Raw genomic sequence first — 51,737 nt, 5'->3', positions numbered from 1 at the left:
AAAAATCGTGTTATTCTTGTTCAAGAGAGATTCCTCATTTCGTAATTGTTTGTGTGGTAACTAACATTTTACATGAGAATCTCTCTTTTTGTATAATTTTCATTGGAAGAAATTAGATAATCAACACGCGTGATTCAGGAATTTACTATGATTAGGTAAAGCAATCTGCTCAAATTCAGTTGTTAGCTTATACAAATTTTTTGTAAGTTCTTCTCCCTTCATTGGTAATCCGTGTCCAGTAACAGCGACTGAAGGTTTTAGTGCTTCTAATTTTTTTACGGAATCCCAAGCAGCCTGCCAATCCGTCGTAAAATATCGTGGCGGCCCACTAATTTCCTTTTTTTGTAACAACACTTTATAGAGCGATTCTTGTTTAACCGTAACAAATGCATCTCCGACAATTAACGCTCGATCTTCATCACGAAATAAAGATATATGCCCTGGCGTATGACCCGGAGTATGAATCCAACGAAAACCTTGCATAAAAGGAATACTACCATCGGCCGGGAGCACCTCAACATTGTTCCCTAAGTTAATAGCTTCATTCGGGAAAATTGATGACACTTTTGCTAATAAGCCACCATTTACAATTGGATCAGGTTCAGGATAATTTTTTTTACCCGTTAAATAAGGTAATTCTAAAGGATGGGCATAAACCGGCATACCCCAGTGTTCAATTAAATCAATTATCGCCCCAACATGATCAAAGTGACCATGAGTCAAAATTAATGCTTGAGGACGACTAGTTGATCCAAACCTCTTCTCTGCTATTGAAATAATGTTATGCGCACTTTTTGGCATACCAGCATCCACTAAAACAAATTCACTTTTATGAGGATTACTGTAAAGCACAATATTAACAATTTGAATCGTATGCTGGTATAAATCAGGTAATACTTCAATACCATCTCCGCTCCAAATTGAAGTTGCTGGAATATATTTAAAGTCGCTACCATAGTTCATATCTTCATGCACGGAAAACCCTTCTTCCTCATTAAATTGTAGACAATCATATTTTTCCTTTATACAGTAATAATAATGCAAGAAAAAAATGGATTATAATTCAAAATAACTAGCGACTTTGTTAGCTAACTTCCGCTTCATGTCCCCTTTCATTATTCCCTTTTAATTGCCCTTGCAAAAACCTCTTCCCCAATCGACACATGTCATCTTTACCATCGGTGATAAGTAATAAAATAGTCATATTGTATATTGTTACCTACAAATGTATAATTTTACTATCCTTCACTAAAAGTGAGTGATTATGATTTAAACTGCGCCAAATAAAAAATATGGAGAGGAACGTGAAAGCTTGGAGACCCTTATGTATATTCTAGGAATTATTGTAGCGATTGTATTTTTAATTATTGTAGGTTTAATTACAGCAAGCAAACGAATTACGAAACAAAATAAAAAAATGCGAGTAGAGATGGAAATGGCTAACACATTATCGAAGGAGAAACAGCATTTGCTTGCCTACGGTGCCAATCTCGCTCTTTACCGCTCTGAGTCTCCACGGATACTGCAGATGAACGTAGATCATGAAACTTTGAAAGAAGGCCTTTCTTCATATTGGGACATTAGTAATTCAGAGGAGGCTGTGCAAACTCTGGAATGGCTGCTATCGGAAGGGCACCGTACGAATTTTGATGAGCTTCTTCTGGCGTTGAAAGCTGGACAATCTTTTACAGAGGAGGAAGTGGGTAAATCGCAGGAATGCTATAAATCCGCTCAAGAAGCGATGATAAAGAAGCTTTCCTTTATGAAATCCGATTTTGACCAGGTGAACACTATTGCTGCTTGGGATTTTGAACGAGCTGTAAATATTGCAAGATGGAGCTACATACTTGGTTATTTAACCGAAGAACAGGCATGGAGCTATATTGATAGAGCAGCTGATGCGGCTAGTCCTTTCTTCCAATCCTGGAAGGACTATTTTATTTCATTTGCATTTGGCCGTGCCATTGCTTACGAGGGTGACATTTACGATATCATTTGGAACGGGAAAGAATTGCTGGAAGAAAAGGATTCAATTTGGAATGAATTTAGCATTAAGCTACCCGTAGCAGGAAGCCGATAATTTAGCATTGGACAAGTTTTATACAGTAAGAAAAAATGGAATATGATAAAAACTATTAGAAAAAACCTGCTAGATTTTAGCGACTTCCTTAGCTAAAATCTAGCAGGTTTATTATTTACGAACGGCTTCAAATGTTATCAAAGAATGCTCTTTTGAAGGCTTCTTGTTATAAATGTATTCAGCGGAGCAAGTAATATCAGAAAAACCTATGCTCGATAATATGTGCTGGAATTCTTCTATCCCGTACCATCTTATCGGAAATCTTTGTAATTCTGTATCTATTAATTTCCCATTTCTCCATTTTTCATATTTTAAAATGGTTAGCGTATATTGATCGACCCAGTTCATTTCAACGGATTTTCGTTCTAAAGCAATTCCTTCCTCTTTGGAAATCTCATAGTAGGATGAAGTAATCTCCCCTGTTCGCCAGTCTGTAGGTAAAAGCAAGTCTACAATTAGGCGACCTCCAGGTATTAAATGATTATACATACATGTTAATGTATCCATCGCATCTTTAGTATTCTCTATTAAACAAAACGAACCTGTCGGCATAACAATCGCTTCATATTTTGAGTCTAATGAAAAATTGCTCAAGTTACCTTCATATAAATTCGGCTTGAATCCTCTTTCTTTACAGTAGTTCCGGCATAAATCTAACATTTCAGGCGAGTAGTCGATTCCCTCAACATTATATCCGTTTTCAAGTAAAGGAATTAAAAAACGTCCAGAGCCAACTCCTGCTTCAAGTACTCTTCCCTGGACTCCTTTTAATCGTTCAAGATAATATTCAATATCCCCGCCAATAGAATATCCTACTGGTTTTGTTAAATCATAAAGTTCTGTACATAAAGGACCGTAATAACTATACATTTCAATTTTCCTCCGATTTCGCGCAGAAGAATCTATTAATTTCTCACTTAATTCTCCCACACCTTAAATTTGTTTGATGGAAAAATAGAGTTGACTATCATTATTAATCACTCACTTTCAGGTTCATCACCATAGCGTGTGGTTGATTTCCGTTCCGACTAGGCGCTTTGTTGCTGTCGCTTCGCTTTCGCACAGAGCAAAGCTTCCAGGGGGCGTCCGATGAGCCGCTTCACTCGCTCTGCTCGCTCCAGGGTCTCATCTGTGACGCTAATCCCCTAGGAGTCGCCCAGCCTCCACTCCAATCAACCAATATACAGTAAATATATTTAAAAAAATGTCATCCACTACTTTTGGTAACGAGTTCACTTTTAGTGAAATATAGTAAAATTATACATTTCTAAACAATATAACTCAACATATTTATTACTCCACTAAAGCGAGGAGTTGATTTCCATTCTGACTGGGCGCTGTCCTAGTGGCGTCCAATGAGTCACTAATCCCAAAAGAGTAACCTAGTCTTTACTTGAATAAACTTATACACATTACCAAACTTTTGGAAATCAACCTTCTTATAATCATGGATTGATTTTTTTAAGAGCCCCTTCCAAAAAAAGATTTGTTTTCAATCGTTTCTACAATATAATGTACGAATTAGCACAAATTATCAAAAAAACTTATATTTTAGCTATAACATTAAAAAGAGAAAGGGGCTATGGTATGGATTATTTTGAAAGGATTCAAAATTCGATTGAATATATTGAAGAGCATTTACAGAATGCACTATCAATTACAGAAGTATCATCAAAATCCTATTTTTCAGCTTTTCATTTCCAAAGACTTTTTCAAGCAATTACTGGATTTTCGGTTCAACAATATATTAGAAATAGAAGGCTTTCTGAAGCTGCACAATTATTAGTAACAACCACAAAAAACATATTAGAAATCGCGATGACGTATCAATACGGTTCCCATGAAGCATTTACACGAGCCTTTATTAATCACTTTGGGATAACTCCCGCGCAATACCGAAAAGTAAAAAAGCCCATTCCCCTTCAAACCAAAATAAATTTTTTGGATTATAAAATGAAAGGGAATTTGATGATGAACAAGCCTGAAATCGTTCACCTCCAGAAAAAGCTTATTACTGGATATGTATACAAAACTACTTTATTGGACGAAAAGTATTTTGTAGATATTCCTGAATTTTATTTTGATTTTGGTAAAAATCAGTATTATGTGCGGATCTCCAATAAAGTTACACCCAATATGGCTTATGGGATCACCACTAATTTTCAAGAGGATGGACATTTTTCCTTTATCGTAGGCGAAGAAGTACAGAAAAATAATATTTCTTTAGGTGACAACTTCGTCAATACTGAGATCCCCGAAGGAAAATATGCGGAGTTTAAAAGTGATGGGACTTCTGAATCCGTTCAAAATACAAGACGTTATATTTATGGAGTTTGGCTACCAAATTCGAATTACGAAAGAAATAGCGGCCCTGATTTTGAGATTACTGATGTAGTAAATTCTAAATTTCCTAACGATATGAAAATGAAAATTTACATTCCGATAAAATGAAACTTCATTCAGAGGGAGATTTTTATCCCTCATAGAATAATAAAGCCTTCACATCCTGTGAAAAAGCTTGTGTGAACAACATCCTGATGCAGTCGCTTCGCTTTCGCACAGTAAACAATTGTTGCCACCCCTACCAATGGGACGTTTGCTGGCAGTTATATACTTATAAAAAATGAGGAGAGAATACAATGAATCTAGAAAAAGTGTTTGCAGAGTTCCCATTATTAAGCTCAGAAAATCTAGTGCTGAAAAAAATTGAGGATGCACATTTACAGGAAGTATTTTCAATCTATGATAATGACAAAGTATTTGAATATTGTGGGATTATCCCTAAACACAATATCCAAACTGTGGGTAAAATGATTGGGCATTTTGATAGGGATTATCAGAAGAAAAGCCGAGTTAAATGGGGCATTTTCCTAAAGTCTCAAAGTGATACATTGGTTGGCATTATAGAAGCAATGGATTTTAATCAAAAAGTGAATATGGTGACGATTGGTTACTTTTTAGCAGAGGATTATTGGAGTAAAGGTATTGCAACTGAAGCCGTTAAAATTCTCGTAAAATTTTTATTTGAGGAAGTTAATGTCAATCGCATACAAGCGGATGTTATGCCATTAAATGAAACATCCAAAAAGGTTCTCCTTAAAAACGGATTTTTAAAAGAAGGACTTTTAAGACAAGCTACCTTATGGTCTGGTAAAGGAGTAGTGGATTTAGAAATATACGGATTGCTAAAAGAAGAGTACAAAGTGAAATAAATAATTTTCCTTAAAGATTGTGTGTTCTATTCTTTAATTTTTTGAAACGCTCTTTCGATATGATTGTATGCTTTTATGATTTCCCCATCTCTTTGCAATAATAAAGGGCCTTTGTTGATAAGGTCATAAAATGATACGTATAAAATTAGGTTTTTGTAAATAGACATATTACCCATTCACCTTGGTTTTTCAACATAGACTAATCATTTGGATTGCCCGAGCTGCAGTGCATACTCCTGGAAATAGGAGAAACGGCTATGCTAGTAATCATTGACTCTGAAAAAATCGAAGCCATTCGTAATAATACCCCTTCAGGCTAATAATAAGCAAACAAAGTTAACACTCTAGGCTCTTCCAATCTGGAAGTAGCCTTTTTGGAATGAAGTGACTTAGCTTCTATTGCACATTTAAAAAGACTACATTTCTATAGCCATATTTATAACTGTAATTTACCAAGTTTCTCCTGATAACAAATTGACCATTTCGTCAAAAGTGCATACACACCTAATTTTTGCTAACATCATTTATGAGATAATAAAATTAATACATAATATCAACACGCCGAAAGAGTGATTCTATTGAACAATGAGTATAAACTTATCAACTCGCAATACCGTAACATGCGAATAGCTTATTTCATAGTTATTGTTATCACCATTTCACTCGGCTTAGCTTCTAGAAAATGGAGTACCCTACTCCCGTCATTTGTAGCGCAAAACGCAGGGGACATACTATGGGCGATGATGGTCTATTTCGGATTTCGATTGTTGCTAGTGCGTCAGAGCACCCTCACAGCCATTTTGCTCAGTTTTTTGTTTAGCTTCGGTATTGAATTTAGCCAGTTGTACCAGGAAGACTGGATTAATCAGATTCGTGGGACATCACTCGGGGCTTTGATCTTGGGCAAAGGGTTTCTTGTAGAGGATTTGGTTCGATATACAGTAGGGATCATGATTGCTACTGTATTAGATAAGCTGGCACTTAAGTTCACTCTTCGAAGTTAAATCAACAATTTAATTTTAGAATAAAAAATGCTCATCAACATAACGTGTGGTTGATTTCCGTTCCGACTGTGCGCTTTGTTGCTGACGCTTCGCTTTCGCGCAGAGCAAAGCTTCCTTGGGGCGTCCGATGAGCCGCTAATCCCCAAGGAGTCACCCAGCTGGAACGAAGATAAACCTATATACATTTGGATACGTTTTAGCAAATAAATCCACAACTTTTAGTGATGAGCCATAAAAAAGCTACTCGGACTATTTATTTTAAACAATTTTAAACAATTGCCCCGCCAGTTAAAAATTATAGTTGATTACCATGAAATACTTTTAATATAAAATCAAGTTCTGGTACTTGTAATTTATGATACGATTCTAAAAAAGAAGTGTTATCATAAGTTGCTTCTTCCAATTTAATTTCAATTGTTTCATTCGTAAATGCTATAATTGCATAAGGTGCTGTTGATTTATCGTTACAACCAAGGGAACCTGGATTCAAGTATATCGTTTTATTCCCTATAAAATAATGAGTGGAATGATGGTGTCCAAAACAAATCAATTTTTCATTGTTACCTTCAAATAATTTTTCTAGGTTTTCATTACTTGGGGTAACAATTGAACTAAATGGATCCTTACTAATATGTTCATTTTTGTAATTGTTTTTAATTTGGTAATGAGTAAATAAAATTGAATGTCCTTCTATATTTTCTTTAATTGTACGGTTTAATTTTTCTAACTTAGGAATAAATGATTCATCCAGTCTATCTAAAATCCATTGATGGTGTTCTTTTGTGTGAGCATGACTTTTGGGATATTCTTGACCTTTTGCTAAGGCTAAGATTGCTTCATCGTGATTACCAGTTATTATTAAAATATCATTTCTAGAGAAAAGCATTTGTAAAACTTCATTAGAGTCAGGACCAATTCCAATCATGTCTCCCAAACAATATATACGTTCAATGTCTTTTCTGCTATCTATATCAGAAAGAACGGCATTTAATGCTGATGCATTGCCGTGTATATCTGTAACTATTGCTATTCGCATAATTAGTTTCCCCATTTCAAAAATTTACTATATATTCTCCTTTACCCATCAAGATTCCTTCTCCACACGTTAGCCATCCATTTAGCGCAAAAAATGAAAGATCATTAAATTCTTTCGTGGGAGTTCAATAGTTAATTGCTATTCAAACAATGAAACTTTTGGTTCTATTCCATAACAATGAACAAGCATTGAGTTTAATTGCCCTCTGTGGTGATAAACGTGAGCTAGAATCTCTAATAACCATTCATATCGTGAGTATGTTACACCCCAATAAGAAGTAATTTTCTCATGAAGTTCAACTTCTGTATAATTCATAAATTTATCTTCTAATAATTGATAATTTTTTATCAATGCATCTTTCATCTCATTTGGACTCTTATATGAAACACTTAAATAAAATTTATTCATCTTATCTTGAGATGCACCATCTGAAATAAGTGAATCAGCTTTACAAATAACGGCAATATGTTCTAACAGTTCTCCTATGGAATATTTGCCAGGTGTAGGTCTCTTTTGCAAGTCATGTTCTGCTAACTTTTCTATCATCTCAATAATTGTCGTTAAAGCGAATTTAATTTGATGTAATGCGCTTTTACAATATATATTCATCTTATCCTCCTTAATTTTAAAACTCTATTCAACTAATCTATGTTATTAACTTAATAAACGAATAATCAGATGCTCCTTTATAGCGTAACATATTTTAAAATATTTGTTCGGAGAAGTGTGTATTGTCAATAGGTCTTTGTATTCCCTTGTTTTTTGAATGCGCTTTGTATATCATTGAAACTTTTGATGTTTTCCCGGAAGCTTTACGAATGAAAATTGGATTATTTTGATTAAATAACACGGCTGATAAAAGAAGGTGAACATATTACATTTAACTCCTTAGCCAACAGCAAACCGCCCTTTCTAAAAGTCAAAAACACCTTTATACTTCTAGGTAGGGTAAATTAATTCGATGTACGAGGAGGTATTTCAAGAAGAAATGTTGCAGATATCCATTTTGAAATGTTCTATAAAGAGCACCAAGAAAATACTTCTAATATTCCAATCAACATTTGACACCATTGTCCATAAAAAAAGAAATATGGAAAACGCAGATTTAAACTTTGATAGCTTATCCTTATACTTAGAACACAAATTTCCCGACAGATTAAATCCGGACAATTACACTGATATTTCAGATTTATTGGAAAGTCTAATTTCTCATGGCTATTCAATGCTTCAAACACTTGATGAGCAGATAGATAAAGGATTATTAGCTTTTTATGCATATGAAGAGGACACGTATGATGAAAAATATTTTTCAAAAACTGGTGTCGTAAGAAGTATTCTATGCATGTTAAATAAAAAATTTGAAAAGCATATATTCCCACTAAGTAAAAAGAATGAGGATAAGTATGCTCCGTACCGACATTTAATAAATAATGACTGATTAATTAGCTTACTTGTAAAAGGGCCTTGAATTAACAAGCCCTTTTCATTTGTAGGAGTCCCCAGTCGGAACGCAGAGCAACTAATATACAGGGCATATATTTAAAAAAAATGTGATCCACAACTTTTGGTGATGAGCCAAATAATTATAAAATTAAAAGCAGAAAAGGCTCTTTGTCCTTTTCTGCTTACTGTGTATCTATATCCCAATCTCTATTATACTGATCAAGACTTTCTATCATATTCTTAATCACCTTTAAGGCACAATGCTACTTCCCAAAAGTATCCTTGCCGGGTAAGGTATCATCAAGTTTTTGCCACCACATCATTTCTCACTGACGTTCACTATGCTAACTTATAGCTTATCAAATTCCACTCCGTATTTATTGAAGATTGCATTGTATTTATTTTCGAAAATAGACCATCGCTGTTCCGTTCCGTACTTTTCCTGCAATGCCTTCAAATAATTTTTAGCCGCTACTACATCATTGGATTGTAATAATAAATGAAAGCTCTCCTCGCCCAGATGTAAAAATGGACCTGAAGTGTAATAATCAACAATGGATCTTGCACTAGTCATAGTATCAAAGAAATGAATAACCTCTTCTAATCCACTTAGCAGCGTTTTTCTTAATTCATCCATATTCGTATCATGAGTGATTGCAAATCGATCTGGAACAGACTTCACAATTCCCCCAATTCTTGCTCTGAAGTGACACTCTGCTTCTTTTGGTGCTGTCAGAATCTCTCTCGATTGTAACTGTGCCAACTCAGCCGCATAAATACCGCAGTTCACATAAAACATTACATTGTCCGCTGAATTGCCAGAGGATTTTTGGAAATTGAACATGTAGATGAGGCTATCTGTTACCTTATAGAAATTCAAACTCTTCTTTGAGAAGCCACACTTGGAAAGGAACGGCTTTACGTCCTGCTTAATCAAATCACTATAGAGCTGTTGCAACATGATTCCTCCTAGAAGAATACTAAAGATTTTTTGTTTCAAATACGTATTTGCTAAGACTTTCGAAGATATTTTCTAAACTACAAAAGTCTTTTTGCAAATATCTTTTTTACAAATTCAGTTTTAAAATCAGTATATTCATTAATATTTGGTGAGTTATTTTGTCGTAAATAATCTTCTTTAATATTGGCATACGCCTTTTTTTCAACCTCATGCTCATTTAAATAATCTCTGAAAAAGATAAGGTTTGTCCACAATTCCTCTTTAAAACTTACTGCATGAATAAAATGTGTTTTCACCTCAAATTTTTCATTTGTAAATTTTGCAAATACTACTTCATTTGTTCTCTCTACACGTAGTCGATAAAAACCAATTTTTCGAAGATTCTTTTCCATTTCCTTATCGATTTTATGAAGATCATCGACACCTAATAGAATATCAATAATTGGCTTTGCACTTATCTTCTCAATTGCAGTACTTCCAATATGCTCTATACGATTACCATCAATTTCTAAAACAGATTGTATTTCTTGCTTCACTTTTAAAAATTCATTATTCCATTCTGAATCAAATGGTACAATTCTTACTTCATTATTTTTTAATCCAAGTTTTATAATGATTTCCCCCTTTGTGTCACCGATCTTACCTAGCATTAAAAACTTGTTAAATTAACTTTAAATGGAAAATCGCTAGAGAAATATATTACTTCCCTAGCGATTTTATTTTTAGTATGCCTGCCTACACAGCGTCACTAACTGCTATCATTCTTTTCTATTCATTCATCCAGTTGATTAATTCTCTATCAAAAGTATCTGGTTCTTCAAACATTGGATTATGGCCACTTTGTTCAAAAATGACTTTCTTCACATTTTCATATGAATGATCAATTGAATTCCAGAGTGAAACAGGAGCTACTAAATAATCATACCGACCTAATCCTAAAAAAATCGGTTTATCGAAATGAGCCATTGATTGGATTAGATTTCGTTCAGCAAATGCTATCCCCCAAAGGTAATCAATAACTTCCATATTAGTATATACGCCATCCCACATAGAAGCAGCATCGAATGTATAATCATAAAAACTATGCGCTCCCATGCGAATACACATATGCACAAACCGTCTTTCAGGATCATTGTTAATATCATTTTCTAAGAAAGCAATATCATGCTCAAATTGCTTTTTTCGCTCAGCACTGGCAGTCTCAGTAAAAAAGGAAAAACTTTGATTCTGTCTGTCTTGACTGTTTGTTGGTGCAGAATTTAATAAAATGACCTTTTGAACAAACTGAGGATATTTTTTAGCATAGGCCATAGCCATAAATGCATGTCCAGAATGTCCTAAGATGATAATATCTTCAAGCTTGAGCATTTGTCTTGCAGTTTCGATATCGTCTACAATTTTATTTAAAGTATAATCTTCTTTCTTTAAAGAGCATGGAGGCTTCACAAAACCTCTATGATCTAAGAAGATAAATTGAAAATGTTTATATAAATTTTCCGAGAACAAGCGCGGATAATATACACTACTACCCACTACCAATATCGGCTTACCTTGTCCCTTCACACAATATTTTAAATCAAATCCTTCACTAAAGATGCTTTGATAATTATTCATCATAATAGTCCTCTTTTCTTTTTTTATATAGAAGAGCTATCGTAAGTGCTCTTCTCATTATCACTCCCTTTCTTTTTCACATTCCCGTGTTTTCTCCATAGAACGCTCAAGCATTCTTTACTCACCTCAATTTAATTTTTTCTATGTAATATTTAAAGTTTAAGTAGAATTTTTAAAACAAGTACTTATTTTCCAAGTATACAATAATAAAGTATAACCTTATAGACGTTTCTAGTAATCTTATAGCAGAAAGTATAAAATGATTAAATATTAGGAAAATAAAGAAATTTAAAAGGCGGAATGAAATGGATAAGCGGTTACAACACATCATCAAATTAAGAGAAAACGGTCAATTGGAAGAAGCAAATGAATTAATGGTAGCACTTGTTAAAGAAGAGCCTGAAAATGGATACTATCACTATCAAAGTGCATGGACTTATGATTCATTAGGAAAAGAAAAAGAAGCTGTTCCCCACTATGAAAAAGCCATTCAATTAGGGCTTAAACCAAAAATTTTAGTAGAAGCTTATTTAGGATTAGGTAGCACCTATCGTACATTAGGGAAATATGATCAGGCACAACGTATTTTTGAACAAGCAATAAGCGAGTTTCCAGAAGCTGAACATTTAAAGGTTTTTTATGCTATGACGCTCTATAATCTTGCTGAACATTCAAAGGCTATGGAAACTTTATTAAATACAGTCATTCACACTACTACACATGAAGGAATAAAAAATTACAGCAAAGCCATTAAGTTTTACAGTGATAAGCTAGATCAAACGTGGGAATAGCACCAAAAACGCATAAAAGATCAGGCTCCAATTTGCGAACCTGATCTTTTGTCTTTTGAAAATACTTTGAGTTTATCGATAAATTTAGGATTCCTCTCGATAAAACAAGTAAAGAAAGCCTTCGTTAACTCAACTGTATAGAGATTCTCTTTTTCCTAAGTAATTCACTTAAATCATTATCATTCTGTCTATGTATTTTAGTTATTTATGCTATGAACATTTCGTTATGACAGAATCTATGATAAAATAAGAACATGCATTCCCTCTCTCTTGATTTTCTTCACGGGAATATTTTGTTAGAAAAATAAATTTGGTGCGAGAATGTATCTTAGAATATAATATTTAATGTCGGATAATCTGTGGTTATAATAAAAGTAAAACGGCTGCTAGTAAAAGCAACCGTCTTTTTATCGTTTTATAGTTCCTTGGAAGCTTGCTGAATGAGTGCAGCTACCATTTTATCCATTTGTGCAAAACGATCGTCTTTTGTTTGACCATTCACATATCGATAATAGATTTGTTGACATATTACCGCTAATTTAAAGTAAGCAAATTTTATATAATAATCGATAGTTGAAACATCTCGCCCACTTTTCTCTGCATATCGGTTAATGAATTCCTGACGTGTATAAAATCCTGGTAAAGTCGTTACTGGTGGCTTTCCAAATGCATATTGAAGCATTTTTGGATCGTCCGCATGCATCCAATAGCTCATGGCCACGCCCAAATCTGCTAATGGATCCCCTACAGTCGTCATCTCCAAATCAAAAAGTCCGATCATTTCAGCATAATCACTAGAAAACATGGCGTTATTAAGCTTGTAATCATAATGTATAATAGTAGCTTCATGATTAGCAGGTAGATGATCCTTTAACCACGTTGTCAACGTTGCTACTTCAGGAAGCTCTGCTGTTTTCGCATTGTCATAGCGCTCAATCCAGCCATGTACTTGGCGTTCCATAAATCCATCTGGCTTCACCATGTCCTTTAACTTCGTTTCCTTATAGGGTATTGCATGGAGAGCAACTAGTGAATCAACCATTTTTTCCGAAATAAGTCGTGCTAATTCTTCCGTATTTTCAGTACCAGGTGGAAAATGAGTGTCAAGTACAATTCCTTTTTTGCGTTCCATTAGGAAGAAATCACTGCCGATAATGTCTCGATCATCAACATACACATAAGGTTTCGGCACAGCAGATAAAAATGGATGTAATGCAGATAAAATGGTAAACTCACGTTTCATATCATGCGCTTTTTTGGCGACTGGTCCATGTGGAGGTCGACGAAGAACCACTTCAAATTCACCTATTTTTAGGCAATAAGTCAAATTTGAATGTCCAGCACTAAACTGTGAAATTTCTAGCTTCCCCTCTGGTAACTCAGGAAATTGGTTCTTTAAAAATGACTGTAATTTCACTTCATCAATACGCTCACTTGCCCTTACTTGTATCGTATCCATCGAACCCCTCCTCTAAATGATTGAACTCATACCGCCATCAACAACGATGACATCCCCTGTCACATAATCTGAGGCAGCCGCTGCTAAAAATAACGCAACACCTTTTAGGTCATTTTCAGATCCTAAACGTTTCAATGGCGTGACCCCCATTAAATAATCTTGTCCACGCTCAATTAAGACTTTTGACATTTTTGTTGGGAAAAATCCTGGTGCAATCGCATTCACATTGACACCATATGGCCCCCATTTTACGGCTAAATCTTTTGTTAAAGTGATGACTGCACCTTTACTTGCGTTATATCCAATTGTATCCATGAAATCAGGCAATGTACCACCAAGCCCTGCAATCGAAGCGATATTGATAATTTTCCCACTCTTTTGTTCGAGCATTATTTTGCCAACAGCTTGGCTCATTAAGAATGTACCATTTACGTTAACATCGAAGACTTTTTGCCAAGCCTCATATGGCATTTCAACAGCAGGAGTACCCCAAGACGCCCCGCTGTTGTTGACTAAAATATCAATTTTCCCAAATGTTTCAATCGTTTTTGACACTACATTTGCTATATCCTCAGGCTTTGTAACATCACAAGCAATGGCCAATGTCTGTACACCTATTTTCGCTAGTTCTGAAGCTACCTCTTCACATGCTTCCACTTTTCGTGAGCACAGTACAACATTAGCGCCAGCCTCTGCAAAGCCTTGTGCAATTTGTGCTCCAAGACCACGTCCGCCTCCTGTTACAATGGCCGTTTTCCCCTTTAAGCTAAATAAGTCTAATACCGTCATTTCACCAGCTCCTCTTGTTTTTTGGTATGCTTTTTAAGCTCCAACTTGGCAACCGTGTTACGATGAACCTCATCCGGTCCATCTGCTAGGCGCAATGTTCGAGAATTTGCCCACTGTGCAGCAAGCGTAGTATCAGGTCCTACACCGGCAGCGCCAAATGCTTGAATCGCTCGGTCAATAACTCTTAATGCCATATTCGGCGCTACCACTTTAATCATCGCAATTTCTGCCTTTGCCTCTTTATTACCTACAGTATCCATCATATACGCTGCCTTTAGCGTTAACAGTCTTGCTTGTTCAATATCAATCCGCGACTCCGCAATACGCTCACGCATCACACCTTGGTCTGCTAACAGTCGATGGAAAGCGTGTCTCTCCTGTACACGCACACACATTTCCTCTAATGCCCGTTCAGCGGCACCAATAAGACGCATACAATGATGGATACGACCTGGTCCTAATCGACCTTGGGCAATCGCAAAGCCCTTGCCCTCTCCCCACAATATATTTTCAACAGGTACTTTAACGTTCGTAAACGTCACCTCACCGTGTCCTTCTGGGGCGTGATCATAGCCAAATACAGAAAGCTTACGTTCTATTTTTACTCCAGGAGTATCCATCGGCACTAAAATCATCGACTGCTGCTCATGGATTGGTGCTGAAGAACCTTTATGTTTCCCCATAAAAATAGCGATTTTACAGCGAGGATCTCCAGCTCCTGTTGTCCACCACTTATGGCCATTTAAAATATAATGATCGCCATCACGTTCAATACTAGCTTCGATATTTGTTGCATCACTAGACGCGACTGCGGGCTCAGTCATCGCAAAGCAGGAACGTATTTCCCCTCGTAATAACGGTTCTAGCCACTGCTTTTTCTGCTGTTCTGAACCATAACGCACAAGCACCTCCATATTCCCTGTATCTGGTGCATTACTATTAAACACTTCAGGGGCAAGTAAAGAACGTCCCATTATTTCACATAAAGGTGCATACTCTAAATTCGTCAAACCCGCACCATATTCACTATCTGGCAAAAATAAATTCCATAAGCCCGTTTCTTTTGCCTTGAGCTTTAATTCCTCCATAATTGGCGGAATCGCTCCCCAACGATCCTCCATTGCCTCCACCTGTGCAGCATACACGGCCTCATTTGGATAAATGTATTGCTCCATAAAATTTGTCAGCTTCTCTTGCAGTTCCACTACTTTTTCGTTATAAGAAAAATTCATTTAAAAGCCCCCTTTGTTTGAACATCAACAAAAATGAATGAATGCTCATTTTCAGTTCTTACAGTAAATGCTACCGCTATATTACTTGTAAATCAACGTCTATTAAATGAAAATTTGAATTATAGAGAAAATTCATACTTTAGATAGTGTTTCGAGCAGATAAAAAATCACATTACGATAAAAAACAAGTCGAAACACTATTTTGTCATAATGTGTGGTAGATTTCCGTTCCGACTTATATAAATGGCATACTTTTTAACAAACGTCATCCACAACTGTTGCATGAAGGTAGATGTCGATATTTTTTCGAAAGTTGGTGGATAAATTATAAAAGTTGGGTGATAAATCGAAAAAGTTGGTCGATAAACAATCAAAAGTTCTCGACAAATCTCAAAACTTCAGCATAAAAAGCAAGAAGTGAAGTCACTACAATCATCATTAAATAGCCGAACATTGAACGGTTAGCGAAATCTTGGTACATTGAAAATAAACAAAAGGAAAACAGTATAAACAGACTAGTTTGTCACCATTCTTGTATATGACAACCGAAGACCATGATAGGTAGAGTTTATTGGAAACGAACAACTTTCTACAATCATTATTGTTATAGTTCGATTTTTAACATAATCCATTAACAACCGTGCTCGTTTAAACTTCCCATATTCTAAAGCGTTTTACCGATCTTCATAATATCAGTAATTAATTGACGAATGGCAAAAGGGAGATGGCGATTTTTTAAGTACACCACATACACATTGCGTCGTAAATTAGGACAATCTATTTCTTTCTGTACAATCGTTTTCGCAGTAGGGCCTTTTAAATAATTTTCAGGTAGAATGGTAATTCCTAAGTTTTCACGAACGAGAGACACTGCCGTTTCGAAACGTTCGATTTCGAACTGGATATTAATGTTTTTTTCAGCCTTTTCAAATGCATCTAAAATGTCACGTCTCGTTTGAAAGCCCTCAGTACCAATAATAAAAGACTCATTACTTAAATCAGCAATCGTCAGTTTATCCTTCTTTGCTAATGGGTGATCTAATGGTAAAACGGCTACAAGTCGCTCTTCATATAAGTTCTTCACTTCAAGATCTTCATCATCCATTATTTGATTTGTAATAATTAAGTGTGTTTTATAGCTTTTGAGCGATTTTTTGACACGCTTACTTCCTAGAATATCTACTAGATGAATCATCATTTGTGGATATTCCTTTTTATATTCTGTAATGACTTTTGGTAGCCAATGCTTAATCGATTCCATAACGCCAATCGTTATTTCGCTTGTGCCATGTACAATCACCTCATCCATTTCAATTTTAAGAACTTCCATGTTTTTCAATATAACTTTAGCTCGTTCATATAAAAGCTCACCTGCTTCTGTTAATTGAAGATTTCTCGTATTCCTTTCAAGTAAAGGTGATCCAATTTCTTGCTCTAATTTCTTAATCGCATTACTTAAGGAAGGCTGAGATATATGTAGTTTTTCTGCTGCCTTTGAGAAGTTCATTTGGTCCGTAACTGCTATAAAATATTGTAATTGTTTAAAATCCAAAGCATCCTACCCCCTATTTATAGTTAAAAACTATAGATTAATATCAATTATATATTAGTAATTATAATTATGTGAATATATAATAAATTCATGACAATATTAACACTACAATAATATTGGAAACGGAGATGATAAAGCTATGTATACAATGACAGATCAAAAGCAATGGAAAGGCCGTATAGATTCAACTACAAATTCGAGTAGCTTTCGTTTACATCAAAAAGTGAAAAGAATTCCTATTAATGATGTAAGCGCTTCAGATAATCAGCATGCCGGAATTGTTGGCTTTATTTGTGAAGAGGGTGTCCGTCGTAATCAAGGACGTATAGGAGCAGCAAGTGCACCTAATGCTCTGCGTGAAGCATTATCTAGCTTACCTTGGACATTTAATGATGAACAGCAAATTATAGATGTTGGTAACGTTATTTGTCTCAACCATGCTTTAGAAGAAGCGCAGCGTGAACTCGGTGAAATTGTCAAAACAATGCTAAATAAAAAATTACAATGTGTCGTGCTAGGTGGAGGACATGAAACGCTATACGGACATTATTTAGGCGTTCGTGCTGCACTACCTAAGGACGCGAAAATTGGGATAGTCAATATCGATGCTCATTTTGATTTACGACCTTATGATGAGCAACCATCTTCTGGTACAATGTTCCGTCAGATTTTAGAGCAGGACCCACATGCAGATTATTTTGTTCTAGGCATACAACGATACGGCAATACAAAAGAGCTATTTGAAAAGGCCGATGAATTGCACGTGAACTATGTGTTAGAAGAAAATATGACGGCAGATCATAAAGCGCAAATCATGCATGATCTTCAACAATTTATGGATAATCATGATTACGTTCTCTTAACGCTATGTATGGATGTGGTAAACGCTGCATTCGCACCGGGTGTTAGTGCTCCATCACCGTTTGGACTAGATCCAACGACTGTACGTTCGATACTTCAAAAAGTAACTTCGCATCCAAATACACATTCTTTTGATATTTGTGAGGTAAATCCTTCACTTGATGAGAACGGACGGACAGTTAAATTAGGTGCTTATTTTGTTTATGAAGCACTTAATAACTTACTTAGGAGGCAAGGTTCATGATCGAATTCAATCAAATCACAACAATATTTTTGGCAGTAGCTCTATTCGCATTGGGTAGCTGGCTCATAAATAAAATAAGTTTTTTAAAACGTTTTTGTATTCCAGCACCTGTAGTTGGCGGCTTACTATTCGCCGCCTTGGCAACTATTTTAAAGACAACTGGCATATTAGAAATTTCGCTTGATACGTCATTACAAAGCTTATTTATGATTACTTTCTTCACAACAATTGGCTTAGGCGCAAGCTTTAAACTTGTGAAGCTTGGTGGGAAATTATTAATTATTTATTGGTTGGCTTGTGGTTTCCTTGCCTTAATGCAAAATGTTATTGGTGTATCACTTGCGTCTCTAATGGGGATTCACCCATTAATCGGAATGATGGCTGGTGCTGTTTCTATGGAAGGTGGTCATGGTGCTGCCGCGGCATTTGGACAAACATTAGAAGACTTAGGTATTTCTTCAGCCATGACAATTGGTGCAGCTGCGGCTACATGTGGCTTAGTTGCTGGTGGCTTAATCGGTGGTCCTATTGTAAAATACTTAGTTGGTAAATATAATCTAACGCCTGATGAACAAGAAGCTGAAGAAGTTGATTTTGAAAATAAACATGAACAAATTACATCCGATTCATTCTTTACACAAGTATTATTAATAACGTTCTGTATGGCGGTAGGTACATATGTTGGAACATTATTCTCAGAAGCTACTGGCTTTGTATTACCTAGCTATGTCGGTGCAATGTTTGTAGCTGTGCTAGTGCGCAATATTATGGATAAAGTAAAACCTGAAGCGATTAACATGAAAAGCATTTCTTTAATTGGCGATGTTACTTTAGGTATCTTCCTTTCAATGGCACTCATGAGTATTAAATTATGGGAAATTGCTGATTTAGCACTTCCACTATTCATCATTGTTTTCGCACAAGTATTCTTTATTGTTCTATTTAGTATCTTTGTATTGTTTAAATTACTTGGAAAAAATTACGATGCTGCGGTTATGGTCGCTGGTTTTGCCGGACACGGTTTAGGGGCAACACCAAATGCAATGGCCAATATGTCAGCCGTTGTCCACCGTTTCGGTCCATCTAAAAAAGCATTTCTCGTTGTGCCAATTGTAGGAGCGTTTTTGATCGACGTATTCGGTATTCCTATTATTATTACGACTATCAATTTATTTAAATAATGAAAGTGCCGTGCAATCGACAGTTGCACGGCACTTTTTAATAGCTTATAGATTATTGTAATATTTCACTAACAGTTACAAATTCATAGCCTTGTTTTTGCAAATAAAGAATAACATTTTCCAGACCATTTGCTGTTGATTGATGAATATCATGCATTAAAATAATGCTTCCATCTTTCACAGACGATTTCACATACGATAAAATTTTATCTGCATTGCGATGCTTCCAATCAAGGGTATCTATCGACCATAAAATGGAAGGCATAGTAATAACTGAACGAACTTTATCACTCGTTGCCCCATATGGTGGACGGAAAACTGTTGGATATTGACCGATTGCTTTATATATAGCATCGCTAGTTTTATTAACCTCTTGTTTAACATTTGCTGTCGATAAGTTTGTTAACTTCGAATGATTCCAAGTATGATTGCCTATTTCATGGCCAGCCTCATAAATTTGCTCTACCAATGCTGGATTTCTCGAGACATTTGTCCCAACCATAAAAAATGTAGCCTTTGCATCATATTTCTTTAAAATCGCTAAAACTTGTGGGGTTACTTTTGCATCTGGCCCATCATCAAACGTTAAAGCCACACGCTTCTTCTGCCCTTTCGCTGCTGGTACACCTTTATTATATACTTTATTATCAAGTATTTGGATATTTGCTAGCTCAGAAGCTTTCACATAACCCTTTTGGTCGCCTGCTTCTACATAAGCCCAACCTGCAATCGTTGTAAAGTGCTGAACGCTCGTTTTATTGGCAAGCGTACCAACGACCTCGCCACTTGGGCTAGCTGTTACACGAAGTACAGCACCATTTACCGCATTTACTCGTTTCTTTGTTGCAACAGCTTTCTTTAAAGAATTCGTAGCAACATAGCCTGTTTCTTGACCATATTGGACAAAAGACCAACCTCCAGGTGCTGATCCATAAACAAAAATAAGAGTGTTTTCATTAAGCTGTCCTGTTTTTTGTGCACTTGGACTAGGATATGTAAATAAAGTTGTGCCACCTTTTTTCGTCACTACATATTTTTCGGACGTTAGGCTTTTTAATGCGGCCGTTTCTACGTATCCCTCTAGCTGTTGAACCTTTATTTTAGTCCATTCCTGATTTACAGGTGTAGCGGTTACATAACTCCCTTTTGCTACTTGACCAATTCCGGCACTTTCTACGGACGGTTCTACATAAACTGTCGTGTCTTTTACTACTGATTGAATAACGGTTGTTCCCTCAGCATTTGCTGAGGCAAAATCTACAAAAACAAAGCTGATTAAAAATGTCAAAAATATAGCATAGGGTAAAAGCTTTTTCATTGTTCAACACCGCCCTTATCATTACTGAAGTCTTTTTTCATATGTTTTCTCTGAAAAAATCTAAGATTCGACTTTAATTATAAATTAATAGACTATACCAGAAAATAGTAGGATTCGACTAGTTTTTAAGAATAAAAATTTCTTTATTAGCGTTTTTTGGTAGCTAAGATCAACGGCATATTGTTGAAATGTTTACTGAAGCTTTTCTAAAAAATTTTTCTTTTTTCTTTGTTATTTCAATAAATACATGTAACACCTCCCCTCTTACATCAAAATGATCGATTGTATCCCCAAGCGTGAATACATTGTTAGCTATTTTATCGACATCCAAATGATTCCCAACACTTGTGCCGATCAAAGGCTCCCAAAACGCCTTCTCTTTTTTGGGTGTATGAAGTCACCCTATTCATAAGACGATTGAGACGGTTAAAAAAGTTATTTATTTTTTCGTATTTTTTTCATTCATAATGCGTCATACGCAGTATATGCATCTTCAATATGGAGTGGTGGTGTCCAAGCTTGCCCATTCGCATTTGTCGTAACGAAAATATATTGTTCACCATTTTTTTCGATTATCGAGGCTAAGCATAGGCCTGCTTCAGGTGTGTAACCCGTTTTTCCTCCTAATATTGCACCTTCCCCATTTGGTAATTTTGACAAAAGTGAGCTTGATATTGTTAGGTCATTCGGTACATGAGTTATATAGCTTTTAGAAGTCAAAATTTGATAAAATGTAGGATTTTCAATAGCGTAACGAAATAGCTTACTAATATCGCGGACACTGGAGACATGATCGTCATCATGTAATCCACTGGCATTCACAAAATGCGTATCGTCCATCCCGAGTTCATGCGCTTTATTATTCATTAACGTCACAAATGCCTCTTCACTACCTGCAATGGCATTTGCAAGTGTCCCTGTAGCATCTGCCCCAGAGGCAAGCAATGTACCATATAATAAATCCTCAATCGTCACAAAATCTCCTGCCTGAAAGCCAGCCATGGATGCATTTTGAGCAGTAAATTTAGAAATCATTTGCGGTTCAACAATTGTTTGCTTCTGTAGATCAGGACTCATCTCAATGGCCACAATCGCTGTCATAATCTTCGTTAATGATGCAGGATAAATAATGGCATCTGCATTTTTTTCGTACAATACATCTCCATTTTTATTCAGTAACAAAGCATTTTTGCTATGTAACGAAGATAGGTCTATTTGCGAATGTTGCGTTGTGTTATTTGTATAATAAAAAAAGAATGCAGCTGCACATATACAACAAAATACGACAAACTTTTTCATAAAAAAACGCCTCCCACACATTATAATAGGAGACATTTCTGAATATTCCTGTAGGAGATTGATGAAGAAATTCTTAAGAATTGATTTTTTCATTCATAAAAATCATCGAAATTTGAACAAATTCTTGTAATTTTTTTATTCGCTAATTTAAAAAATACATCCTGAGATACTTCTAGCTTCAGTGCATCTTCCTTTTTTAGATCAGCATAAATGCCACGTAAGATGCGACCTGTTAGACCGTGGGAAATAACAATAACTTTCGGTATATGTTGAATGTCTTCTAGCCAAGCACTTAGTCTGCTTACTACCAAGTCAAAAGCTTCTCCATTAGGAGCATTAAAATACCAGTTATACACGTCTGTGTTATGCAAAAGGTTTGGCCAAGAACTTTCAATTTCTTTCGTTGTTAACCCTGCCCATTGCCCCACAGCAACCTCGGTTAAGCGACCTTCTTTTTCAATATTCTTCAAATCAAATCCAATTGTTTCACAAATGATTTCAGTACTTTGCATTGCCCTTCCTAATGGGCTCGACACAATTTTCCATTCGTTAGGATTTCCAATCAAACTTTTCAGCATTAGAGCATTTTGTTGTACTTGATGTATACCAGCTTCTGTTAATGGAGAATCGAGCTCTCCTTGGTATCGTCCTTGTGTGTTAAATTCAGTTTCACCATGACGAAGTAAGTAAATCGTTTGGTTCTTCAATATTGTTTCCCCCTATAATTTCTCCCTAGTTATGACTAATATTAATACAATAGAATAATATAGACAATTCCCAAAAATAAACATAATGGACTGTAAAACCAAGTATCGTATCTAGCAAACTGTGAGTGTTTTATTTTTTTAAAAAATCCAACATACTTAAAATCGCCGACTGCCCGAATAATGAAAACGAAAGCACAGACAACACTTCCGATTTTAGATAAACCATTTGCTTGATAACCTTGCAAATACCCTCCTTGAACAACAAGAACGACACTCGCCATGAAAATAAGAATAGCAACTAACAATGTCCCCCATTTTCTAGGAGTAAAAGCAGGTTTATGCTCTCCCTCTCTTACTGGGATAGCAGCTGCAGAACCCCAACGACCTCCAAAAGCCCAATAAATATGCAACAAACTGATAAACCACAGAAGTCCTACAGCTACTAATATTACAAATAATTTCATTTACTCGCCCCCAATGTAGTAATTCAAACAAAACATACACAAGCGTATGTTTATAGTAAAAATGTTGTCCCTTCAGGCTTTATAACCTTATTAGGGACATTAATTATCGAATAATCAATTATGCCTCGGCACGATGGTTTTTGTGCGAAAGCGCAGTGCTAACGTAACGACAGCAACACGATGTTTTTTGTGCGAAAGCGAAGCGACAGCAACACGATGTTTTTTCCACAGGACGTGGCATTTTTAGACTAAGTTCCTCTATTTCAACGGATGTTTGGACTCCCGCTGAAAGAAGTTAAAAGCTCAACCATTTTTTCAATTTCAAAATTAGGATTTGCTTCAAATCTTGTCATCCATCCTACATACGTTAAATAGGCAAGTCTCGCTCGATCCATTGATTCCGGCTCGTCTATGCCCATTTTTTGATACAATTTTGCAACACAAGAAATTCTCTGTTCTTCAATATCTACTAAACGCGTTGCCACAACAGGATCATATTTAGCCCAAGTATAAATGCCAATTTCCATTTTTTTATCTCGATTAAAACTAATTTGTAATAGCTGTTCTAATGAGGCATCTTCTTGTTCCATACTTTGTACAATCAGCTTTGTTGCATGCATTTCCCAATAGTCGAGCATAGAATCTAACAGCTCTTGATGGTCACGAAAATAGTGATAGAAGCTCCCTTTGCTTATTTTTAGCAATCGAGCAAGTGCTTCAATGCGAACTTTATGTATTCCTTCATCAGCTAATTGTTGTAATCCTGCTTTTATCCAATCTTCTCTCGTTAATTGCATGTCATCTCTCCAGTAAAATACGGCACCGTATGTTTTATGTTAGATTACAATTAATTTCATTTTTTGTCAATTATTCAGCTCATCACCAAAACGTGTGGTTGATTTCCGTTCCGGCTGGGCGCTTTCCTGGGGGCGTCCGATGAGCCGCTTCACTCGCTTTGCTCGCTCCAGGGTCTCACCTGTGACGCTGATCCCCAAGGAGTCGCCCAGCCTCCACTCCAATCAACAATATACAGGGCATATATTTTAAAAAATGTCATCCACAACTTTTGGTGCTGGGCTTCAATTATTCATTCGGATTATTTTTATGAACTTTGATATTGTTGTTAATCGTTACATTAATCGTTATCACCCTTGGTAAAATACAAGCACATACTAAAATTATTGACACAAATTTTTTCATTATTATTCTTCCTCTTTTCCTATTTCTTTGTGGGAAAAGCCAAGGTTTTTAGGTTACCTTGGCCATGGTTCCCAACAACTAAAATGTATTATCAAATAGATTTTCTGCTATGCCTAGTAAAATATCTTCTTCTGCAAATTCCATTAATTCATCTTTCGTAATATTCTCCTGTTGAATGAGACGGTTGGATTGAATCGTCACAAGCTTTTCAAATAAATTTCGAATATAACGACCGTTTGAGAAATTTGGAATGGATTCAACTGGAATTTGATGCAACTGGGCCTTCATATGGTGTGCAAATGCTTCACCATATTGATAATCATTATTTTTACATAGCATGGCGAAAATATCATAAAGCTCATCCGTGCTAAAATTATCGAATTTTACAAAATGATTGAAGCGTGACTTAAACCCTGGATTGGCTAATAAAAATTCCTCCATGAGCTCTTTATAACCAGCGACAATGATAACTAAATCATCACGTAAATCTTCCATCGCCTTTAATAGACTATCAATCGCTTCTTTTCCAAATGCGTCTTGTTTATCATTGATTAATGCATAGGCTTCATCAATAAAGAGTACGCCACCTTTTGCTTTATTCACAACTTCCTGAACCTTTAAAGCCGTCTGACCCACATATCCTGCTACTAAGCCCGCACGATCTGTTTCCACAAAATGCCCGCTTGAAAGTACACCAAGATGCTTATATAGTTGGCCTATTATACGGGCAACGGTCGTTTTTCCTGTACCCGGATTCCCAGAGAACACAAGATGATATGTTATCGGAAAGCTTGTTAAGCCATGGTCGACACGTAAGCTTTGAATTTTAATAAAGTTAATGAGATTATGTAATTCCTTCTTGGCATTAGGAAGCCCTACAAGTCCATCTAGCTGCTTCTGTAATTTTTCAATCTCTCGCTCAATTTCTGGTGTTATTCGTAAACGTTCACCATTGATAAATTCACCACTATAAATAATTTTCCCTTCTTCATTAAAATAGTCTCCCCGACCATGCTTTTCACCATTTACAAGTTCCCCGATATAAGAAGCCTGTCCATTAGCGTAATAAAGAGTTCCATGTCCTGTCATAGCATCCTCTTTAAATTGACCCTCCGCTTCGATAACGCCTTGTCTGGAATAGACTTTTCCTTTTCCGTGCTTCAAATCCTCAAAGAAATAGCCTTCATACTGAAGTGTTGTTAAACCATTTGCAAGTTCCTTAGCACTTGGCGACTTTGGAGCATCATAAAGCTTTCCTGCACCTTGCATATGATTCCATATAAAATCACCTTCATATTGTAAAAAACCACTTGGATAATATTGTTTTCCCTTTCCTTTCTTCATGCCATGGACAAAATCACCCTCATATAGCGGCTGATTTAAATGTGAATACTGTGCACGAAGCTCTTTAAACGGGGCAATAACATCATCCTCATAATACAAAATTCCGTAACCTTCCATTAAATCATTGCGAAAATGCCCCTCATAATAGACCTTACCACCTTTGTATAAAATACCATTTCCTTGTTTTTTATTTTGAATAAATTCGCCCTGATAAATCATTTGTCCTTTTAAATACATGATGCCGTTACCTTGCTTCATATGATTGGCGAATTCACCCTCAAATAACAATTCACCTTCCTGATCAAATAACGTCCCCTTTCCATCATAAATGTCATGTCCAAAGTCGTTCTTCTTTACACCGCCACGATACATTAATATACCATTTGGATAAAATATCTCTTTTTCTTCATAATTATGTGTCATTTAATTGCCATCCTTTATCATTTCAGTATATGCTCAATTATAGCGTGGAAAATAATACATATGTGCGAATTTTTAGAATTTAAGGAGTTTAACATGAAAAAAAGATATAAAGTATTAATCGCTATCCTATTACCTCTTATCATTTTATTTATTTCAACAATGCTGCTAACTCGTGATTCAACTTTTGACGAAGAGGTTATTGAACGACTTGATATCAAGCAAATTAAAGAAATTGAAGTAATTCGAGCTTCTGATGAAAAAACAATCACTATTACAGATGCGACAAAAATCAATCAAATTATGAAAAATTTAGATGACCAACCACTTCGTAAGGTCTATTTTGCCAATTCGGATTATGATGAGGCTTATTGGTTAACATTGCATATTAATGATAATCGTGAAGTTGGCTTACGTTTGGATGACGAAAAGCATTTATTTGTTTATTTATATGAGGAAAGCTATATGAAAGATTATGACCTTTTAGGGGATTTTAATATGACCTTTATTGAGGAACTTTTTTAAGAAATATAAATACCATGCCAATGGTAAAAATCCGCTTATAGTCTACGCGGATTTTTACCACTTACATACGTAACCTTCTAGCATATTAAACGTTTATATAGCGATAATTTTGCTGCATCGATTGAATCGTGTCAATGATCTCTTCTCGAAGCTCAATTGGCTCTAACACCTCTATGTTTGCCCCTTGGCTCAGTAGCCACATTTTAATACCACGTCCAAAAACCTCTGCTTCAAATAAACATTGCCCATCTTTATTGGATATTATTATTGCAGTTGGTAAACGATCTAATACAGCCTGCGGAGATGCTCCTTTAAATATAAATTTTATACGCATCAACTCGCCAGCATGCATAAACTGGATACGTTTACGAAACTCACCTTCTTGAAAACGCTCGGCATATGGTATTTGAAACTTTTTATCTAGCTCAAGAAAATGTTGTATACAGTCGACTCTATAGACAATTGGCAAATCCTTTTCATGCTTATTATCATAAGCAATTAAATAAAAGTAGTACTCTGAGAAAATGACGGCGAGCGGTTTTAAGATCTTTTCTTTAGGAATTATTTCACCTTCACGCAAATAATCAATTTTAATGCTTTTCTTCTTTTGAATCGCCTCTGAAAGACACCAAATTAAATGTAGTAAAGATTTTTTATGATTTAAATCTACGTACAAATGTTTTTCATTTAAAATAATGTTGTGAATAAATTCCTGCTTATCAGTTGCAACAATCGAAATAAGTTTATCTATAATATCACTCATTTCTGATTTTAACAGTGCTCTAGATTCAATCAAAATTTTGACAATCGCCAACACTTGCTCTTTTGATAAAATATTTTTTCCTGTTTTCGTCAGCCGGTACACCTTTTCTACTCGCACATATTCTAAATGGCAATCCAATTTAGTTTTTTCAATATAAGCTCGAATTTCATTTAAATCCCGTTGTATGGTTTTTTCACCAACATTATGTGTAAATGCTTCTTGTTTTTTGTTAATTCCTTGACCATCCATCAATCTGTCAAACATCGAAATGACTCGATAGCCTTTATTTTGTTGTGAATCTACCATATATCCCACTCTTTCTACATAGTTACTCCCCCATTATACAAAACGACTTGGACACTATTAGTCCTTATAACTACGGAATTTCTATTTTATTGGTATAATTGGCACTATACTAATTTAGCAACAAAATATCTTTAAACAGACTAAACATACTATATTTTTGTTATAATTAACTTTAATTTTACAATGAATAACGGCTTTACACATAAAAAGAACTCCAATCTTTTCGATTGAAGTCCTCACCAGTTTATTTTTTTACTCTTACCTATGCACCACCCATGACAAACGCCTCACAAAACCTTTCTCCAACAATTATATTACTCCTAATTACTCCACTACTTCCTACATAGCTTACGCAACCATTTCTTGAGAGTGAACGAGCATTTCTACCTACTCACTTCATCTCTCCTTCAGTCCTGCTACAATATCTGTTGTTGAAAGGTTGAAAGTAGCATACTAAACTGCTATTTTTTATAGTTTTGAACGGCTTGGACAGCTTCTTCAATGGAAGATGTAATGATGCCATTACGTTTAATCAAGCCTATGACAAATAAATTGCGATAAACAAATTGATTTTCCATTCCGTCGCGTACAAGTGCCTCTATTTTCATCATATTGTCTCGACCTTGTTGACGAACATCTGTAAATACACCAACGATTGGTCGATTCAACATGGCAAATGCACCGATCTCTGCTGCCACACCCGAATCAATTTCAACGCCATCTAAAACAGCTACTAAAACATCACTATTTTGTAGCATCTCTAAATCCGCTTGTGCAATCGCCAAACTATCTGCATATGCCGTTTTATCATTAATCGCGTCATTCTCCTGCGGTACATATAATTCAATACCTGGTACTGCCTCTCTAATTGCTGCAGCGAGTTGCTCGTTGACTAAACGATCTCCTAAAGAAAATAATCCATTTGCTAAGTATGCCTTCATTAATAAAACTCCTATTCCAATATTTTTTCAAACACTATTTTATGTCTACCTTTATGATCAACAAATGTTGAAACAATGTCAAAACCGTGTTTCAAGTTTGTTATAAGCATTGCCTTTCGCTCATTTCTACCATATGTACGAACTTTATTAAAGCCAAGAGCTTGAAGATGTTCATGCTGCTTCCTCATTAACCGGCTGGCAATTCCTTGACCACGTTGCTTTTCATGTACACCACCTAACCAGCTATAAAAAACACCATCGGGATGTGTGTAGCCTAGTTTAAAACCTATTATATCCTCATTCTCTACTGCTAATAAACAAATTAGCCCTTCTTTACTTTCAAGTTTTTCTAGTGGTAGATTTGCTCCATCAAATACATGTGCATGGATTTCCTGTAATTGCTTCAACCAATCATATGGTACACCTTCAATTGTGACGATATGCATTTGTATCACCCCTATCTGTATAGTCGTTAATTATAGCAGAAAAGGTTTAACTACAAAGTTGAACATTCATATTCACTCGTGTTGTAGTATTTTGCAAAAAAAGGTGAATTCATAGAGATGCTGTGGGGTTATTCTTAGTTTATTTTTCCTACCTTCTCTCCTTGTGATCATTCTAAATAATCAAAATTAACTATTTTATGGATATTTTCATATTATATATTTTCGTTGCAAGTCGCATTAAGTATACTTGACATAATCACTTTTGATTAATAAAAGGAGGTAATTTTATGACACAATTAAACAGTTGGCTAACAAATACGCTTCGCCCTTATTTCGGATTACATCCCATTGAAGAGCATTGGGGGACGATTGAAATCCGAGATGATTATTACATTTGCGTGGACGGTGATATCATAAAAAAACGTATCTTCGTTAATGAGCAAGCTTATCAAGAAGCGGATGTAGAGATCCCGACAAGAAATTGTGAAGTAATTCTCCCTCAAACTGCCCGCGGTAAAGAGAAAAAATTGAATTATACCAATATTTCCAGCGTTAAAGCGAACGGGGTTATTTTTTCTGCTGGCGTGCGTACCGAGGACCCGCCATCTAGCCACATTAACGCTCGCAATATGAAAACCTATTTCTCACTGCCCCTGACCAACATGAAGAATTTAACGAGCAAAGAGGAAATCGTTGAGTGGCTACATCAGTATCCGTCAAATTTGCCTCCAGACTATGATTTACAGCTAGAAAAGCTCACAAGGAAAAAAAGCTTACGCTATAAAGCTGTTCCAGGAGATATTTTCCGAGTTGAAATTGATTTATTCACAGACGGCTTTGTACTTGTTATTGGAGATCTACGCCAAATGCAAAAAGATGGTCTATTTTCGAAAGATAGTCTATGGAATGATGTCATGACGATGCCGCTTTTTATTCGACCTTATCTGTTTAAAACAACTAATCGTTGCCCAAGTATTGAGGATATTACATCAGTCCAATTATCTGAACAAACCTTGATTGTCATGGACGACCTATTTATGCGGGGTGGCTATGAAAAAGTTGGACACAAAACGTTAACTGAAACAGATATTCTCCTGCCACTTGGTTACGGTATAAACATCGATAATGGAAAAGAAGAGCGCTACCGCCTTTCCTGGGGCACAGGAACAATTAGCAAGTCAGAACAAGAAACTTCTTTTAAGACGGGAAGCCGTTTTTCTAATTATGGCGTACAAGCAGGCATTGATGTCAAGTGCTTTGATACTTTTTCTCGGTCTCGTTCACTGGATAATCCGTTATACACCAAGGAGCACAAACAGGCACTGGCGGAATTTGGCTTTCCAAAGGATATTACATACGATGAATTCAACCGTCAAACAGGTGGGCTCACTAGGCTGGAGTATTTAGATTATTTATCGAAAAAATATGCCCGCACCCGTAAATAAAGGATATTGATACTATACAGATGATTTTTCGGTTTGAGATAACAGGACAGTTATCTCAAACTAGGTATCTTTTGATTTGCTGCTTAAATACCTTTTTATCATAAATTTTACGTGGATAACGTTCTTCTTTCAGTACCTCGTAAAGAACACATTGACCTTCCTTGTAGAATACTGTGACATCTTCGCATTCATCATAAAGGTGCCGTGATAATTGTTTTACTGATTCAATAGCTTCTTTTCCACTGATTCTCCATCCGAATCTAATCATATCGCTCTGGTCCATTGCGTCTCGATAAGTGTCAAAAACAATACATGTACCTGGCTCATGTTTATTGGAAAACACTAGGACATGACCAGTATGTACAGGCTGGTTAAAATAACGCTCGTGAATATCCTCGATTGGTGCACGAATACCAATAGCATCCATAATCGCTTTAAAGTTCGGGTGAGGTATGTATTCATCTTTCCATTCGTCGGGATAATGCACTAGTTCTGAAATCGATGTCATAATCCAAAATTCATAATACAAATTCAATCTCTCCTTTTACAATTAATAAAACAAATGAAATGGGGATTTATAATGAATGATAACAGTATAGCTTTTCCATGTCCGGCATGTAATAAAATACTTGATAAAATAAAATTAAACAAAAATAATTTCGAAATCGTAGGATTTGAGACGGGCTTTGAATGGTCCGATTTTCAAGCCAGCAATTTACCTTCGCTTGATAAAAAAATATGGACACGATCAAACAATCCACCTCTCAAAGGAGGTAGAAGAATCGTTATGGTCCGTTATCCCTTTCAGATGAAAGTAGGTGAAAGCTTTTGAATGTTATTTATGCCTGCCCTCTCATACTTTAACGGATGAGAAGAGCGTCCTAGTAAAATCACTTCCTCAGCATTAATAGCTACTAAAAATCACTATTTTGTAGCATCTCTAAATCCGTACATGTGCATGTATTTCCTGCAATTGCTTCAACCAATCATATGGTACACCTTCAATTGTGACGATATGCATTTGTATCATCCCTATCTGTATAGTCGTTAATTATAGCAGAAAAGGTATATTTACATTACCGATTCATTCCATCTCTTTAATAGGTAGTATTCTAACAGCACCTATCAACAGTTGGCTGACAAATACTGTAATAGGGTATGGTTTTTAGATAATAAAATTAGATAGTGATCATAATAGGTACCTTTTGATTTGCTGCTCAAACACTTTATTATAGTATAGTTTGCGCGGATAGCGTTCCTCCTGTAACACCTTATAGAGTACGGATTGACCTTCTTCGTAGCGAACAGCATCTTCGCATTCATCATAAAATCGCCGTGCTAACTGTCTTACTGATAGGTTAGCTTTTTCTGCACTAACTCTCCACCCGAATTGAATCATATCGTGTTGGTCTGTTGGATCTCGATAAGTATCAAAGACAATACATGTATCTGGTTGTAGTTTATTAGCAAATACCAAAACATGCCCAGTATGTACAGGTTGATTAAAATAATGTTCGTATATTTCATTAATTGGTACACAAATATCAAGGGCATTCATAATTTCATGAAAATTCGCTTGAGGTGTGTAATTATCACTGTCTTCATCTGGAAAATCAACAAGCTCTGTAATTGATGCCATAATCCAAAATTCATACTTCAAATTCAGTCACTCCCTTTTACAATTAATAATACAATGAAATGCTGATATATATAATGAACGATATTAGTCTAGCGTCTTTATTTTTAATCCCTTGTAAAGAATCATTGTTGATGGTATTATATGAATAAATTACATGAATATTCATATGAAATATTCACAAAGGAGGTATTCACTTATGGCAAGAGGAAAAAAAGTTTTTTCAGAAGAAGATAAAATTCTAATTAAAAGTAAATTGAAAGATGAGTGTATGGCATTTTGGATTACACAGGGTTATAAAGAAACAAGCATTGGCGCATTGTGTAAGAAAGCAGAAATATCAACAGGTACTTATTATAATTTTTATTCAAGTAAGGAAGAACTTTTTTTTGAAGTTTTGTATGACATTCAAGATACTATTTATGGAAATTTCATTGAGCGAATTGAACAATGCCCTGAAAAGTCCGGTTTTGAAACAGCAATAATCCAGCTTTACTACGAATACGAAACCAAACCATTTCTTTATGACGTAAAAACGATCGATTTCACATCATTTTATAGTAAACTATCGGAGGAAATGAAAGAAAAACTAACATTTGATAGTAGTGAACTTTTTCGTACTGCAATCAAACGAGCAAATCTTAAATTAAAGGTTTCTGAAAAGTTAGCATTTTCTACTTTCACTGTACTTCTTTCAAGTATTGCAAGTAAAGAAGGGATTTCAAAGAACTGCGATCATTTAGCTGCATTTCAATTTATGACTAAACAGTTGGTAGCAAGTATTTTTGAGTAGAGGATCTTTTCAAATATAAAATAGGCGGGATAGCAATGAGTTTATTTTGGAGTATTATAGACTTTCTTAAAGAAACTGCACCTTTCTTTATTGCGATTAATTTCATTTCAGCAATCTTCCTACTAATCTTAGGGTTAGTTTTAATATCCAAAAAGAATAGAGAACAGAAGACGAAAAAAATTGCCGGAATGGTTTGTTTATCAATTTCAATGTTGGCTTTTTTAGGTGCTCTGTCCAATACATTGTTTTCTTTTTTCGTATTTTAAAATTAGGAGGCTAAAAAGATGTTAGACAAACTACAAAATATCATGGACGCGGCTTGTAAATGGGGAAATAAAAATCTGGGAACCTCTATTCAATTCCCTAAACCAACAAAAAAATCGATGGTATCCAGTGCTTTTTCAAGCGGGATTATTGGTAGTGTAATTCTGGTGTTTGGACTCTTTTTCAACAACAAATGGATTTTGTTAGTTGGTGGACTTGGAATAATAAGCAGTGTTTTCATATATCGACAAAGTGAAAAAACGATTAGATAAGTATCATTAACCTTTTCAGATGACATTTTTAGGTGAAAGCTTTTGAGTGTTGTTTATGCCCCCTCTCATACTTTAACGAATGGGAAGAGCAACCTAGTGGATTCGATTCTTCAGCATTTATTCGATGTTGCTTTGAGCAGATTCTTTCTAGAAATGAGGTGTGCGCATGGATTGAAATCAGCATTCTAAATGTAAGCTTACACAGTTCTGTTCCCTTTTTCTAAAAGTAAAGAGCTTTTCTTCCTTTGATCATTACAAGATTTCAAGGGAAGAAAAGCTCTATTCATAAAAAATACTGAGTAGCAACCAATGTCATTTTAAAGAATGGATAATTTCCTTTTCAACTCTATTGAATAGAAATTCTAAGTTAGATTTCCATTCAACCCAGCATTCTGATTCACGCCATAATTCAACGATTTCCCTAATACCATCAGCATCTGGAACTTCAGCTCTAATATCCGCTAAATATCTTAATATAAACTTCAATGATTCTTCATCCGCATTTATTGAGTGTATTTTTTCAAATTCGTCTTCAGCGTCATATAATTTCCCTGTCTCAAGATACATTACATAGAGCTCTGCAAGCGCCATTGCACTTATATCGAAAAAGAAATCAATTTCATCGAAGCTCTCACCAAAAAATCCCTCTCGTTTCATCGCATCAATAACCTCAGACAGCTCTATATGATTTGATTCCAAAGTATAGATATAGTCCTGTAAGAAGTCGACTACATCCAAGCCTTCATCACTTTCTAATGGTTTATATCCCCATGCGCCCATATTAAGACTCCTTTCATATTTAAAATATCAGGTGTTTTGATTAACCATGTTTATCCACCCAAATTAATTAGAAGCTCTGATTTCCTATTATCGCTCAATAATAAACCTATTTTTTCTTAATCAACACACCAGTAAAATATCACAATTCTCCAAATGTCTTAATCTTTGCTTCCTTAAAAACTATGAGAGAAGCTAGGATCATATACATTTCGGAGTTGTTTACTAAATTGTAAATAACCCCAAACTAGTTTCGAGCTGTAAAGATAAAAGCACGTCCATCTGTATTTAAAATCTGTAGCCCATTATTCGTTTCAAACAATGGTGTATCCCAATGAACATGGCCACAGCAGACCAAAAGCTCAGCAGAGTTCTGTAGTTCTTTCCAAATATGTGAATTCCCTGGTAGGCCTTGTGAGCTAATCTTCGGACTTTCATGAAGTAGCAGGATGTCAGGAACTTGCCTTAAAGTGTGTCGAAGTTTTGCTAAATAATTGTCTTCTTCCATTCGATTTGGTTTATCTATTCTACCAATGATTCCTCCGAGTCCTGCTACTGCAAGATTAGCGTACATCATCGCCCCTCCATCCGAGAAGTAATGAATACCTGTGGTAGAACCCAATTCAGCTTGTTCCTTATTTGTTAATAGGTCGTGATTTCCAGCTACACCAGTAACAAATCCAAAATAATTCCTAAAAGCTCTCCAAACAGGCAAAGGGTTTCCGCTAGCACCTCTTTTGGTTAGATCAGTATACAAATCTCCACATAAACACACCATTACCTTAGCTGGGTCCAAATCTGACAAATGGATTTGGAACAAAAGGGAAAGCACTTCCGCAAGTTCCTCACCCAGTAACTTTGGTGTTTTTTCCACCTGCTCTTGCTTATAATCCGCGATGCCTTGTAAATCAGATGCAACAATTAGGGCATCTAGCTCCTCTGGCAATCCAAGTATCTCTCCCCAATATATAGGAAGCCATTCATAAGAAATCCTCGCGTCTTTTGATGTAGCGGTAATGTATGGTATTTTCTCTAAAGGCTCTTTGGCAATATCAACGATTTTTAATGCTCTTTTCGTATGTTTCTTCAATTAAATGCATCACCCTTTTTATCCCCCACGTTAGTATTTTTTTAACATATGAAATCCTCGTTGGTTCAAAACTCGAAAAGTTCGTTATTATCTTTCATTTGCTCATTTTCACACTTCACCCCTAAAGCTCTTTAGCCTTTTTCAAATAACCATACGCTTCTTTCAGCGGTAACTGCAGCATGTCTGCAATTTCTTTGATGGACATTCCGCGCTTGCTCATCATCAGCACTTGCTTGGTCAATTCATCTTCCATGCGACGGGCCGCTTGGAAAGCAGGGTTCAATAGAGACTCCCATAAATCTTTATCGGCGTATTCATCCGCAGATACAATCTCTGTAATTATTCGTTCAAGTTCCATACACTTTATTTTCCATGATGATTCATTTTGTTGAGCAATTAGCTGTCTAAATTGCTGGATAGCTACCTGAAAATTTAAAACTGAACCAGTCAAATAACTACCTGCATGCCAGTCACCCATACCATGCATGAGAACAGCTACTGGTTGCCCAGGTTCTGCTGTCTCTATAATCATCGGATCACCTGTCAGTTTCATATGCCCAATCACAAGCCAATCAGCCTGCCATGCCCCCTCTTCATCATGAATAAGAGAGTTACCTTCAAAATCAATGCTATATCCTATTTGCTCGCGCTCTAAATATTCTGGATCGAACATTTCAACATCTATCCACTCTGCAAGTTGCTCACTGACAACTTTCAATTGTTTTAACTGCTTGAGAAGCTCAGCATCCAATATCATACTCACAAATCTCCTACATTTAATTAATTTTATAGCAATAATCTCTAGCCTCTGTTTCTTTTTGAATACTAGATTCAAGTATTTAACAGATTGACTTTCTTCGTTAGTTCCTCTGCTAGTCTTCTCCAAGGGCATTTCCACGATGACTTCGCCAATTCTTCTTCATCTTGTTCCAGCCAATAATCACCATCCATTAGCTCATACATGTCAAGTAGGGTAATCTCTGCACAAGCTGGATTTTCAAAAGCTACAATCATCGGCTCCGGTCCGTCATCCCAGTTATAGCCGTTAACCACTGCGTGCAGAAGCACTGGATATGACAACTCTCTAATCATGCTACACATCTTTGCCAGCGATTCTTCATATAAAATATCATCTACTTCGCGTTGTTCTTCCGCATCTAATGTGAGTCGGATAGCCCCTTTTGTATTCAGCAGTAAATCAGCAATTGCATTATTCATTCTTGCAGTATTCCAAGCTGTCGCCAAAATACCTTTAGCTGAATTCAATTCCACTCCATACTCCAGTAGTAGCTTGATTTCTTCCACTTGCTTGAACTTGACCGCTTTCTTTAGAACCGTATCTCCTAACTTATCCTCAGCCTCTAAATCTATATTTCTCTCAAGAAGAAGTTTAATCCCTTCAAGCGGCATGCGATTCATGACAAAAAGCATTATAGGCGTGCGTCCCCTTGAATCTCGTTCATTCGGATCAAGCTGATTCACGCCTGCACGAATAATTTCAATATCTTTAGATTTACTAACTTCTAACCAGTTCATTTGTACTCCTTTCGTGTCCATAACTCATCTGATCACATCCAAATTAAGTAGCTTTTACAGAAGATTTCTCACCATTCAACTTACACTCCACCATTGATGAAAAAATCTCCCGCATCAAATAGATCTACTAGCGGGAGACAATTCTCTTCATATTTATCCGATTGTTTCTACAACGTTTCCTTCCTGATCTTTAATGTAGGTTTTCATTATTTGGAACGAAAGCCCCGTTAAAGAAGATAATTCGAATTCTTTTTCCTGCGGTATCAAATTTTGGCCAAGTTCCGTGGCGGCCTTTTCATTCAACGTAATGATAATATCCTGATCATCCAGACTGAACTCGGATTTTTCCCCTGGTCTAAAGATAATTCGAATTTCTCGACCAACGAGGGTGAGGTTTTTCCCTTTTAAAATTCGGCCGCGCAGTAGTTTGCCGATGATTTCCGCCTGCTTTGCCCCTAGCATAACTTTATCAGGATGTTTGCTGAACCATCCCTTTTTCCCCTGTTCCCATGCCAGTTGGTCCACAAATAAAAAGCCAGTGTTCGAGCCTTCTTCTTTCATTCCTTTTTCTACTGCTTCAGCAATGGATGAAATCTGTAAAAGTGATGCCCGATCTAAATCAGTAACATAGCTCGGGATATACGCTAAACCTGCATTTAGCACACCTAATGTATTCCAAACTTGCATTGCCTCAAGCTCATCACCTGTAATACCTACCATTTGAATAAACTCGACTTGTCCATTTGGTGTATCAATAGCAGGCAGCTTTAGATCGGACGTAAAAGCAAGAGCCGTTAAAAGCGTGTCTTCACCTAGGCAGATTGGACCGTTTGCATCCAAATAATCACCAGATTTAAAAACATTGCCACTATTAAAAACATATCTTCCCATGTTTTGTAGCAAATTCAACGCCCAAGTTGGTGGCTCCTCCTCATCCTCATTACGTACAAGACGAAATGTTAGCTCAAACCCATATCCACTGTAATGAGCATCCTCTGATTCTTTTTCATATAACTCAGAAAATCCATATGTTACGAAATGCCAGTGCGGAACTGGTGTCTCACTTTTATAGGCGCTGATTCCTTGCAGTGGATCCTCGCCTCCTAATGAATAGGGAAGAATGGTTCCATAATGCTTTGGCTCCTGATCCCCGTAAATTTTTAGTAACTCCTCATCAATTGCATCCCAGCCAAATGCTTTTACGTCTTCGCTCATGATAACGCCTCCTATGTATGTTTTGATTTTCAAATTCAAGGTAATTTACGGACTCTTTTCTTTGATCTTTCAGGCATCCAAGCCACTAAAATCCCGCTTTCGCCTACCTCGTAAATTATATCCAGAAAGATAGTACCTTTTCCTTCATAATTCCCTCTTTTAGCTCCTCTAAAGGCAGCTTAATAAAATTATGATTCCTTCATAGTCCTCGTATTTATTACCTTTATAAATAAACACCTAACTAGGAGGATTTCTCGTTATGTATATCTCTTTTATTATCAATTAAAGCATGATTCTCCCCTAGAATTCTACTTATTAAACATTGATTTACACATAAAAGAGAATAATACCCATTTCATTACCGTAATATTATAACGGAATAGGTTTATTTTCACGCAATCGTTTGAGGGCTTCTGGTAAATATAAGTGCGATGTAAGTTTATAAAAGAAAAATGTTTACTTAGCGAAATGAAGGAAAATTCTTGTGAGATTAAAAAGAGGTAAGCCCCAATAGATGTTAGAATTTTGCAAATCTATCCGAGGCTTTTTTGGAAAGCGAGTTAAAAAAATAAGGTTAATGATTTAACCTTTATCCATATAACATTGCTGGTGCACGAACACCTTGTAAATAGTCTGCAAGCTTCCCAGCGTATACTTTTTCTAAATAAGGTAATTGTGCGATACAATGCGGTGTCATTAATGCTGGGTTTTGATAAATTTTTAAACCACCAACCTTTAAAAGCATCGCCACAAATTGTGAGCAAAAATAAGCACGCTCTCTTCGTACCTCCTTTTGCATCATAACACCAAAGAGCCCAATAAAGTTATATTTATAACGATCACGATTCAAATACATATAACGTACGAATTTCATCATTTCTAAGAATTGATACTGCGAAACTCTGCAACGATAAATAACACAATCTGCGGTCTCAAACAATCCTCTTTCTGCATCTTCTCGCAAAAATCCACCACTAAGAGGATTATTTAACTGTTTACGTCCAAAGCTATACATTTGAATAAGTTCCTCGTCGAACGCAATGGACGCATGATTCATCTCTTTACCGGTATACATACCTATAGCCTTTGATAATAACGTTCCTGTTTTTGTTAATACTATGTAAATGGTGTATGCCATTTCCTCACCTACTTCAAAATTCTTTTCTACTACCAATACGGATTAAATCTTCAAATAGTTTCGTTAATTTCCTTTTTTTATAAGTATATAATTCAAATCTTAATTTTTTCCTCTATAGAAGCTTAAAAATTTCTTAATTTTTTTATATTTTCAATAGGCTAACTATGACAAAATCAATGTTTTCAGGGTTTTTATTTTTTTACTACCTTTATTTATATGTCTTGAATGCTAATCTTATGAGATGAACAGATGAGGTACGAATGATTTTTTTACTGGGGGAGTTGGATTTAAAATAGATCCTAGCAGGCATGTACTTAATCAGATAGCTATAATAGATATTTATAATTTAAAGAAAGTCACTCATTATTTTTGTTCAAAATGAGTGACTTTTTCTTATTAGCAATTTTTCAACTTGTGTTTTCAATGCTTGATTAATTCTTCATCGTTTCCTGGGTGTTGCTACAATTATTTTGATATATCCTTAACGCTTCTTTTAAAAATATTTGCTCCTTTTCTGTAAAAGGATTTGGAAATTTGAATGATTCTGTGGATGGTAGTTTTTCTTCAATCAAATCTAACTTTCCTTTCAAGGTTTCATTCATAAGTACTAAAAGTGTTCCAACAGTTTCTTGGGATTCTTTAGAAGAAGGTATAGCTTCAGTGAGCGTTAAATGTTTAATTTCAAATAAGACTTTTGTCCATTTTTTATCTAAATCGATTTCTTCGGATTTATTTATATTAAATAATTCATCAGTTATGTCTTGTGAAAAGTGTTCTTTAAACCATGTTTCAGTATTTTCAGCAAACATTAATTTTTGTAGCATCGCACAAAATATGTCAATATTGATAATTCCCTCATCTTTTATTGTTTCAATAAGATGATTTAAATCAGATAATGTATTAATAATTTCAAGTTTTTTTGCTTCAAATAACTGTTTTTGATCGATTAAAGATTTTAAGATAACTTCGCCTTTAACAGTATTTTTTTGAAGCATGTCTTTAATTTCTTTTAGCGAAAAACCAAGAAACTGTAATGACTTAATGTTGTGTAGAATAGTTAAATCCTCTTTTGAATAAAGTCTATGTCCACCCTCTGTATAATCACTTGGCTTAAGTAGGCCTATACTGTCATAATATCGAAGTGTCCTAATACTAACACCAGACTTTTGCACAAGTTCACCTATCGTAAATATACCTTTTCCCGACAAATTATTCTCTCCTCTATTAACTTAATGATTGACTTTAAAGTAACGTATAACGGGATAAGAAAACTTTTTTCCATTTAAAGTATAAATTGCAGCAACTAAAATTAGTATTGTTTCAAGAATAATAAGTGCAAAAGAAAGTGTAGAAGCAGCACTCCATTTTTTAGAAATAAAAGTTAATAACAAAAATACTGGGAAGAAAGTAAAATGAAGATTCATCCCTTCTTTTGCATGATCAGCAAAATATTTATTCTTATTCTTCGATATTAAGTATACCAATATTGGTAAAATAAAGGTTAACAATAGTGAGAACAGATGCATTAAACTTGCCAATCCTCGGTTTAATAAACTCTCTTTTTTCATAGTGTTGTTCCTCCAATATCATTATTTGATTGTTACCTTTAAAAGTAAGTAACTAAATTCATCATAAAAGGTGACGTTACTGGAGATTCAAGAACAAATGATAATTTTTTTATTAAACTCTCAAATAACAGAATTAGCATTCGGATTTTGGTGATTTGTTTTATTAACGCAGATATGTTTAATAACCCTTCATTAGATGACCTTGATTTTCGCAGCTAGCGAGCGTTGAGCCGCTTCCTCTGCTTTGTATTTATTGTGTCGCTGGACTGACGACTAATGGTAAAAAAATCCTGATGTTTCAATTAGACTCCAATCATCCAATTGTATAATCCTAGATGAAAATTAAAAAGACCAGATACGGAACTACACCCCATAGCTAGACAAATCTAACAAAGGGGTACAGTTCACACCTTGGTCTTAGTTATTTCTATTGATTATAAGTCAAAAGCCTTCATCTTTTCTAATTCTTTCTGTCTTTTACTAGCTACAATTTTTCTGCCACTCATCCAATATCCTACTAAAAATAGTTCACCGACAATTCCCTGTAAAATGAACTGTATTATAGACCATTCAAATATCCCGTAAAACTGTACACTTATTAGCGTTGCTATGTATATAATTGGTAGCAAACCTCCCCAATACACATTATTTCTAGTAGATAAAAAATGTTGCACTGCAAAAACAATTAAAATTAATAGTAGTCTATACCAATCGTTCACTATTTTTGTACCTCCATTTTATATTTTTCAATTATTAATTTGGCGTCCTCTAAGCTAATTCGATCATCAATTGATAGCCTCTTTATAAAACCTATGAATTCTTCATTTTCGGAACTCTCATTCACGTTAATTTTATTTATCAGCTTATCTAACCGAATTCTTACAGTCGGATAGGAAACGTTATAATATTTCGCTATCTCTTTTAATGAACCTGAGTTTATTACAAAATTTTTAATAAACTCCACATCTTCCTTTTCTAATGATAAAAGCCAACTTGGAATTTCATTATTATTCAAATTACCCCTCCTTCATATTATTTAACTTCACTTTATCATTATCTTTAACTTTATTCAACTTTTATTTAACTTTATTCATTTTTTTTAAAAAAACACTTCATTCTTCCAGTTTTCATCACTCAATGTAATAAAATCTTCCATTCACAAAAAGGAACAGATACTCGCAATTAATCGAGTACCTGCTCCTCTTTTTCTTACTTCAAAATTATAAATATCTATTTTGCATGCTTTATAATTTTTCGCTTAAAATCTAAATAGGATACTTCCTTTTTATTTTAATTTTATTTCTCAGGCAATTCACTATATAAACATAGCATTCGAAGCATAATAATAGTAGTGTAAAGCAATTTAGCTTTGCACCTCCTGGTTTGTTGGCTTGGGTCACTCTGGTCCAGTGACCCTTTTTAATTTTCTAACCTCATCCCACGGTATACGTGCGAATCAAAAAATGGGAATAGATTTACTCTATCCCCTAATCGCTGTCTCTCTCATTTCAAATACCCTAGATTCTGCATTTGATACTTCTATAACATCAAATACATACACTTTTGGACCTCTCCCAAATCATTTAATTTGCACCCATTTTCATAACAATACTGACAAAGGGTTCTTCTTTCGCTTCTCTTAATGCATATGCTATTTCTTCAGCTCAAAATACATTGCGGGATTGTTCAATAGAGCAGTCGCTTATCACTAACATCCAGGTTAGTTATAAAAGCAAGTATGTTGATTAACCATTTTTATTCATTCGAAGAGGCTGATTTCCGCTTCGTTAGCACTACGCTTTCGCACATAAAACATTTGCTCCTTGCAGGGTCTCGTCTGTCTCGCTTTCCCGCGGGAAGCTTTGCTCTGCGACGAAAGCGAAGCGACAGGAGCACTAGAGTAGCCCTGAAAATGGAAATATATTAGCAAAGTGGTAACAAAAAAATCTTTTTATCGCTCAAAATAATAAACCTATTTTTTCCTAATCAACACGCATATTATAAAAGAAGATTATTTAATGTTTGTAGCTCTTCACCATAACGTGTAGTTGATTTCTTTGATAGAAAGAGCTTGTTTTTCGATAAAAACCCAAATAGTTTCGATAAAATAAGATTTTGTTTCGATAAAAGCTCAAATAGTTTCGATAAAGAGCGATTTTGTTTCGATAAATCAAAGTATTCCTATAAAACAAACTAAAGGAGCTTTATCCATTCACATAGATTACCTTGATCATTTTGTTTTTCAATACTAAGAAAAGAGTTGTCTCTGCGCTGGGACAAACTCCTTTTTTGGCTCTTCCGACTGGCGCTTTGTTGCTACCGCTACGTTAGCACTTCGCTTTCGCACAGAGCAAAGCTTCCTCGAGGCGTCCGAAGAGCCGCTAATCCCCAAGGAGTCGCCTAGCCGGAACGAAGAGCAACTAATACATGGCATATGTTTTAACAAATATCATCCACAGATTTTGGTGATGAGCCATGTTTGTTACATATTTTCAAACTGGAGGTATTCTAAAATATTTCCGAAAGGGTCTCTGAAACTAATATATTTTCCCGGAGGACAATCAGTTGGTTCATCTACAATAAAATTAACTTCTTTCTCTTTTAAGAATTTAACCGTTTCATAAATATCTTCAGTTTGCAATCCTAATACAACTCCTGTAATTTTATTATCTTGGTTATAGGTTGTATTACCGTTCTCCTCTAAAATAATTGGTAACTCTCCGTGAACAAGTGATGCAATATTAGGACCATACTGCTTGTTTAATTCAAAACCTAAAGTATTAGTATAAAAGTCAATTGCTTTGTTTAAATTTGGCACGTAAATGCTTATAACACAAACCTGATTCATTATTTTATACCACCTTTTTTTAGTATTATAGTAAAAATTCTACTTTAGTTAATAAAAATCCTTTTTTTAAAATTACATTCAATCATCTTTAGAAAGTTACATCTAACACCGAAAGATGAGAGGTAATTTCGACATAATTATCTCTACATAATATTGATACTTTTTTCCTGTACTTTTTCATCCAAAGTAGCTGTTGTTATTTTTAGTTTGCCTTAATATATGATATAATTCATTTACTGACTAACCTAAGCAGGACAAAAACCAAAGCTGTAGCGATACCGTACGCTACAGCTTTTCTTCTGAAGGATGTTAAGTTATCTTACTAGTAGTGAATGATCAATCGCAATTCCCTACATTTTGTATACTTATTTAATTGAACTATATCAAAATCACCCATCGTTTCTTCTTCCATTCAGAATTCAAAACAACGATATTATTTTAAATCAACAAATTCCGGACTACGTACATTTCCTTCTTTAACTAACAGAACACCTTTAATTTTTTCTTTTCTGCAAGCATCCACAAAAACTTCATCTACAACTATCTCTTCTTTGGATTCTTTCATTCTTACGACATGATGTCCATTAAGGGATTTTGGAATAAAAGCAATAAAATTCAAACTAATAGGCCCATCAGGTATGGATTTAACTAGTGGTTCATAGTCTGATCTATTATGATCTAAACAAGGAATTAGATTTAAAACATTCATTACAAAGTAGGAATCGTTTATTTCTCCCGTTTCTGCAGATTTTATAATTGCAGGAATAAACTCACAATCTGAACCTAATCTTTCTATTAGCATTTTTAACTTTAAACTTACTAATTTGCCACCGACTGTTGGTAAAATATCATACTGTTCTAAATAAGAATCGAACCTATCTACCACGTATAAAAGTCTTTTATTTTGAGAATAAGGTATACCTTTTTCCAAATCAAATCTATTATACTTGTTCTCATCAGAATAAAAGAAATATACATCTCGTTTGTAAGAAGCTAACAATCTACAATAATTCATCTATATTCATCCTTCTCAATGTTGTGGGTTTTTGGTTTCTAGTGTCAAAAAGCCTTCTCTCAGATCAATAGTAAATTCGTACACCATAAACATATGTAATGAATAAACTTACATATGTTTATCATTCGGTAAAACAAAATGTAATTTAATGTCTCTTCGGAATGTTTATGCAACATAAAACCATCTTTATTTATCGAGATCTACAGACCAATCAACCTCTTCATTAAACCAATTACACAATTTTGTTGAACCATTATCCATTTTCAAAGGGATTTCTCTTGCCCACATTTTAATGTCATTTATAAAAATCTCTTTTTCAAGCCCTTCAAAATTATGTTTTTCTAACGCCCTGTTTAGAAACTCTAGAAATAATTTCCCCAAATGATACAGTTGCTCTACTTTATACATTTTTCCATATTCTACTACCGTAATTGCCATATCGATTGTCTGATAGTTATCTTTTTTAGTATATCTAATAAATGACTTTCTTCCATAGGATTCAGGTAAGCATCTAAAGGCTATCCCGATTGAAACATCGACATTCCTATATTTTGAATTTATATTAGATTCCAATGCGTCTGCTAATTCACTAGCTAATTCACCAACTCTCGCACCTGCAGTGTCTGGAACTATTGAAAAATCCACACAACGTACTCCTCCGTATTATTCTTCTGCAGCTTCATTAAGCCAAGCCAAAATATTTTCCCTTTTATTTAGACGTAATGCTCTGATTGTATTTGTTTCATCAGGAGGCATCACCTCAACGTTCACATACACTTTACTTCTCGGTTGATTTAAAGAAAATATTTCTTTTTTATCTATTTTTTCCATAGCCAAAACCATAGCTTCTAATCTAAAGTCTACTTCCTTAAACCACTTAATTTCATCAGTATAGTCAAGTAAACGCTCATTAAATAGTTTTCTTACAGTTTCAAAATTCTCGCAACCAAAATTACAATATGGTGAATCTGCATAGGACCATTTTACTAATTCTGCATCTTCCTTTGAATATTTTTTAGCGACATTCTCCAATGCTTCCCAAGACCATGCTGAAATAACTGGTGCAACAGCCTCCCCTGTTGTCACCAGTGCACAATAATAATACGTTTCTTTGTTTTGGAATAAATTCACAAAGGTTATTTCTGTAGCGAGCGCTATTTCATCAACTAATAACTTTAAATCTTTATCCATCTACACTCCCCCTTTTTCACTTTGAACACGTCATACTTCAGCATGAAAAGTACCTTTGAATATATTGTGAGGAGTTGGATGTCTCTGTGGGAGCTCGTTGCAAATGGTTTACCACATTCCATCTACTATCGTATTTCAAGGAATCTACACTAAACTCATTCCAGAAGGCTCGCTACTTCAAAAAGAATCTTGTATTTTATATCCTGCTTCTTGTGCCAACTTCTTAATTTCATCAATGTCAGATGAAGGAACAGTAACAAGAACGTAACAGTCACATTCGATATCCAAACATGCCAACGAAATTCCTTGTTCCATTAATTTTTTGGAAACTTCATTTAAATACTGAGGCGTTGGCAGCCCATCAAATTCTCCATCTTCAAACTCTTCCCAGCTTATGCACGCCATTTTTTTCCTATCTAACAATTCATCAACAACATCGCAAATGTATACCCCTGTTACTTTCCAATCGATTTCAAATGCTAAATCTTCATCAAGAAGTGCATCCACTAAAGAAATCCATGCCAATTCATCAATCGGGCTTTCTATTCCTCTTTCATCAAGTCGATCTTCGAACTTCTCGAAATAGGTTTCCGGCTTTTCTATAGCTAATGAAACCTCTGACAAAATTTGATCTTCCGCATCACATGAAAGCTTTTGCACCAGTAACAGCATTGCATTCATACAACCACCCCATTTCTACTTAATAGTTTGTAAACTAAACTTTGATTTTGCATTTAAAATCTTCGTCATACTCCTCAAGGTTATTGATGAAACAGGGTGTAACTAGCTGATGATCACCCGTCTTTGAATCTCAATCGGGCTATCTATTCCTTTTTCATCAAATCGATTTTAAGTTCACAATCAAGTGCCTTTAACGTATAATGCGTTGCGAATCCGGCACTTTTTCATTTTGAATTACGAATTGTAATATCTCATCCTCATTAAGTTTATACCCAGGTTTTTCCTTTGGAATTTCAGCCAGAGGTGTTTGAAGCAACGGATGCTCTATATTTGGTGTGGCTAGTCCCTCTTTTTCTCTTATTAATTGAATACAATAATAATCGTAAGGAATACAGTCGAACGATAAAATTTCACATGATTTATCTGGCGTGTCGCTTAGACTATAGATGTGAAAATCACAAAGTTCATAAAGATGCTCTCCAAAATCATTTGTATCGTTCCAACTGCGCATTAATTTTTGGTAAACATGATCTTCTGGTAAAATATTAAACAATTCAGGCATTTCTCCAGTTTCCCAATAATGATATAGGCATGTCATGAAAACATGATGAGTCTTATTCTCAGAATAAAAATCTCGATCTTTCATGAACATATTAGTTGCATATTTGTATGTTAGCTCTGCAATATCTTCATAACCCCATAATAAAGAAAGCCCGATAAGCCCTCCTATTTGACTGCCCGATACACTTCCTCTACTAGGATTGCTTTTGATCATTTGAATCAACCAAAAAAGTTGCTGCTCTAATAAAATCCATGCTGATGGTGCTCCATTTAGTATTCTATTTTTTGCATTCATTTCAAGGTGAACACCTATTCCCATCTTTAAGCGATCAGCTAAACGATTTCGTTCATTTTTTTGAATTAAATCATTCATTTCCTTCAGTCGATTATCTAGTAATTCTTTTACTTCTTCATCTGAAATTACTCTTTTTTTGTACTCTTTCATCACTCGATTAAAGTACTTCCAATACTTGTTGGTACGCATTTTCCACCCCTTTTTGATGTCCATTCAACAAATGAAAAAATTGATTTTTAAGTTTATTTTATTGTCGTCTAATTTGACAGATTAATAATTATTTATGTTAATATACCTTTGTTGACTCGCCGAACTTTTCAATACATATTTCATCTGCGAGACCGTATAGAATTTCACAATTTTCAGCTGTAAAAGGGATTTTCTTAGGATCATTAAGTATCTCCGCATAGTATTTCTTCCCCCTACTTACTACCAAATAACTTACATCTTCAATTCCATCCTCTGACTCTTCCATATAATTCAAAAATGGTTCATCTTGTAATACAGCTGCCGCTTCTAAAAATTGTTCCTGAAACTTTATAATACTCTCTTGATCCATTTCTCTTAATATTTCTCTTAATTTATCCGCCTTCTGATTTGCGTTCCTAATAATTTCCCAAAACCAATCGCTTACAATGTCACTGATTTCTAGTGGTAAAATAAAATTAAAATTTCCCATAAAATACTCCATTTGGATTTTCTTTTAATTAATATTACCATTTTTCTGCAAACAAAAATACCTTTTGCAGTCTAGTAGATGGCATTCAATTTGTGTTATTCAAAGCAATGAATGTCCTATTAGTATCTGCCTCTCAGCATGGCTAATTAGTATTAGAGCTATATATTACTTTGATTTTATTCCAATCTGTGCAAAGTAAAAAACACCTAGAACAATTGAAAGTTCTAGGTGTTTTTATTGAATTGATTCAATTCAGAATAAAGTACTATAATCATTTCATGCACAGTATTTAAAAATCTGCTTCCATCTAGCACATTTACTTGCCATTCATTGTTTTTGTCAAGGAAAGCACGCTTTTTCACTAAAATATTTTATTTCATCTCAGTTCTTACTTTTGCGCCCAACGACATGAAATAGTCAGCTAAAATTAAAGTATTTTCCCCATATCCCTCAGCAATTAGAAACTCATTCCTATTTAATCGGCTTCGTATTTCATCGAAGGATAGACCGATTTCTTTTTTTATTGCTAAGATCACTTTTGATTTATTTTCACCTGGATCCTCAAGATACACATAATATTTTTTTTCTATTTCTTTTTCTTTAATTCGTTGTTCAATTGGGGCAAAATTTTCTTTTGATTTTGCAATAGGGAGAAATTCGCATATATTTCGAATTTCTTCATCATTTAATTTAATTTTCCACTCTTTCTCCATTAACTCATAAAAATTAGATTGATATTCTCCGCTTTTCAAGTATCTATCATCATGTTTATCGAGCCAAACAGACAAAAAATAGTCGAATTTCTCCAATGAATTCACTAAGAGTTTTGGAGAAAATTCCCCTCCAATATAATCATAATAAATTGGAGTTTCAACTTTACTTATATCTGCAATCACTGGATTTCCACTCCAACTGGAAATAATGATCCAATTTTTACACCATTTCATTTTCTCCGAGAAATCTTTCCAACCTTCACCTTCTCTAATAAATCTATAACCTTCTAAAGCAACCATTAGATTTTCCGAACCGATGATATAGAAGTCGTTAGTCCAATAAAACATTATGTCTTTAGATTTTGGTAAATCACTGTACCATTTCAAAAGTGCTTGACTTAAAAGAGGAAGTTTAAAATTTTCTTCTAACGCCCGTTTCGTTTCTTCTGTTGTTCCTAGATATCTAATCTTACTGCCATTTTCATTTTTAGAAATCGAATGAGCTAGGTAATTCATTTTTCACAGCCCCCTCCACGGTGCTTTTCTATCTATCATAGCTTGGCGATCAATTAGTCGATTGTAGTTGGATTGTCATAACATTGTCTATGACCACTCTCCCCATATAAATGCCCATATATCCTTCAACATAGCCTTATATGGTATAATTCTCTATATTTCAAAGCCAAAAACTTGGTTCTAGACTTTATTCAAATAACCTATTTGCCAAACTAGATATTTCGTGAACCGCATCCTCAAATAGCACTTCTTCTACTTTAGTGTATACGCCCTCGTGAAAATAAAAATAATTACTTATATCTACAAAGCATAAGGCGAGTTTTTTAGGAACTTCAGATTGATCTTTATATTCTTCAATCAATTTTCTCATTGCTTCAATTAAAAGTTTGTAGCTTTCTTGATTTAATCCATCCCCTTCTCGTAACTCCACCAGTATTGAGTTATCACCAATGGTATATTCATAAACTACATTAAGTGCCTTATCTTTATCCATCGACTTCTCCTCCATAACCTCGAACTAATACTTCTTTGGATTTTACAGCAGGTCTACTCAATAAAATTATTAACTGATTCTGATTATATCTTTTCATAAACAGTTCTATCCTGTCCTTATTTTACAATTCATTTTCTATTCTAATTGAGAGCATTCATATAATAAATTATTTTTAAAGTCATCCGCAGATACTCTTACAACTTCTGTATTTTCCGGAACTTTAAACACAACTAATTGCGTTCCCTTCTCTGATAGGTTAGGTAATATTTCTTCTATCAGTGTATGTAAATCTATTTTTTGTGTTTTACAGTTTTCCCATTCATCTCCTATACATTTCATAGCATACTCTTTAAATGGCCAGATAGGCATAGACAGATTTCCCTCTTTATCTGAAGTTGTAACAAACCCTTCATTTAATTTCAAAGACCACGCCTCTTCCCAGTCAGCAATACGTTTTACAGAGTAAATATATCTATCTCGAGCTGATTTTTTATCATGGCTTTAAACTCTGGACTCGTTTCAAATCCCTTACCCATATTAAACTCCTCATTTCTTTTTTTATTAAACAAGGGGCTTTATTACCCGCTCCTTTGTTATTTTTTCATCTTTTAACGTCAAGTATTGTTTCTCTCAATTTTTCCTAAATTTATTGTACTGCATCGTTGCTATCCAATTGCTCTAAGCGAGAAGCATTGATTGTGACATATTCTCCCTTTCATTATGAGCTATACATCAATTTTTGCTCTCACCTAAACTACTCGTAATCTGTGAACGATTGCCTGAACAGGTATACAAAAAGGAAAATAAATCCCAATAAAAAAAAGATTAGCACAATCCCCAAGAATTTATGCTAATTTTTTGATATAATTATATTTTTTACAAATACAACCCTGAGCTTTATAATCTATACGAATCCTATTATGGTTTGAAAACACGCAACATTTTTTAGAGATTGCTGGTTTCAACGACCGCATGAACTTAAATTACTACCCTGCACGAAATCAAACTGATTTTTACTGTTTATTAATCAACAACTACTTTACCACGTCTGTATTTTTTAATTTCTTCCTTAACCTGTATGTCTCCCCATGGACTTCTAAGTAAAAAAACTTCATTCTCTCTACCTTTAATTTTAAAATGTAATCCTATTGATTGAATTCGATGTTTGTCGCCATTAACTATAGAGTATTTTATATCTCCGCAATCATTATCAAAAACACCCATTAGTTTCGTATCTGTATCCTTTTCAGCAGCCATCCCCCAATAGCGCAAATGATCAACATTTTCAGGTATGTAATAATCTTCATGACCAATTACCGTCCAAGTTCCTTCTTTCTTTCTTTTACCGAATAATCCCCAAGTATCTATAGGAATTGGCTCGAAAAGCCTTTTGTTGGTCATATTTGTATCAAAGATATTTTCTTCTGAAAAATAATCGAAAATTTCAACGATATGTCCTAAACTTATTTGAGAAATACAGCGTCCAAATGCATACTCACTATTATCTTGTTTTACACTAAAAATATCTCCCACTTGGAACTTACTTTTAGGCGTTTTCATCCTTTGCGCTCCTTTTCAGGTTTTCATAAAATTTTATTCTCTCATCACCCAGAGGGAAAAAGCCATCAGACAATTCATAAACACTTACAGACCAATAATTGTCCTCTTTTAACAATGCCTGTTTGTCAATATCACTAAAAAATGTTTCTAATGTTTCAATAAAGCTATCAAAAGAATTGTCACTTATCTCATTATTTATTATTTTGGCGAATAGTAGAATCAAGTTGAACACTTTAGAAAAATAAAAACATCGTACGCG

59 protein-coding genes are annotated in these 51,737 nt (G+C 35.0%); 14 read left to right on the top strand and 45 right to left on the bottom strand.

Going from position 1 to position 51,737, the window contains the following annotated elements; genetic code table 11:
* Nucleotides 1-120: 120 nt before the first annotated feature.
* The gene (locus QRN68_RS06350) at nt 121-975 is read right to left on the bottom strand and encodes an MBL fold metallo-hydrolase (protein WP_285395910.1); all 855 of its coding nucleotides are present in this window, start codon (nt 973-975) and stop codon (nt 121-123) included.
* A 349-nt stretch (nt 976-1,324) separates the two neighbouring features.
* Between QRN68_RS06350 and QRN68_RS06345 the strand changes: the two genes are divergently transcribed.
* Complete coding sequence (locus tag QRN68_RS06345) at nt 1,325-2,080, top strand: DUF1266 domain-containing protein (protein WP_285395909.1); 756 nt, start codon at nt 1,325-1,327, stop codon at nt 2,078-2,080.
* 111 nt (nt 2,081-2,191) lie between these two features.
* Here the strand turns inward: QRN68_RS06345 and QRN68_RS06340 are convergent, their stop codons facing one another.
* The gene (locus QRN68_RS06340; RefSeq protein ID WP_285395908.1) at nt 2,192-2,950 is read right to left on the bottom strand and encodes a class I SAM-dependent methyltransferase; all 759 of its coding nucleotides are present in this window, start codon (nt 2,948-2,950) and stop codon (nt 2,192-2,194) included.
* Nucleotides 2,951-3,667: 717 nt separating this feature from the next.
* On the opposite strand from QRN68_RS06340, the gene QRN68_RS06335 reads away from it, so the two are divergent.
* The 3 genes from QRN68_RS06335 to QRN68_RS06325 all read left to right on the top strand — a co-directional run bounded on the left by QRN68_RS06335 (nt 3,668) and on the right by QRN68_RS06325 (nt 6,296).
* A complete protein-coding gene (locus QRN68_RS06335) occupies nt 3,668-4,531 on the top strand; it encodes an AraC family transcriptional regulator (RefSeq protein WP_285395907.1) in 864 nt (287 codons plus the stop codon).
* Between the two features lie 188 nt (nt 4,532-4,719).
* Nucleotides 4,720-5,292, top strand: coding sequence for a GNAT family N-acetyltransferase (locus QRN68_RS06330; RefSeq protein ID WP_285395906.1), 573 nt, complete (start codon nt 4,720-4,722; stop codon nt 5,290-5,292).
* A gap of 569 nt (nt 5,293-5,861) precedes the next feature.
* Complete coding sequence (locus QRN68_RS06325; RefSeq protein WP_350224340.1) at nt 5,862-6,296, top strand: ribosomal maturation YjgA family protein; 435 nt, start codon at nt 5,862-5,864, stop codon at nt 6,294-6,296.
* Between the two features lie 295 nt (nt 6,297-6,591).
* Here QRN68_RS06325 and QRN68_RS06320 read toward each other — a convergent pair whose 3' ends face one another.
* Nucleotides 6,592-7,332: a metallophosphoesterase family protein gene (locus QRN68_RS06320; RefSeq protein WP_285395905.1), complete on the bottom strand. Its 741-nt coding sequence runs from the start codon at nt 7,330-7,332 to the stop codon at nt 6,592-6,594.
* 138 nt (nt 7,333-7,470) lie between these two features.
* The gene (locus QRN68_RS06315) at nt 7,471-7,941 is read right to left on the bottom strand and encodes a DinB family protein (protein ID WP_285395904.1); all 471 of its coding nucleotides are present in this window, start codon (nt 7,939-7,941) and stop codon (nt 7,471-7,473) included.
* 379 nt (nt 7,942-8,320) lie between these two features.
* On the opposite strand from QRN68_RS06315, the gene QRN68_RS06310 reads away from it, so the two are divergent.
* A complete protein-coding gene (locus QRN68_RS06310; RefSeq protein ID WP_285395903.1) occupies nt 8,321-8,770 on the top strand; it encodes a hypothetical protein in 450 nt (149 codons plus the stop codon).
* Nucleotides 8,771-9,124: 354 nt separating this feature from the next.
* Here the strand turns inward: QRN68_RS06310 and QRN68_RS06305 are convergent, their stop codons facing one another.
* From QRN68_RS06305 to QRN68_RS06295, 3 genes are all read right to left on the bottom strand, one after another.
* Nucleotides 9,125-9,736, bottom strand: coding sequence for a DUF4304 domain-containing protein (locus QRN68_RS06305; RefSeq protein WP_285395902.1), 612 nt, complete (start codon nt 9,734-9,736; stop codon nt 9,125-9,127).
* Nucleotides 9,737-9,813: 77 nt separating this feature from the next.
* Entirely contained in the window at nt 9,814-10,347 is a 534-nt protein-coding gene (locus QRN68_RS06300) for a GrpB family protein (protein ID WP_285395912.1), read from the bottom strand.
* Nucleotides 10,348-10,504: 157 nt separating this feature from the next.
* Nucleotides 10,505-11,350 (bottom strand): alpha/beta fold hydrolase, encoded by an 846-nt coding sequence (locus QRN68_RS06295; protein ID WP_285395901.1) that lies wholly within the window; start codon nt 11,348-11,350, stop codon nt 10,505-10,507.
* A 305-nt stretch (nt 11,351-11,655) separates the two neighbouring features.
* On the opposite strand from QRN68_RS06295, the gene QRN68_RS06290 reads away from it, so the two are divergent.
* Nucleotides 11,656-12,141, top strand: a complete 486-nt coding sequence (locus tag QRN68_RS06290; RefSeq protein WP_285395900.1) for a tetratricopeptide repeat protein — start codon at nt 11,656-11,658, stop codon at nt 12,139-12,141.
* Nucleotides 12,142-12,556: 415 nt separating this feature from the next.
* Here the strand turns inward: QRN68_RS06290 and QRN68_RS06285 are convergent, their stop codons facing one another.
* The 4 genes from QRN68_RS06285 to QRN68_RS06270 form a co-directional block, all read right to left on the bottom strand.
* Entirely contained in the window at nt 12,557-13,600 is a 1,044-nt protein-coding gene (locus QRN68_RS06285) for a phosphotransferase family protein (RefSeq protein ID WP_285395899.1), read from the bottom strand.
* Between the two features lie 12 nt (nt 13,601-13,612).
* Nucleotides 13,613-14,389: an SDR family oxidoreductase gene (locus QRN68_RS06280; RefSeq protein ID WP_285395898.1), complete on the bottom strand. Its 777-nt coding sequence runs from the start codon at nt 14,387-14,389 to the stop codon at nt 13,613-13,615.
* A complete protein-coding gene (locus QRN68_RS06275; RefSeq protein ID WP_285395897.1) occupies nt 14,386-15,621 on the bottom strand; it encodes an acyl-CoA dehydrogenase family protein in 1,236 nt (411 codons plus the stop codon). The genes QRN68_RS06280 and QRN68_RS06275 overlap by 4 nt, the downstream gene beginning before the upstream one ends.
* Nucleotides 15,622-16,285: 664 nt before the next feature.
* Nucleotides 16,286-17,173 (bottom strand): LysR family transcriptional regulator, encoded by an 888-nt coding sequence (locus tag QRN68_RS06270; protein WP_285395896.1) that lies wholly within the window; start codon nt 17,171-17,173, stop codon nt 16,286-16,288.
* A gap of 139 nt (nt 17,174-17,312) precedes the next feature.
* Between QRN68_RS06270 and hutG the strand changes: the two genes are divergently transcribed.
* Together hutG and gltS are read left to right on the top strand one after the other, a co-directional pair.
* Nucleotides 17,313-18,278, top strand: a complete 966-nt coding sequence (gene hutG, locus QRN68_RS06265) for a formimidoylglutamase (protein ID WP_285395895.1) — start codon at nt 17,313-17,315, stop codon at nt 18,276-18,278.
* A complete protein-coding gene (gene gltS / locus QRN68_RS06260; RefSeq protein WP_285395894.1) occupies nt 18,275-19,459 on the top strand; it encodes a sodium/glutamate symporter in 1,185 nt (394 codons plus the stop codon). Before hutG ends, gltS begins: the two co-directional genes overlap by 4 nt.
* Nucleotides 19,460-19,511: 52 nt before the next feature.
* Here gltS and QRN68_RS06255 read toward each other — a convergent pair whose 3' ends face one another.
* The 7 genes from QRN68_RS06255 to QRN68_RS06225 form a co-directional block, all read right to left on the bottom strand.
* Entirely contained in the window at nt 19,512-20,777 is a 1,266-nt protein-coding gene (locus tag QRN68_RS06255) for a polysaccharide deacetylase family protein (protein ID WP_285395893.1), read from the bottom strand.
* Between the two features lie 462 nt (nt 20,778-21,239).
* Nucleotides 21,240-22,076, bottom strand: a complete 837-nt coding sequence (locus QRN68_RS06250; protein ID WP_285395892.1) for a D-alanyl-D-alanine carboxypeptidase family protein — start codon at nt 22,074-22,076, stop codon at nt 21,240-21,242.
* Between the two features lie 89 nt (nt 22,077-22,165).
* The gene (locus QRN68_RS06245; RefSeq protein WP_285395891.1) at nt 22,166-22,783 is read right to left on the bottom strand and encodes a histidine phosphatase family protein; all 618 of its coding nucleotides are present in this window, start codon (nt 22,781-22,783) and stop codon (nt 22,166-22,168) included.
* Nucleotides 22,784-22,824: 41 nt separating this feature from the next.
* Entirely contained in the window at nt 22,825-23,247 is a 423-nt protein-coding gene (locus QRN68_RS06240; RefSeq protein WP_285395890.1) for a DUF3995 domain-containing protein, read from the bottom strand.
* 263 nt (nt 23,248-23,510) lie between these two features.
* The gene (locus QRN68_RS06235) at nt 23,511-24,044 is read right to left on the bottom strand and encodes a TetR/AcrR family transcriptional regulator (RefSeq protein WP_285395889.1); all 534 of its coding nucleotides are present in this window, start codon (nt 24,042-24,044) and stop codon (nt 23,511-23,513) included.
* Between the two features lie 66 nt (nt 24,045-24,110).
* Nucleotides 24,111-24,242: a hypothetical protein gene (locus QRN68_RS06230; protein WP_285395888.1), complete on the bottom strand. Its 132-nt coding sequence runs from the start codon at nt 24,240-24,242 to the stop codon at nt 24,111-24,113.
* Nucleotides 24,243-24,525: 283 nt separating this feature from the next.
* Nucleotides 24,526-26,214: an AAA family ATPase gene (locus QRN68_RS06225; RefSeq protein ID WP_285395887.1), complete on the bottom strand. Its 1,689-nt coding sequence runs from the start codon at nt 26,212-26,214 to the stop codon at nt 24,526-24,528.
* 93 nt (nt 26,215-26,307) lie between these two features.
* Between QRN68_RS06225 and QRN68_RS06220 the strand changes: the two genes are divergently transcribed.
* Nucleotides 26,308-26,736, top strand: coding sequence for a hypothetical protein (locus tag QRN68_RS06220; RefSeq protein ID WP_285395886.1), 429 nt, complete (start codon nt 26,308-26,310; stop codon nt 26,734-26,736).
* A gap of 85 nt (nt 26,737-26,821) precedes the next feature.
* On the opposite strand, the gene QRN68_RS06215 is transcribed toward QRN68_RS06220, so the two are convergent.
* The 3 genes from QRN68_RS06215 to QRN68_RS06205 form a co-directional block, all read right to left on the bottom strand.
* Nucleotides 26,822-27,805 (bottom strand): helix-turn-helix transcriptional regulator, encoded by a 984-nt coding sequence (locus tag QRN68_RS06215; RefSeq protein WP_285395885.1) that lies wholly within the window; start codon nt 27,803-27,805, stop codon nt 26,822-26,824.
* A gap of 461 nt (nt 27,806-28,266) precedes the next feature.
* The gene (locus tag QRN68_RS06210) at nt 28,267-28,746 is read right to left on the bottom strand and encodes a nucleoside 2-deoxyribosyltransferase (RefSeq protein ID WP_285395884.1); all 480 of its coding nucleotides are present in this window, start codon (nt 28,744-28,746) and stop codon (nt 28,267-28,269) included.
* 11 nt (nt 28,747-28,757) lie between these two features.
* Nucleotides 28,758-29,192: a GNAT family N-acetyltransferase gene (locus tag QRN68_RS06205; RefSeq protein WP_285395883.1), complete on the bottom strand. Its 435-nt coding sequence runs from the start codon at nt 29,190-29,192 to the stop codon at nt 28,758-28,760.
* A gap of 287 nt (nt 29,193-29,479) precedes the next feature.
* Here QRN68_RS06205 and QRN68_RS06200 point away from each other — a divergent pair, with 287 nt between their 5' ends.
* Nucleotides 29,480-30,637, top strand: coding sequence for an immunity 26/phosphotriesterase HocA family protein (locus QRN68_RS06200; RefSeq protein ID WP_285395882.1), 1,158 nt, complete (start codon nt 29,480-29,482; stop codon nt 30,635-30,637).
* A gap of 55 nt (nt 30,638-30,692) precedes the next feature.
* Here the strand turns inward: QRN68_RS06200 and QRN68_RS06195 are convergent, their stop codons facing one another.
* Nucleotides 30,693-31,166: a hypothetical protein gene (locus QRN68_RS06195; protein WP_285395881.1), complete on the bottom strand. Its 474-nt coding sequence runs from the start codon at nt 31,164-31,166 to the stop codon at nt 30,693-30,695.
* A 51-nt stretch (nt 31,167-31,217) separates the two neighbouring features.
* Between QRN68_RS06195 and QRN68_RS06190 the strand changes: the two genes are divergently transcribed.
* Nucleotides 31,218-31,469, top strand: a complete 252-nt coding sequence (locus tag QRN68_RS06190; protein WP_285395880.1) for a hypothetical protein — start codon at nt 31,218-31,220, stop codon at nt 31,467-31,469.
* A gap of 357 nt (nt 31,470-31,826) precedes the next feature.
* On the opposite strand, the gene QRN68_RS06185 is transcribed toward QRN68_RS06190, so the two are convergent.
* On the bottom strand, nt 31,827-32,297 hold the full coding sequence (locus tag QRN68_RS06185; protein ID WP_285395879.1) for a hypothetical protein: 471 nt from the start codon (nt 32,295-32,297) through the stop codon (nt 31,827-31,829).
* A gap of 175 nt (nt 32,298-32,472) precedes the next feature.
* On the opposite strand from QRN68_RS06185, the gene QRN68_RS06180 reads away from it, so the two are divergent.
* From QRN68_RS06180 to QRN68_RS06170, 3 genes are read left to right on the top strand one after another with little or no spacing between them, the layout of a single operon-like run.
* A complete protein-coding gene (locus QRN68_RS06180; protein WP_285395878.1) occupies nt 32,473-33,066 on the top strand; it encodes a TetR/AcrR family transcriptional regulator in 594 nt (197 codons plus the stop codon).
* A gap of 35 nt (nt 33,067-33,101) precedes the next feature.
* Nucleotides 33,102-33,332: a hypothetical protein gene (locus QRN68_RS06175; protein ID WP_285395877.1), complete on the top strand. Its 231-nt coding sequence runs from the start codon at nt 33,102-33,104 to the stop codon at nt 33,330-33,332.
* 18 nt (nt 33,333-33,350) lie between these two features.
* Nucleotides 33,351-33,602 (top strand): hypothetical protein, encoded by a 252-nt coding sequence (locus QRN68_RS06170; RefSeq protein WP_285395876.1) that lies wholly within the window; start codon nt 33,351-33,353, stop codon nt 33,600-33,602.
* Between the two features lie 312 nt (nt 33,603-33,914).
* Here the strand turns inward: QRN68_RS06170 and QRN68_RS06165 are convergent, their stop codons facing one another.
* The 22 genes from QRN68_RS06165 to QRN68_RS06060 all read right to left on the bottom strand — a co-directional run.
* Entirely contained in the window at nt 33,915-34,382 is a 468-nt protein-coding gene (locus tag QRN68_RS06165; protein ID WP_285395875.1) for a DUF4259 domain-containing protein, read from the bottom strand.
* A gap of 244 nt (nt 34,383-34,626) precedes the next feature.
* Nucleotides 34,627-35,469 (bottom strand): metallophosphoesterase family protein, encoded by an 843-nt coding sequence (locus tag QRN68_RS06160; RefSeq protein WP_285395874.1) that lies wholly within the window; start codon nt 35,467-35,469, stop codon nt 34,627-34,629.
* Nucleotides 35,470-35,590: 121 nt separating this feature from the next.
* The gene (locus tag QRN68_RS06155; RefSeq protein ID WP_285395873.1) at nt 35,591-36,232 is read right to left on the bottom strand and encodes an RNA polymerase sigma factor; all 642 of its coding nucleotides are present in this window, start codon (nt 36,230-36,232) and stop codon (nt 35,591-35,593) included.
* Between the two features lie 68 nt (nt 36,233-36,300).
* Nucleotides 36,301-37,005 carry a DUF4274 domain-containing protein gene (locus QRN68_RS06150; RefSeq protein ID WP_285395872.1) on the bottom strand — a complete coding sequence of 235 codons (705 nt, stop codon included), beginning with the start codon at nt 37,003-37,005 and terminating at the stop codon, nt 36,301-36,303.
* A gap of 153 nt (nt 37,006-37,158) precedes the next feature.
* Nucleotides 37,159-38,220 (bottom strand): suppressor of fused domain protein, encoded by a 1,062-nt coding sequence (locus QRN68_RS06145; protein ID WP_285395871.1) that lies wholly within the window; start codon nt 38,218-38,220, stop codon nt 37,159-37,161.
* A 589-nt stretch (nt 38,221-38,809) separates the two neighbouring features.
* Nucleotides 38,810-39,394, bottom strand: a complete 585-nt coding sequence (locus QRN68_RS06140) for a hypothetical protein (protein WP_285395870.1) — start codon at nt 39,392-39,394, stop codon at nt 38,810-38,812.
* A 395-nt stretch (nt 39,395-39,789) separates the two neighbouring features.
* Complete coding sequence (locus QRN68_RS06135; protein ID WP_285395869.1) at nt 39,790-40,566, bottom strand: MerR family transcriptional regulator; 777 nt, start codon at nt 40,564-40,566, stop codon at nt 39,790-39,792.
* A 21-nt stretch (nt 40,567-40,587) separates the two neighbouring features.
* Nucleotides 40,588-40,926, bottom strand: coding sequence for a DUF4870 domain-containing protein (locus tag QRN68_RS06130; protein ID WP_285395868.1), 339 nt, complete (start codon nt 40,924-40,926; stop codon nt 40,588-40,590).
* Between the two features lie 434 nt (nt 40,927-41,360).
* The gene (locus QRN68_RS06125; RefSeq protein WP_285395867.1) at nt 41,361-41,645 is read right to left on the bottom strand and encodes a hypothetical protein; all 285 of its coding nucleotides are present in this window, start codon (nt 41,643-41,645) and stop codon (nt 41,361-41,363) included.
* The gene (locus QRN68_RS06120) at nt 41,645-41,941 is read right to left on the bottom strand and encodes a DUF2089 family protein (RefSeq protein ID WP_285395866.1); all 297 of its coding nucleotides are present in this window, start codon (nt 41,939-41,941) and stop codon (nt 41,645-41,647) included. The genes QRN68_RS06125 and QRN68_RS06120 overlap by 1 nt, the downstream gene beginning before the upstream one ends.
* A gap of 1,467 nt (nt 41,942-43,408) precedes the next feature.
* Complete coding sequence (locus QRN68_RS06115; protein ID WP_285395865.1) at nt 43,409-43,774, bottom strand: VOC family protein; 366 nt, start codon at nt 43,772-43,774, stop codon at nt 43,409-43,411.
* Between the two features lie 433 nt (nt 43,775-44,207).
* The gene (locus QRN68_RS06110; protein ID WP_285395864.1) at nt 44,208-44,789 is read right to left on the bottom strand and encodes an imm11 family protein; all 582 of its coding nucleotides are present in this window, start codon (nt 44,787-44,789) and stop codon (nt 44,208-44,210) included.
* 186 nt (nt 44,790-44,975) lie between these two features.
* Nucleotides 44,976-45,434: a hypothetical protein gene (locus tag QRN68_RS06105; protein WP_285395863.1), complete on the bottom strand. Its 459-nt coding sequence runs from the start codon at nt 45,432-45,434 to the stop codon at nt 44,976-44,978.
* Between the two features lie 18 nt (nt 45,435-45,452).
* Nucleotides 45,453-45,980, bottom strand: coding sequence for a DUF4303 domain-containing protein (locus QRN68_RS06100; protein ID WP_285395862.1), 528 nt, complete (start codon nt 45,978-45,980; stop codon nt 45,453-45,455).
* 177 nt (nt 45,981-46,157) lie between these two features.
* Nucleotides 46,158-46,661 (bottom strand): DUF6630 family protein, encoded by a 504-nt coding sequence (locus QRN68_RS06095; protein WP_285395861.1) that lies wholly within the window; start codon nt 46,659-46,661, stop codon nt 46,158-46,160.
* A 190-nt stretch (nt 46,662-46,851) separates the two neighbouring features.
* Complete coding sequence (locus tag QRN68_RS06090; protein ID WP_285395860.1) at nt 46,852-47,706, bottom strand: hypothetical protein; 855 nt, start codon at nt 47,704-47,706, stop codon at nt 46,852-46,854.
* 97 nt (nt 47,707-47,803) lie between these two features.
* Entirely contained in the window at nt 47,804-48,196 is a 393-nt protein-coding gene (locus tag QRN68_RS06085; protein ID WP_285395859.1) for a DUF4240 domain-containing protein, read from the bottom strand.
* Between the two features lie 371 nt (nt 48,197-48,567).
* Entirely contained in the window at nt 48,568-49,425 is an 858-nt protein-coding gene (locus QRN68_RS06080) for a hypothetical protein (RefSeq protein ID WP_285395858.1), read from the bottom strand.
* A gap of 187 nt (nt 49,426-49,612) precedes the next feature.
* The gene (locus QRN68_RS06075; protein WP_285395857.1) at nt 49,613-49,918 is read right to left on the bottom strand and encodes a hypothetical protein; all 306 of its coding nucleotides are present in this window, start codon (nt 49,916-49,918) and stop codon (nt 49,613-49,615) included.
* A gap of 135 nt (nt 49,919-50,053) precedes the next feature.
* Nucleotides 50,054-50,386, bottom strand: coding sequence for a DUF2750 domain-containing protein (locus tag QRN68_RS06070; protein WP_285395911.1), 333 nt, complete (start codon nt 50,384-50,386; stop codon nt 50,054-50,056).
* Between the two features lie 555 nt (nt 50,387-50,941).
* On the bottom strand, nt 50,942-51,478 hold the full coding sequence (locus QRN68_RS06065; protein ID WP_285395856.1) for an Imm26 family immunity protein: 537 nt from the start codon (nt 51,476-51,478) through the stop codon (nt 50,942-50,944).
* Nucleotides 51,465-51,737: hypothetical protein (locus tag QRN68_RS06060; protein ID WP_285395854.1), on the bottom strand; the 273-nt coding region annotated here is incomplete at its 5' end. The genes QRN68_RS06060 and QRN68_RS06065, both read right to left, overlap by 14 nt.

The sequence above is a fragment of the Lysinibacillus sp. fls2-241-R2A-57 genome (assembly GCF_030209535.1).
GTDB lineage: Bacteria > Bacillota > Bacilli > Bacillales_A > Planococcaceae > Lysinibacillus.
The sequence above is the reverse complement of the archived record's forward strand: the minus strand, read 5'-3'. Positions and strand labels throughout refer to the sequence as shown.

What these genes read in the sequence shown, in the direction of transcription:
- QRN68_RS06310 (WP_285395903.1), top strand. Translation starts at nt 8,321, where the DNA reads ATGTTGCAGATATCCATTTTGAAATGTTCTATAAAGAGCACCAAGAAA.
- QRN68_RS06315 (WP_285395904.1), bottom strand. Translation starts at nt 7,941, where the DNA reads ATGAATATATATTGTAAAAGCGCATTACATCAAATTAAATTCGCTTTA.
- QRN68_RS06275 (WP_285395897.1), bottom strand. Translation starts at nt 15,621, where the DNA reads ATGAATTTTTCTTATAACGAAAAAGTAGTGGAACTGCAAGAGAAGCTG.
- QRN68_RS06290 (WP_285395900.1), top strand. Translation starts at nt 11,656, where the DNA reads ATGGATAAGCGGTTACAACACATCATCAAATTAAGAGAAAACGGTCAA.
- QRN68_RS06215 (WP_285395885.1), bottom strand. Translation starts at nt 27,805, where the DNA reads ATGGTAGATTCACAACAAAATAAAGGCTATCGAGTCATTTCGATGTTT.
- QRN68_RS06085 (WP_285395859.1), bottom strand. Translation starts at nt 48,196, where the DNA reads ATGGGAAATTTTAATTTTATTTTACCACTAGAAATCAGTGACATTGTA.
- gltS (WP_285395894.1), top strand. Translation starts at nt 18,275, where the DNA reads ATGATCGAATTCAATCAAATCACAACAATATTTTTGGCAGTAGCTCTA.
- QRN68_RS06205 (WP_285395883.1), bottom strand. Translation starts at nt 29,192, where the DNA reads ATGCATATCGTCACAATTGAAGGTGTACCATATGATTGGTTGAAGCAA.
- QRN68_RS06145 (WP_285395871.1), bottom strand. Translation starts at nt 38,220, where the DNA reads ATGAGCGAAGACGTAAAAGCATTTGGCTGGGATGCAATTGATGAGGAG.
- QRN68_RS06320 (WP_285395905.1), bottom strand. Translation starts at nt 7,332, where the DNA reads ATGCGAATAGCAATAGTTACAGATATACACGGCAATGCATCAGCATTA.
- QRN68_RS06345 (WP_285395909.1), top strand. Translation starts at nt 1,325, where the DNA reads ATGTATATTCTAGGAATTATTGTAGCGATTGTATTTTTAATTATTGTA.
- QRN68_RS06075 (WP_285395857.1), bottom strand. Translation starts at nt 49,918, where the DNA reads ATGGATAAAGATAAGGCACTTAATGTAGTTTATGAATATACCATTGGT.
- QRN68_RS06240 (WP_285395890.1), bottom strand. Translation starts at nt 23,247, where the DNA reads ATGAAATTATTTGTAATATTAGTAGCTGTAGGACTTCTGTGGTTTATC.
- QRN68_RS06110 (WP_285395864.1), bottom strand. Translation starts at nt 44,789, where the DNA reads ATGAATTATTGTAGATTGTTAGCTTCTTACAAACGAGATGTATATTTC.
- QRN68_RS06180 (WP_285395878.1), top strand. Translation starts at nt 32,473, where the DNA reads ATGGCAAGAGGAAAAAAAGTTTTTTCAGAAGAAGATAAAATTCTAATT.
- QRN68_RS06235 (WP_285395889.1), bottom strand. Translation starts at nt 24,044, where the DNA reads ATGCAATTAACGAGAGAAGATTGGATAAAAGCAGGATTACAACAATTA.
- QRN68_RS06130 (WP_285395868.1), bottom strand. Translation starts at nt 40,926, where the DNA reads ATGAAAAAAGAGAGTTTATTAAACCGAGGATTGGCAAGTTTAATGCAT.
- QRN68_RS06150 (WP_285395872.1), bottom strand. Translation starts at nt 37,005, where the DNA reads ATGAACTGGTTAGAAGTTAGTAAATCTAAAGATATTGAAATTATTCGT.
- hutG (WP_285395895.1), top strand. Translation starts at nt 17,313, where the DNA reads ATGTATACAATGACAGATCAAAAGCAATGGAAAGGCCGTATAGATTCA.
- QRN68_RS06190 (WP_285395880.1), top strand. Translation starts at nt 31,218, where the DNA reads ATGAATGATAACAGTATAGCTTTTCCATGTCCGGCATGTAATAAAATA.
- QRN68_RS06170 (WP_285395876.1), top strand. Translation starts at nt 33,351, where the DNA reads ATGTTAGACAAACTACAAAATATCATGGACGCGGCTTGTAAATGGGGA.
- QRN68_RS06065 (WP_285395856.1), bottom strand. Translation starts at nt 51,478, where the DNA reads ATGAAAACGCCTAAAAGTAAGTTCCAAGTGGGAGATATTTTTAGTGTA.
- QRN68_RS06285 (WP_285395899.1), bottom strand. Translation starts at nt 13,600, where the DNA reads ATGGATACGATACAAGTAAGGGCAAGTGAGCGTATTGATGAAGTGAAA.
- QRN68_RS06115 (WP_285395865.1), bottom strand. Translation starts at nt 43,774, where the DNA reads ATGAATCAGGTTTGTGTTATAAGCATTTACGTGCCAAATTTAAACAAA.
- QRN68_RS06165 (WP_285395875.1), bottom strand. Translation starts at nt 34,382, where the DNA reads ATGGGCGCATGGGGATATAAACCATTAGAAAGTGATGAAGGCTTGGAT.
- QRN68_RS06080 (WP_285395858.1), bottom strand. Translation starts at nt 49,425, where the DNA reads ATGAATTACCTAGCTCATTCGATTTCTAAAAATGAAAATGGCAGTAAG.
- QRN68_RS06090 (WP_285395860.1), bottom strand. Translation starts at nt 47,706, where the DNA reads ATGCGTACCAACAAGTATTGGAAGTACTTTAATCGAGTGATGAAAGAG.
- QRN68_RS06210 (WP_285395884.1), bottom strand. Translation starts at nt 28,746, where the DNA reads ATGAAGGCATACTTAGCAAATGGATTATTTTCTTTAGGAGATCGTTTA.
- QRN68_RS06095 (WP_285395861.1), bottom strand. Translation starts at nt 46,661, where the DNA reads ATGAATGCAATGCTGTTACTGGTGCAAAAGCTTTCATGTGATGCGGAA.
- QRN68_RS06255 (WP_285395893.1), bottom strand. Translation starts at nt 20,777, where the DNA reads ATGAAAAAGCTTTTACCCTATGCTATATTTTTGACATTTTTAATCAGC.
- QRN68_RS06280 (WP_285395898.1), bottom strand. Translation starts at nt 14,389, where the DNA reads ATGACGGTATTAGACTTATTTAGCTTAAAGGGGAAAACGGCCATTGTA.
- QRN68_RS06100 (WP_285395862.1), bottom strand. Translation starts at nt 45,980, where the DNA reads ATGGATAAAGATTTAAAGTTATTAGTTGATGAAATAGCGCTCGCTACA.
- QRN68_RS06335 (WP_285395907.1), top strand. Translation starts at nt 3,668, where the DNA reads ATGGATTATTTTGAAAGGATTCAAAATTCGATTGAATATATTGAAGAG.
- QRN68_RS06250 (WP_285395892.1), bottom strand. Translation starts at nt 22,076, where the DNA reads ATGAAAAAGTTTGTCGTATTTTGTTGTATATGTGCAGCTGCATTCTTT.
- QRN68_RS06220 (WP_285395886.1), top strand. Translation starts at nt 26,308, where the DNA reads ATGAAAAAAAGATATAAAGTATTAATCGCTATCCTATTACCTCTTATC.
- QRN68_RS06295 (WP_285395901.1), bottom strand. Translation starts at nt 11,350, where the DNA reads ATGAATAATTATCAAAGCATCTTTAGTGAAGGATTTGATTTAAAATAT.
- QRN68_RS06305 (WP_285395902.1), bottom strand. Translation starts at nt 9,736, where the DNA reads ATGTTGCAACAGCTCTATAGTGATTTGATTAAGCAGGACGTAAAGCCG.
- QRN68_RS06340 (WP_285395908.1), bottom strand. Translation starts at nt 2,950, where the DNA reads ATGTATAGTTATTACGGTCCTTTATGTACAGAACTTTATGATTTAACA.
- QRN68_RS06225 (WP_285395887.1), bottom strand. Translation starts at nt 26,214, where the DNA reads ATGACACATAATTATGAAGAAAAAGAGATATTTTATCCAAATGGTATA.
- QRN68_RS06175 (WP_285395877.1), top strand. Translation starts at nt 33,102, where the DNA reads ATGAGTTTATTTTGGAGTATTATAGACTTTCTTAAAGAAACTGCACCT.
- QRN68_RS06200 (WP_285395882.1), top strand. Translation starts at nt 29,480, where the DNA reads ATGACACAATTAAACAGTTGGCTAACAAATACGCTTCGCCCTTATTTC.
- QRN68_RS06330 (WP_285395906.1), top strand. Translation starts at nt 4,720, where the DNA reads ATGAATCTAGAAAAAGTGTTTGCAGAGTTCCCATTATTAAGCTCAGAA.